Below are 56,945 nucleotides of genomic sequence, written 5' to 3'. Positions count from 1 at the left end.
CGCTGCGGGCGGACGCGACGGTGACCTTCGGCGCGTACAAGCCGGGGCTGCTGATCGACCCGGCGCGCGAGTACGCGGGGGCGGTGCGGCTGGTGGACATCGGCCTGGGCCCGTACCTGCCGTCCGTACCGGAGTTGGAGGCGCTCCAGCACGCGGACGTGGCGCGGCTGTTGCCGAAACCGACGGGCGAGAGCGACAAGTACCGGCGGGGGGTGGTGGGGATCGTCGCCGGTTCCGCGAGGTATCCGGGCGCGGCGGTGCTGGCGGTGGCGGGTGCGCTGCGGGGTGGTGCGGGGGCGGTGCGGTACGTGGGGCCCGGCGGGAGCACGGTGATCGCCCGCTACCCGGAGACGCTGGTGCACGACGGCCCGCCGTCGAAGGCGGGCCGGGTGCAGGCGTGGGCGGTGGGCCCGGGGCTGGGCGACGGACCGGGCGTGGCGGACGTACTGGCGTCGGACGTCCCGGTCCTGGTCGACGCGGACGGTCTGCGCGCGCTGGACCCGGCGACGGTACGGGCGCGTACCGCGCCGACCCTGCTCACCCCGCACGCGGGGGAGGCGGCGGCGCTGCTGGGGGTGGACCGCGCGGAGGTGGAGTCGGGCCGGCTGGCGGCGGTACGGGAACTGGCGGCACGGTACGGCGCGACGGTGCTGCTCAAGGGCTCGACCACCCTGATCGCCTCGCCGGACAGGTCGGTGCCTGTACGGGTGAACCCGACGGGCACGCCATGGCTGGCGACGGCGGGCAGCGGCGACGTGCTGTCGGGCCTGGCGGGCTCACTGCTGGCGTCGGGCCTGGAGGCGAGGGACGCGGCATCGGCGGCGGCGTATCTGCACGGCTTGGCGGGGCGCTTGGCGTCCCGGGGGGCGCCGGTGGCGGCGCATGAGGTGGCGGAGGGGGTGCGGGAGGCTTGGAGGAGTGTGGGTGGGGGTGAGTGATGGGGTGGGGGTGGGGGTGCGGGTTCGGGTTCGGGTGCGGGTTCGGGTTCGGGTTCGGGTTCGGGAGGGGGTTTGGTTTGGGTGAGTGATTGGGTGCGGGTTCGGGCCGAGGGGTAGTCGGGGGCGCCCGGCATTTGATGTGGCGGGTGGGGCCGCCCCTTGTTGTTGATTGTCGCGGGGCCGGGGTGGGCGTCAAGGGCGCTCCTGCGGAGCGTCGGCTTCGCCGATGACCTGCGGTCACCCTTGACCCCCACCCCGGCCCCGCTGGGGAAGGCTGGGGGGGGCGGCCCGGGGGGAGGGGTCCCCGGGGGGCTTGTCTGTTCTTGGTGTTTCGTCGCGGTCCGCGCCTTTCGGCGGGGTGTTGCGCACCACTTGAATGGGGCGGTGGCGAGTCGTCTCGGCGGCTGCCACGCCGTCTGTTGGTGGGTGTGCAAGCACCGTGTCTGAGATCCGTGGTCAGCTACGGGGTTGGGCAGGGCCCCGGCCCGTCCTGGTGGCAAATATGCCCCATTTGCCCAGGCTTTGAGGTCCCCTGGGGGCCTCTTTCGCCTGGTCTTGTGTCCTCTGTTTCATTAAGGGGCTCCGACGGCAAACAACCCACCGAAACGGGCCGGGTGGCCGCCCCGCCCGCCTCCACTACCCACCACCACATCCCGGCAGGCCATATACCCCATTTGTTCTAGCTTTGAGGGCTCCTGAGGGCCTCTCCCACCCGGTCTTGTGTCCTGTGTTGCGTTAAAGGGCTCTCAGAGCAAACAACCCACCGAAACGGGCCAGACCAGCCGCCTGTCCCCGCCGCCTTCGCCCACCACCCACTCACCACAGACACGGTGCTTGTGCGCTGGCCAACGGGCGGTTGTCAGCCGCCGAGACGAGTGGCCACCGCCCCATTCAAGTGGTGCGCAAAGCCCCGCCGAAAGCCGCAGCCCGCGACGAGACGCCGAGAACAGACTGGCCCCCGGGGACCCTTCCCCCGGGCCGCCCCCCCCAGCCTTCCCTTGCGGTTTCGGGGTGGGGGTCAAGGGTGGAGCGGAGCGTAATCGGCGAAGCCGACGCGACGCAGGAGCGCCCTTGACGCCCGCCCCGAAACCGCGACACTCAACCGCAAGGGGCGGCCCCACCCGAACCACACAACCCGGGTGCCCCCGACTACCCCTCGGTCCGAACCCGCACCAGACCATCCCACCTCAACCCCCACAGCCCCCTGCTCTGAGAGACTGGTCGCGATGACCGGAAACATTCAGACGCCCGAGGCTCAGCCGCACGACCAGCCCCCGCTCCCACCTCCCCGCGCCCGCGCCGAGATCGATCTCGGCGCCCTGCGGGGCAACGTACGAGCGCTTCGTGCCCGTGCTCAGCCCGGTGCTGCCCTGATGGCCGTCGTGAAGTCCGATGCGTACGGGCATGGGATGGTGCCCGTCGCCCGCGCCGCGCTCGAAGCCGGCGCCGGGTGGCTCGGGACCGCCACGCCGCAGGAGGCGCTCGCCCTGCGTGCCGCTGGGATTCGCAGTCGTGTCCTGTGCTGGCTCTGGACCCCCGGCGACCCCTGGCGCGCCGGTATCGACGCCGACCTCGACATGGGGGTCAGCGGCATGTGGGCCATGCGCGAGGTGGCCGCCGCCGCCCGGGAGGCCGGGCGGCCCGCCCGTATCCAGCTCAAGGCCGACACCGGCCTCGGCCGTAACGGCTGTCAGCCCGCCGACTGGCCCGCCCTCGTCGCCGCCGCCCTCGCCGCCCAGGACGCCGGCCAGGTCCACGTCACCGGCCTGTGGTCCCACTTCGCCTGCGCCGACGAGCCCGGCCACCCCTCCATCGCCGCCCAGCTCGACCTCTTCCACGAGATGCTCGCGTACGCCGAGAAGGAAGGCGTCGAGCCCGAGGTACGGCACATCGCCAACTCCCCGGCCACCCTCACCGTCCCCGAGTCGCACTTCGATCTCGTACGGACCGGCATCGCCATGTACGGCATCTCACCCAGCCCCGCGCTCGGCACCCCCCAGGACTTCGGCCTGCGGCCCGTCATGACCCTCTCCGCCTCCGTCGCCCTGGTCAAACAGGTCCCCGAGGGGCACGGCGTCAGTTACGGCCATCACTACGTCACCCCGCAGCGGACCAACCTCGGCCTCGTGCCCCTCGGGTACGCCGACGGCGTCCCCCGGCACGCCTCGGGCCGTGGGCCCGTGCTGGTCGGCGACGGCGGTGGCGCAGGGGGGAGCGGCACCCGCTGGCGGCGTGTCGCCGGGCGGGTCGCCATGGACCAGTTCGTCGTCGATCTCGGCGACGACGTCGTCGAGCCCGGCACCTCCGCCGTCCTCTTCGGCCCCGGCGATCGCGGTGAGCCGACGGCCGAGGACTGGGCCGAGGCCGCCGGGACCATCGCGTACGAGATCGTCACCCGCATCGGCGCGCGCGTTCCCCGCGTCTATGTCAATGAGGTCCACGACGTCAACCAGGTCCACGACGTCAACCAGGTCCACGACGTCAACGAGGTCCACGACAACAAGAAGACCCCGAGGAGCCCACGGTGACCGAGAGCAGCGCGGCCGGCGACGTGGCGCAGGAAGTGGCCGCCCTCACCTCCGCCGCCACCGGCAACTGGCGCCGGGCCGGCGTCGCCGGGGCCGCGATAGGCGTCATCGCCGCCGGCGCCGCTGCCGGTGTGGCGATCGAGCGGCTCACCGTCGGCCGGGGCATGCGCAAGAAGGCGCGGCTCGCGCTCGACTCGTCGGGGCCGTACGGCGGTCTGCGCGGCACCCCGGGCACGGCCCTCGCCGACGACGGTACGGAGCTGTACTACGAGATCGACGAGGCGGAGGCCGAGGAGACCGGCAAGACCGGCAAGGCGGGCAAGGGGGGCAAGGGGGGCAAGGGGGGCAAGGGGGGCAAGGACGGTAAGGCGGGCAAGGCGAGCGCCGCCGCGCCCCGGCGGCGCCGGCTCTTCGGGCGGCGTACGCCCGCGCCCGTCACCGTCGTCTTCAGCCACGGTTACTGCCTCAACCAGGACTCCTGGCACTTCCAGCGCGCCGCGCTGCGCGGACTCGTCCGTACCGTCCACTGGGACCAGCGCAGCCACGGACGGTCCGCGCGCGGGGCCTCCCAGCGGGGCCCCGGCGCCGTACCGGTCACCATCGACCAGATCGGCCGCGACCTCAAGGCCGTCCTCGACGCGGCGGCGCCCGAAGGGCCGCTCGTCCTCGTCGGCCACTCCATGGGGGGCATGACGATCATGGCTCTCGCCGACCAGTACCCCGAGCTGATAAGGGAACGGGTGGTCGGCGTCGCCTTCGTCGGTACGTCCAGCGGCAAGCTCGGCGAGGTCAACTACGGCCTCCCGCTCGCGGGCGTGAACGCGGTACGCCGGATCCTGCCCGGTGTGCTCAAGGCGCTCGGTTCGCAGGCCGACCTGGTCGAGCGGGGGCGGCGGGCGACCGCCGACCTGTTCGCGGGGCTGATCAAGCGGTACTCATTCAGCTCGAAGGACGTGGACCCCGCCGTCGTACGGTTCGCCGAGCGGCTCATCGAGAGCACGCCGATCGACGTGGTCGCGGAGTTCTACCCGGCCTTCACCGACCACGACAAGACGGCCGCGCTGGAGGTCTTCCTGGAGGTCCCGGCACTGATCCTGGCCGGGGTGAGCGACCTGGTGACCCCCAGCTCGCACAGCGAGGCCATCGCCGACCTGCTGCCGGACGCGGAGCTGGTGCTCGTACCGGACGCCGGGCACCTGGTGATGCTGGAACACCCGGAGGCCGTCACGGACCGGCTCGCCGACCTGCTGGCGCGCGTCGGCGCGGTGCCGACGGAGACTAACGTGGGCACTTATGGAACGACCGCACAGCCGGGCAACTGAGCCCGCCACGGGACCTGAGCCGGCCACGGGACCTGAGCCCGCCGCAGGACCTGAGCCCTCGGCATCCGACGGCTCCAGCACCTCGTCGCTCGTCCTCACCGTCGATTCCCCCGAGCGCATGCGCGAGCTGGGCCTGGGGCTCGCGGCCTTGGTACGCCCGGGCGACCTGGTAATGCTCACCGGCGAGCTGGGCGCGGGCAAGACGACCCTGACGCGCGGGCTCGGCGAGGGGCTCGGGGTCCGGGGCGCCGTGACCTCCCCGACCTTCGTGATCGCCCGCGTGCACCCGTCCCTGGTGGACGGCCCCGCCCTGGTCCACGTGGACGCGTACCGGCTCGGCGGGGGTCTGGACGAGATGGAGGACCTCGACCTGGACGTCTCGCTGCCCGACTCGGTGGTGGTCGTGGAGTGGGGCGAGGGCAAGGTCGAGGAACTGTCCGACGACCGGCTCCACGTACTCATCGACCGCGTGGTCGGCGCCACGGACGACGACCGCCGCGAGGTCACCCTGACGGGTGTGGGTGCGCGGTGGGCGAACGCGGACCTGGGGTCGCTGGTGCGGCCGGCGCGCTGACGGCCGGATCACGGACCGGGCGTACCTGCCGTATGTCCTTTACCCGCCGTTCCCGCCGTACGAAATCCTGTTGGCCGGGTGCGGTACGGCCCCGCTAGCATCCCGACGATGACGCCCACCGGGACACCCATGGAGGGGCCCGCGGCGGCCCGGCCCGAGCTGGACGGGCACGGCGACGCGCGGGTGCGGTATCTCGGGCTGACCCTGCTCGCCGAGCGCGTCCTCGCCGAAGGCGGCAGCGACCAACTCGCCCTGCTGCTCCCGGAGTCGGTCGAAGGGCCGCCGGAGCGGACGCCGGAGGAGATGCTCGTCCTGGCCGGGCTGTACGCGCGCCTGGGACCGTACCTCGGCGCCCGCCGTCGCCCGTCGTGGCGCGTGGCCGACCACCTGCCGGTACGGGTACGGATCGCCTGGCTCCGCGCCGTACGGGACGTGACCGCCACCGACGCGCACCGATGCGCACCGGCGCGCGCGTTGCCGCGTTGACGGCGCGGCGCGTGCCCGGCGTGCCCGGCGTGTCCGGCGTGGCCGCGCGGGGTGGTGCGCCTAGCGAGCATGCGCTGCGCGAGCTGCTCGACCTGGTGCGTGCGGGGGCGCCGGCGCTCCGGAGCGGGTACGGCGGGGGCTGACGCGGTTGACCGAGGCGTATGAGGGGGGTGCGGGGGGTGAACTCGGGCCTGCCGGTCGCGACTTGATCGAGGAGCTTCTCGGGGGGTTGCTGACGCATCCCCGGCCCGGGGTCCGCCTGCGCGCGCATCGGGCCTCGCGGGCGATCCGCTGGTGCGGGGCGCTGCGCTGGGCGGGTTGCGGGAGTTGGGGGTTTCCGCCGTTCCGGCGTTGAGGTATGCGGCGGGGCGGGCGCGGCCGGATCGGCGTGGCCGCTATGAGGAGGCCCTCGCGGTGGCGTTGTCCTCGCCCGGTGTCCGCGCGGGTTCCTGATTGTCCTCAATCGCCGGACGGGCGTTCTGGGGCCGGTGGGCCGCGCGTCTGGGTGACCGGGTTGCGGTCAGGGTTGTCCTCAATCGCCGGACGGGCTTGGTTGTGCCCGCTGCGGGCCGGTGGTCTTGGTGCGGGTTGTTGCCGGGGGCCGGGCAGGGGTCGTGTCCTGCACTGCATGTTTTACGTCGCGTTCGGGGACTTCGGACATTCACGGTAGTCACGCGACACAAAACACGCTTTACGTTCCGGACACGACCCCTGCCCGTCCCCCTTTCACGCCCGCGTACAAGACAACCCCGGCCCGCCCCGGCGTTGGAGGGCACGGGGGCACCATCCAGCCCGTCCGGCGTTTGAGGACATCGGTAACCCGCACTCGCGTACCGGGCAGAGGCCACACTCCAGCCCGTCCGGCGCTTGAGGACATCAGTAAGCCGCGCTCGCCCACCGGGCGCCAGGCGCTCCCCGCAGCGGGGGGTCGTTCGGCTCACCCTCGGCGTGAGGGGGGTGGGGTCGGAGGAGGTGCGTGTGGCCGGACGTAAAGCGTGTTTTGTGGCGCATGGCGAACGTGAATGTCCGGGGTCCCCGAACGCGCCGTAAAACATGCAGTCCGGACATACGTACCTCCGGAGGCCCCGGCCCCCGTCACCACGGCACACCCAGCCCGTCCGGCGATTGAGGACATCAGTAAGCGCAACCGACCACCGGGCGACACGTTCCGACAAAGCGTCGGGAAAATGTTGCGCGCGCCATGCCGCGCATGGTCACATGGTATCCAGAGGTGGTTAGGTCTACCTAACCTACGCTTGCCCCCGCCGCTCCAGGAGGCATCCATGGCACCCATGCCGCACCCGCACCCGCACCCGTCGCCCTCCGACACGTCCATGCGGGACCTGCTCGCATCCTGCGTGGCCGCCGCCGCCGTGTCGACCCCGCCGAAGTGGCCCGCCGCCACGCCAGTGGCAACACGCCCCGCCGCGCAGGCGCTCACAGAGGTGCGAGCTACAGACGCCCGCGCCGCCTGAGCGCCGTCAGGGAACGACGACCACCGTCGAGTTGATCGTCGCGAACGACCACAACGCCGCCCCATCCGCCCGCTTCATCCGCACCCCGCCCGTCTTGAGCGCCGGATTCGGCGTCGGCAGCGACCCGTCCACCGCCGCGCTGAAGCCGACCGTGACCCCCTCCGCCTTGGCGAACCGTACGACGTGCTCGACCAGGACCCCGTCCGAGCCCTGGACCTGGGCGGACCGGGAGCTGACGGTGTACGAGCCCGGGGCGGGGTTGAGGGTGCTCGGAACGACCGGGAACGTCCGCGTCGCCTGATCGGCCTTGTCGACCAGCCAGACCCGGCGGTCCTTGAGGCCGTACACCACCCGCTCGCCCGTGCCCGACGCCGCCGGCACCGTCAGCGGGTCCTTCTTCGGCGCGGCGGGGCCCGACGCGGTCGGGGAGGCGCTCGGGGTGCCGTTCTTCCCGAGGGTGTCGGGCACGCTCGCCGAGGCCTGGTAAGCGAGGAAGGCGACGCCGGCGACGGCCGCCGCGGTGAGCCCGGCCACGATTCCCGAGCTGCTCCTGGACACCCTGTTCCACCTCTCGTACGTATGACTCCGTGGTGACGTTAGCAGCAGCGGAATGACGGGACTGGGCGCCGTGCCCCGCCGCCGGGAGCCGTAGGCTGTTTGCGTGCTTCTGCTCGCCGTTGATACCGCCACGCCCGCCGTCACCGTCGCTCTTCACGACGGCTCCTCCGTCCTCGCCGCGGAGAGCCAGGTGGACGCGCGCCGCCACGGTGAGCTGCTGCTGCCCGCCGTGGACCGCGTCCTCTCCGAGGCGGGGGCGGGGGTGGGGCTCGGCGCCGTCACGGATGTGGTCGTCGGGGTCGGGCCCGGTCCGTACACCGGACTGCGGGTGGGTCTCGTCACGGCGCTGGCCTTCGGTTCCGCGCTCGGGGTGCCGGTGCACGGGCTCTGCACGCTGGACGGTCTCGCGTACGCCTCCGGCCTCGAAGAGCCCTTCGTCGTGGCCACCGACGCCCGGCGCAAGGAGGTCTACTGGGCGCGGTACGCGGATGCCCGTACCCGCGTGAGTGATCCGGCCGTCGACCGGCCCGCCGACCTCACCGAGCGGGTCGCCGGGCTGCCGGCCGTGGGTGCGGGCGCGTTCCTCTACCCGGCCACGTTCCGGGACGCCCGCGCCCCCGAGCACCAGTCGGCCGCCGCGCTCGCCGGGCTGGCGGCGGAGCTGCTGGCCGCGGGGCGGACGGACGACTTCCTGCCGCCGCTGCCCCTCTACCTCCGCAGGCCCGACGCCGAGGTGCCCAAGAACTACAAGGTGGTCACCCCGAAGTGACCAGGGGCGAGGAAACGAACGGGGTGGGCGGGGTGGGTGAGGTGGACGAAGCGAAGGAGGCGCCGGGAGCCACCGGTGCGGCCGGTGCGGCTGAACGCGGTGACGCACGCCGAGGCGCCGTCCTCCGTGAGATGCGCTGGTGGGACATCGACCCCGTCCTCGCCCTCGAACACGACCTCTTCCCCGAGGACGCCTGGTCCCCCGGCATGTTCTGGTCCGAGCTGGCCCACGCGCGCGGCCCCGGTGCCACCCGCCGCTACGTCGTGGCCGAGGCCGGCGGCCGTATCGTCGGATACGCGGGACTCGCCGCCGCCGGGGGCCTCGGGGACGTACAGACCATCGCCGCCGCCCGCGACCAGTGGGGCACGGGCCTCGGCTCCCGCCTGCTGACCGACCTCCTCCAGCACGCCAGCGCCGCCGAGTGCGAAGAGGTGCTGCTCGAAGTGCGGGTCGACAACATACGGGCGCAGAAGCTGTACGAACGGTTCGGCTTCGAGCCCATCGGCTTCCGCCGCGGCTACTACCAGCCGGGCAATGTCGACGCGCTCGTGATGCGCCTGCCGATGCAGGGGCTCCACATACAAGACGTCCAAGGAACTGGGATCAATGGCTGACGAACCTCTCGTCCTCGGTATCGAGACCTCCTGCGACGAGACAGGCGTCGGCATCGTGCGCGGTACGACCCTGCTCGCCGACACCGTCGCGTCGAGCGTCGACGAACACGCGCGCTTCGGCGGTGTGGTGCCCGAGATCGCCTCCCGGGCGCATCTGGAGGCGATGGTGCCGACCATCGAGCGCGCGCTCAAGGAGGCGGGCGTCAGCGCCCGCGACCTCGACGGGATCGCGGTGACGTCGGGCCCCGGCCTGGCGGGGGCGCTGCTGGTGGGGGTGTCGGCGGCGAAGGCGTACGCGTACGCGCTCGGCAAGCCGCTCTACGGCGTGAACCACCTGGCCTCCCACATCTGCGTCGACCAGCTGGAGCACGGCCCGCTGCCCGAGCCGACGATGGCGCTGCTGGTGAGCGGCGGCCACTCGTCGTTGCTGCTGGCGCCGGACATCACCTCCGACGTACGGCCCATGGGCGCGACCATCGACGACGCCGCGGGTGAGGCCTTCGACAAGATCGCGCGGGTGCTGCACCTGGGCTTCCCCGGAGGTCCGGTGATCGACCGGCTGGCCAAGGAGGGCGATCCGGCCGCGATCGCCTTCCCGCGCGGGCTGACCGGGCCGAGGGACGCGCCGTACGACTTCTCCTTCTCCGGGCTGAAGACGTCCGTGGCGCGCTGGATCGAGGCGAAGCGGAACGCGGGCGAGGACGTGCCCGTACGAGATGTGGCGGCGTCGTTCCAGGAGGCGGTCGTGGACGTGCTGACGCGGAAGGCGGTCCGCGCGTGCAAGGACCAGGGGGTCGATCATCTGATGATCGGCGGCGGGGTCGCCGCGAACTCGCGGCTGCGCGCGCTCGCCGCCGAGCGCTGCGAGCGCGCGGGCATCCGGCTGCGGGTGCCGCGCCCCGGGCTGTGCACGGACAACGGCGCGATGGTCGCGGCGCTGGGCGCGGAGATGGTGGCGCGGAATCGGCCGGCGTCGGACTGGGACCTCTCGGCGGATTCGTCGCTGCCGGTGACGGAGCCGCATGTGCCCGGTCGTACGCATGCCAATGAGCCTGAGCCTGAGCCTGAGCCTGAGCGTGATCAGGATCATGGGCAAGGACACGGGCATGGGCATGGGCACGACCATGACCACGTCCACGAGCTGGCTAAGGACAACCTCTACTGATGACGGTCGCTCTCATGTGGGAGGCCAAGGCCGCCGACGGCCGGGGCGCGGAGCTGCTGGAGTGGGCCCGCGCGCGCGGGGCGGAGTTGCCGTACGAGCCGCTCCGCCGCGAGCTGCTGCGCGCCCCCGGCGGCCGGATCCTGGCTCTCACCTGGTGGGACGGCCCGTACGACGCCGATGTCCCCGAACTGCCCGATCCTCCCGCGGAGTTGACCGCCCGGCCGGTGCACCGCTGGCGCTTCGAGTCGCTCGGGGACGGCTAGCGCCCGGCAAAAGGGGCAGATCGCTACAAATAGCGACAGGATGGGATGCGGGGGGACACTCGCGCGCGCCGAGCCGCGCGTACCGCATCCCGAAAGGCACGTTCGTATGACCTCGGCACCGAACCTCCCCTCCGGCCCCCGGCCGTTCTCTCCCCGTGACATCCGCACGCTCACCGTCGATGTCGCGGGACCCGTCTTCCTCCCCGGTGACGACGGCTACGCCGAGGAGGCCACCGGCTTCAACCGCGTGGTCACCCACCGTCCCGCCGTGATCGTCGGCGCCGCGGACGCGGCGGACGTCCTGAGCGCGGTGCGCTTCGCGGGGCGGTACGGGCGTCCGGTCGCCGTCCTCGCCACCGGGCACGGCCCCACGGGGGACGTCCCCGAGGACGCCGTCATGATCACGACCCGCCGGATGACGGGGCTGTCGATCGACGCCGGGGAGCGTACGGTCCGGGTCGAGGCGGGGGTGCGCTGGCAGCAGGTCGTCGCCGAGGCCGCCGTCCACGGCCTGGCCCCGCTCGTCGGGTCCGCGGCGGACGTCGGCGTGGTCGGCTACACCCTCGGCGGCGGCCTCAGCGTGACCATGGGCCGGGCCTTCGGGTGGGCGGCCGACCACGTCCAGTGGATCGACCTGGTCACGGCGGACGGCGAGCTGCGCCACGCCTCCCGCGACTCCGAGGACGACCTCTTCTGGGCGCTGCGCGGCGGGAAGGGCAATTTCGGGGTGGTCACCGCGATGGAGTTCTCCCTCTTCCCGGTGACCCAGCTGTACGCGGGTGCCCTGTACTTCTCCGGTGACGACGCCCGGGAGGTGCTGCACGCGTACCAGCGGTTCACGACGACGGCCCCGGAAGAGCTGATGTCGTCCGCCGTCCTCCTACGCCTGCCCGACCTGCCCACGCTCCCGGACTTCATGCGGGGGCGGCTGACCGCGGCCGTACGGTTCTCCTGGCTCGGTTCGGAGGCCGACGGCGAGGAGCTGATCGCCCCGCTGCGGGCGGCGGCGCCGGTGCTGCTGGACACCGTGACCCCGCGCCCGTTCACGGAGTTCGACGCCATCAGCGTGGATCCGCCGGACGGGATCAGCTCGGTCGAGCACTTCGCGGTGCTGGACGAGGTGACGCCGGAGACCATCGACGCCCTTCTGGAGGTCGCGGGCCCGGAGTCCGACGCCCGGGTCAACGTCGTGGACCTGCGCCAGCTCGGTGGCGCGCTGAGCCGCTACTCCGGCGCGCCGAACGTGGTCGGGACCCGCGACGCGGCCTTCGCCGTCTTCGCCTTCGCGTTTGTCCCGCCCGGCGAGGACCCCGACGGGTACCGGACGGTCGGGAGCGAGGTGATGGAGCGGCTGGAGCCGTGGCTGAGCGTGCGGAAGCACACCAATTTCCTGGGGGCGGACGACGTCACGTCGGAGCGGGTACGGCTGGCCTTCGACGCGCCCACGTACGCACGGCTCCAGGAGATCAAGGCGGCCCGTGACCCGGGGAACATGTTCCGGCTGAACCACAACATCCCGCCGGCGGGGTCCGGGGCGGGCGTGGGGTCCGGATCCGGGTCGTAGAGGGATCTCCTGCGATTGATTCTCCGGCCCGTGTCGATTCCGGTGCCGGCCGTTCGACGTACAGGTGAGAGGCGGGAACGGCCCGCCTCACCACCGCACCACCCGGCACCGAGGAGTCACCATGCCGCGCTTTCTGATGATGGTCCGTATTGACGAGAACAACGCCCCCGCCGGCGGCCCCAGCGAGGAGCTGATGCGGCGCATGGGCGAGCTGATCGAGGAGATGACCAAGGCGGACGTCCTGGTGGACACCGCGGGGCTGCTGCCGACCGCGCAGGGGGTACGGATCCGGCAGAGCGGCGGGAAGATCTCCGTCACCGACGGGCCGTTCACCGAGACCAAGGAGGTCGTCGGCGGGTACGCGATCATCCAGGCGGCGGACCGGGACGAGGCGGTCGTGTGGGCCCGGCGCTTCGTGGAGATCCACGAGGCGGAGTGGGAGATCGCGAGCGAGGTGCGCGAGATCGTGCAGGGCTAGGGCGGGCCGCTCCCGGGGCCCGGGGCCTTCCCGGGTCCCGGGGCCTTCCCCGGGGCCGGGGCCGCTCTCGTCACCGTTTGCCCTCGCCTGCCCCCGGTGTTCTGATGGGTGGCCGTGGGAGCAGACAAGTCGGGAGCGGACGGGCCGGGAACGGGCGGGCCGGAGGCGGGCGGGCCCCAGAGCCCGGACAGCGCCGTCGAAGCGGTGTTCAGGATCGAGTCCGCGCGCATCATCGCCGCCGTCGCCCGCATCGTCCGCGACGTCGGCATTGCCGAGGAGCTGGCGCAGGACGCCCTGGTCGCGGCCTTGGAACGATGGCCGGAGTCGGGCGTCCCTGAGAAGCCGGGAGCCTGGCTCATGGCCACCGCCAGGAACCGTGCCGTCGATCTCGTACGGCGCCGGGAGACGTACGCCCGCAAGCTCGCCGAGGTCGGCCGCACCCTGGAGGACGTCCCGCCGCCCGACACCGCGAACATCACCGGTATCGGGGCCGGGGCCGACGACATCGACGACGACCTCCTGCGTCTCATCTTCACCTCCTGCCACCCGGTCCTCTCCACCGAGGCCCGGATCGCCCTCACCCTGCGCCTCCTCGGCGGACTCACCACCGACGAGATCGCCCGCGCCTTCCTGGCCCCCGAGGCGACCGTGGCGCAGCGCATCGTGCGCGCCAAGCGCGGCCTCGCCAAGGCGGGGGTGCCGTTCGAGGTGCCGTACGGTGCCGAGCGCGCGCAGCGCCTCTCCTCCGTCCTGGAGGTCATCTACCTGATCTTCAACGAGGGTTACTCCGCGACCGCCGGTGACGACTGGGTACGCCCCGGCCTGTGCGAGGACGCGCTGCGGCTCGTGCGGGTGCTCAGTGGGCTGATGGACGAGGAGCCCGAAGTCCACGCGCTGGCCGCCCTGTTGGAACTCCAGGCGTCCCGGATGCCCGCGCGGACCGGCCCCGACGGCGAGCCGGTGCTGCTCGCCGACCAGAACCGCGCCCGCTGGAACCAGCTCCTCGTCCGCCGCGGCTTCGCCGCGCTCACCCGGGCGGGCGCGCTGGGCCGCCCGCCGGGCCCGTACGTCCTCCAGGCCGCCATCGCGGCGTGCCACGCCCGGGCCCGTACGTACGAGGAGACGGACTGGACGGCGATCGCCTCGCTGTACGGACAGCTCGTCGCCCTGACCCCGTCCCCGGTGGTGGAACTGAACCGCGCGGTCGCCGTGTCGATGGCCGAGGGCCCGGCGGCGGCCCTGCCCCTGGTCGACGCCCTGGCGGACGAACCGGCCCTGAAGGGCTACCACTTGCTGCCGAGCGTGCGCGGCGACCTGCTCGCGCGGCTGGGCCGTACGGAGGAGGCGAGGTCGGAGTTCGAACGAGCGGCTGCCCTGACCCGCAACGCCCGCGAACGCCTCTTCCTGCTGGACCGCGCGGCCCGGCTCTGACCGACGCCGGCCGCGATCACCCGTAGGCCGACAGGCCCGATGGTGACGGTCTCAGAAGTGCGCGGGTGCCAGCCACGCGGCGGGCGGGAGCGGCGCGTGCTGCGGGGAGGCCTGGATCACCTGGATCACGAAGGCCGCGAAACGCCGGGAGGCCGCCACCTGGGCGGCGGGCGTGGCCGCGCGGATGCCCTGGTTCCCCATGAGCATGAGGATCAGGTCGTCCGGGACCAGGAAGTCGGGACGCAGGTGACCGGCCTCCTTCGCGCGCCGGGCCAGTTCGGTGACCGTCTTCACCGTGTACGCGCGGCTCGCGGTGACCTCCGTCGGTGTCGGGAAGGTCGCCATGAAGGCTTCCGTGAAGCCCCTGTCCCGGGCGTGCAGCTCGCAGATCTTCTCGATGACCAGGCAGAGGCCGTGCCAGGGGTCGGGGTCGGCGCTCCCTTCGTCGACGAGGGCGCGGCACGCGCGCATCTGGTCCGCGAAGGCCTCGGTGACCAGGGCCTGCTTGGTCGGGAAGTGGCGGTACAGGGTGGCGGGCCCCACCCCCGCGCGCCGCGCGATCTCCCGGATCGGCACGCTCAGCCCGTCGGCGGAGAAGAGCGCGCGGGCCGCGTCGAGGATGCGCGCGCGGTTGTCCGCGGCGTCGGAGCGCGGGGCGTGCGGCACATGAGGCAATCGGGTTGTCACCACTCTCACTTTAGCGAAACGGACGGGGGCGTCCGTTAGCGTCGCGAAACGGTCGGACCGAGAGCGTCGGACCGAGGAGAAGGAGACCACGGTGAAGGCAGTTTCGATCCGAGAGTTCGGACGTCCCGAGGGACTGGTGGTGGTCGACGTCCCCGACCCCGTTCCCGCCGCCGGGCAGGTGGTGATCGCCACCGAGGCGATCGGCGTCGGCGGTGTCGACACCCTGATCCGGAGCGGGGTCCTGGCGGCCTACGGCTTCAAGGAGGGCCACATCCCGGGTGGTGAGGTGGCGGGCACGGTCACGGCGGTCGGTGACGGTGTCGACGCGTCGTGGGTCGGACGGCGGGTGTGGGGATTCACCGGCACCGGCGGAGGCTATGTCGAACAGGCCGTCGCGCCGGTCACGGAGGTCCTTCCCCTGCCCGCGGACCTGTCCGCCACCGACGCGGTGACGCTCGGCAGCGCGGGGGTGGTGGCGCACTTCGGGCTGGCTCGTGCCCGTTTCGTACCCGGGGAGACGGTTCTGGTACGGGGCGCGGCGGGCAGCCTCGGGATCATGGCGGTGCAGTTCGCGGCCCGGGGCGGGGCCGGCGCGGTGGCGGTCACCACGTCGTCGGGGGATCGCGGGGAGCGGCTGCGGAAGCTGGGCGCGACGCACGTACTGGACCGGTCCGGCTCCGGCTCCGGTTCCGGCTCCGGCTCCGGAGGGGAGGACGCTCCTGCGGGCTACGACGTCATCATCGACGTGGTGGCCGGTGAGCACCTGCCGTCGTTCCTCGACCGGCTCAACCCGAACGGCCGCATGGTGGTCGTGGGCATCGTCGGGGGCCGGCCACCGGCGGACTTCGGTACGAGGATGACGGCGGCCTTCCAGAAGTCGCTGTCGTTCTCCACGCTCAGCACGGACACCGTCCCCGCGGCCGACCGGGCCACCGCGCGAGCCGGGCACTTCGCGGCGGCGAGCCGGGGGGAGATCGAGGCGGTGGTGCATGAACTGCTGCCACTGGACCAGGCGGCTCTGGCGCACCGGAAGATGGACGCGGGCGAGGTCTTCGGCCGCATCGTACTGACGCCGTAGCCCCTCCGAACGGCCCCGGCCCCGCACCCACCCCAAGCCCGCGATCACGGAGGCGCCACGGGTGTGTCCGGGCTGTCCAGCCAGGCCGTCTGCCCCTCGGATGTGACGGTCAGCCCGTAACGGCCGATCGCGGGCCGGCCGGTCCGCGTCCACCGGTCGTGGGACGCGCGGATCTCGTCCCAGAGGCGGCGCGGTCCGTACTGGGCCGTGCGGAACGTCTCGCTCTGCCGGCCGTCGTAGTCGACGCGCGCCCAGCTCCTCGCGGTGGTGTCGGCGATCCACAGCCGGGTGTGGGCGGCGGCGGACTCGGTGTCCCAGGAGTACCAGGCGCCCGGGACCGTCAGCCCGAGGTGGAAGTCGAGCGCGGGGTCGGCCCCGGCAACGGCCCACGGGGAGAGGGAAGTTGTCCCCGTGTCGGGCGTCTGGCCCTCGCGCAGGACGTCGCGGAACAGCTCGATGTCGGTGCGCTGGCCGTTGATCAGCATGTACGAGCCGTACGCGGCGAACGTGCCCTCCGCGCGGCCGTCCTGGAGCTTCGTCAGGCGAAGCGTGCCGTAACCGCTCCATCCGCTGTCCCAGGGGGTCACGACGCGTCCGCCGGGAGCTGTCTGCTCCAGCCAGGAGGCGGGCACCGAGCGGACGGAACAGGTGGCGAGGACACGGTCGTACGGGGCGCGGGAGAGCCAACCGTCCGCGCCGTCGGTGTGGATGACGGCGGGGGAGTACGACAGGGCGGCGAGGTTCTCGCGCGCGCGGGCGGCGAGGGGCGCGTCCACTTCCACGGAGGTGACCAGGCCGTCGCCGAGGCGGGCACACAGGAGGGCGGTGTTGTAACCCGAGCCGGTGCCGATCTCCAGCGTCCTTGCGCCGGGGCCCAGTTCGGCGTCCTCCAGGAGGCGCAGGACCATGCTGGGCATGGACGCGGAGGACGAGGGCGAGCGGGTGCCGTCGGACTCGGTCACGAACTGGGTGAGGAGAGGTACGTCCGAGTACGCGGCGCCCATCCACCCGCCCGGATCCAGCCGACGGTCGCACGGCACGTACCCGCCCTCCCCGTCCCTCAGCCACACCTCGTCGGGCAGGAAGGCGTCCCGGGGGACACGCGCCAGAACGTCCGCCCACGCGCCGGGAATCGGCGTGGCGCGGGTCCGCTCGATCGCACGCAGCAGGCGCTGCGTTCCGGCCGTGCGGGCGGGAATGTCCGGGGCGGGAGGGCGGGGCATGGGGTCCGCCGCTACTTCGGTTTGGGTGCGGGCTCGGGCGGCTTGGGCGGAATCGGACGGTCAGGCTGCGATCCGTCGTCACCGATCGGCGACCGGTGTTTCTTTGCCATGTGTGCTCCCTGTGCTCAGGCCTTTCGGCCCCTCCTTACGCTACGTAGTCTGCGGTCCTACGCCGGGAGAGGGAATTACACGTGCGGGTGATCTGCGAGTCAGCCCGCCGTCGCCGGGCCGACCGTCACGGTTACCGCGCGTTCGCGCAGTGCCGTGGCCAGCCACTCCATCTCGACCAGGGTGCCTACGAGCCCCGTTGTCCGTAGCTCGGCGGCCATCGTCCGCGCCTCGCCCAACGACAAGCCGTGGGTCCGGCTCAGGACGCGGGTGACCGAGATGAGGTTCGCCGTGCCGTCGGTGAGGGTGAGGCGGGCCGGGCCGTGTTCCGTCAGGAGGAGTTGGCGGATCTCCTCGGGGGTCGTGCCGGAGGTGGGTGGGGTGGAGCCGCCCGCCCGGCAGCCCGTGCAGGTCGTCTCCGTCTCCCACCGCACCTCGTCCTGGTCGATGTGCTGACCCACCTTCCGGGTCAGCACACCCCCGCACGCCCCGCACTCGCCGGTGACGCTCACGCCTTGACTGGTCATCGAACTCCTCGCCGTCATTCCGTCCATCATGCCTGGCGGGGGAAACGGCGGGGAGGCCTGTGGGTACGGCGCTCTTACGAGCCGCTGCGTTCCGGGATCGGTGTCGGGTGGTCGCCGGGCGGCGTGGCGGTGGACGTGGGGGCGGACGTGGGGACGGACGTCGCCAGGGGCGTCGCCGCCACTCGCTTGCGGCCCGGGATCGCCACGACCACCAGTGCCGCGATCAGGGCGACCCCGCCGCCGATCGCGAAGCCCGTACGGAATCCGCTCTCGGACGGGACCGTGAAGCCGCCGGCCGAGACAGTCATGTGGGCCAGGACCACGCCCAGGACCGCGCTGGAGACCGACGTACCGATCGAGCGCATCAGGGCGTTGAAACCGTTCGCCGCCGCCGTCTCCGACACCGGCACCGCGCTCATGATCAGCGCCGGCATGGCCCCGTACGCGAAGGCGATCCCCGCGCTGCTGATGCAGGTGAAGACCAGCAGGCCCCAGGTGGATCCCATCAGGACCAGCGCCAGGGCGTACCCGCACATGATGATCACCGAGCCCGTGAGCAGGGAGACCTTCGGGCCGCGCGCGGCGGAGAGCTTCGCGCCCAGCGGGGAGACGCCCATCATGACCAGGCCGGCCGGGGCCATCCACAGGCCCGCCGCGACCATCGACTGGCCGAGGCCGTAGCCGGTGGCGGAGGGGAGCTGGAGCAGCTGGGGGACGATCAGCGACTGGGCGTACAGCGCGAATCCGACCACGACGGACGCCAGGTTGGTCAGCAGCACCTGGCGCCGGGCGGTGGTGCGGAGGTCGACCAGCGGGTCGCGCGTACGCAGCTCCCACACGCCCCACACGAGCAGGACGACCAGCGCCGTGCCCAGCAGGCCCAGCGTGGTGCCGCTGCCCCAGCCCCAGTCGGTGCCCTTCGTCACGGCGAGCAGCAGGGCGACCAGCCCGGCGCCGAGGCCGAGGGCTCCGACGAAGTCGAACCGGCCGGTGGCGCGGACCGGCGCCGCCGGTATGAAGAGCAGGATGAAGACGCCGAGCACCAGGCCGAGGCCGGCCGCGCCCCAGAAGAGGGTGTGCCAGTCGGTGTTCTGGGCCACGACCGCCGCGAGGGGCAGGCCGAGGGCGCCGCCGATGCCGAGCGAGGAGCTCATCAGGGCGATGGCGGAGCCGACCCGTTCGGGCGGCAGGATGTCGCGCATCATGCTGATGCCGAGCGGGATGATGCCCATGCTCGACCCTTGCAGCGCGCGGCCCGCGACGGCGGGGAGCAGGGAGTCGGACAGGGCGCACACCACCGAGCCGGCGACCAGCAGCAGGACGCAGACGAGCATCAGCCGCCGCTTGCCGTACAGGTCGCCGAGCCGGCCCGTGACGGGGGTGGCGACGGCGCCCGCGACCAGGGTCGCCGTGATCACCCACGACGCGTCGGCCGGGGTGGTGTCCAGGAGGCGGGGCAGCTCGCCGATGAGGGGCACGACCAGGGTCTGCATCAGCGCGGCGACGATGCCGGCGCTCGCCAGGACGGCGACGACGGCTCCCGTACGGGGGGAGGGAGGCGCCGCGAGGGCTGCCGGGGGCGGCGGAACGGTGGGTTTCACAGCGTCTCCTGTCAGGGGCGTGACGTGATGCACTGTGTAGCGTACATGCTGTATGTACGGGGCATATTGCGCTGATATACATGCAGGTGGGTGTGCCGGTGGGCGTTTCCGGTGGGCGTGGTGCCGAGGACGTGTGGTGCCGGGAATCGACGGACCGACAGGAAGAGGTTGCCGTGGTGCGTGAGGCGAGCGAGAAGATCCAGCTGGAGATGACGCTGCTGGCGCGTTATCGCTACATGGCTCTGGCGCCCAAGGCGCGGCTCGACCGCAGCGCGTACCTCCTGCTCAGCCGGATCGAGGCCGAAGGCCCGCTGTCCATCGGGCAGTTGGTCGACGCGCTGGGCCTGGAGACGTCCACGCTCAACCGGCAGACGGCCGCGATGACCCGGGCGGGGCTGGTGGAGCGCATCCCCGATCCGGAGGGTGGGATCGCCCGCAAGTTCCGTATCACGGACGAGGGTCTGGGCAAGCTCCACGCGGACCGCGAGGACGGGGTGCGGGGGCTGGAGACGGTTCTGGCGGAGTGGAAGCCGGAGGAGGCGGCGGCGTTCGCCACGGCGCTGGAACGCTTCAACTCGAGCATCGAGAACCTGATCGGCCATACCTGGCCGCGCGGCTGAACAAGCCCCGGCCGGACGCCCTTCCGGACGCCCTACCGGGCGGACTCCAGCAGCTCCTTGAGCCGGGCCAGGTCGGCGGCGACCGTGTCGGCGTCACGCGCGAAGTCGGCGTCGCTCATCTCCGCCTGCCGGCGGAGCGTGAACACCACCTCGCTCCCCGCGCCGTCGGCGATCACGCGGACCGGGTTGTACACGGTCTGCCCGGAGGGCAGCGTGACGTCGTGGTCGAGCACGCCGAACTCGTTGCGCGGCGCGAAGGCGACCACGACACGTCCCATGGGCGAGGACTCCGCCACCCATCGGTCCCCGCTCCTCTCGACGGACCCTCCCAGGCCGTGGGCCCACGCGGGCAGGTTGGCCGGGTCCGAGGCGTAGGCGTAGACGTCGCGCACGGCGCGGTCGACATGGACGCTGACATGGCGGGATTCCTTGTGGGTGCTGTTCATGGCGGCGACGCTAGCGGGCACCGGCCGCCCCGGTCTTGAACGAAACGGACGCGCGCGGCGCGCCGCGCGGTCGAGTCTCCCCGGGACTTCCCGGATGTGGCGTCCCGTGGGCCACCGGTCGATCATTGCCGATGACACTCCGTCATCATCTCTACGAGGTGTGGATCAACGGAGAGGTACGGCAGACGGTCTTCCTCCACTGGCCCGCCTGGGACTGGACACTGTCCGACAGCCACTGGGTGGACCTGGGCGAGGTCCTGGCCGGCGGTTCGGCGGATCGCCGGGTGCCCGGCGCGGCTCCGTACCGCTCAGGCGCCCACCGTCCCGTCGATTCCCTCGCGCAGGAAGTCCGCGTGGCCGTTGTGGCGGGCGTACTCGTGGATGAGGTGCAGCATCACCATGCGGAGCGAGACGTCCTCCTCCCACTTCGCCGCGTAGGCGGTGACGTCGAGGGACTCCGCCGCCTCCTCGATCCGCCGGGAGTGGGCGACCTCGGCCTCCCAGGCGGCGAACGCCTCGGAGCGGGTGGCCGTACGGGCGTCGTACGCCACCTGGAAGTCGCCGGTGTCGGACCACACCAGGGGGATGTCCTCGCCGTTGATCACCCGGCGGAACCACGCGCGCTCGACCTCCGCCATGTGCCGTACGAGCCCGAGGAGGGTGAGCGTCGACGGGGGCATCGAGCGGCGGCGCAGGTCCTCGTCCGAGAGGCCGTCGGTCTTCATGGCGAGGGTCGCCCGGTGGTAGTCGAGAAAGGCGCGCAGCATGACGCGCTCCCCGGCGACGGCGGGGGGTCCGATGCGTTCTGTGGTCATGGCCGGGGCCTTCCGGGACGGTGGGCGGGTGATGGTGGGGCGGTGAGCAGGGCCGTGGATGATCGTCGCAGAGGCTATCGCCGCTACCCTCTGCCGGGTGATCAACCGCCTCGCGCTTCCGCCGTACCCTCCGGAGCCCCCGTCCGAGGAGGGGCTCGAGGCGTGCGTGGGGGATGCGGCCGACGAGGAGACCGAGGGCGGGTACGGGGGGCTCTCCCCCGAGCTGCTCGCCGAGCGGGACGCCACCGTCGTGGCGCTCGCCGAGCGGGCGCTGGCCGTCCGGCGCCTGCTGCTCCTCTGGGGGATCGCCGCCGTCGCCGTGCTCGGGTGGGCCGCCGTCGGGCTCGCCGTCCGGAGCATCGAGGACGGCGGCCTGGGGCTGCTCAGCGGCCTCGTCGCGCTGGTCCTCGCGGCGCTCCTCCTGGTCCCCGCCGCCGTCGCGCTGGGGCTCTGGGTGCGCCGGAACCAGGACGTACGGGACCGGCTGGACGCGTGGGCGTATCTCGGCCCGGAACCCGTGACCGACGAGCGCGTACGCGCGCACGGCAGGTCCGTCCTCTGGCTGCTGCCCTCCGTCGCGCTGTGCCTGGCCGGTACGGCGGTCGCGGGCCGGGCGGTGACCCGGGTGGACGTGGTCACGCTGAGTGCCACTGTGTACGCCCTGGGTTTCGGAGGCACCCTCCTGATGACCGGTCTGCTGGGACTTGTCCGGTCCGCCGGGCACCAGTGCTGGGCTGGGCGTTTGCTGGATCCGGTACCGGCCCGCAGGGGCGGCGGAGCCCACCGCTGAGGTGCTTCCTACAGCCCGAGACCTATCCTGGAGAGGGAACGCATGCGCCATTCAGGGTTAAGGGGCGGCGGATGGAATGGATTTGGTGGCTTTTCGTCTTCTTCATCGTGGGCGGCTTCGGATGGGTGGCCGACACGGGCCGCACGGCGCTGCACACGCGTCACGAGCGAATAATGGAACGCCTCAAGCTGGCCGAGGACGAACGGAAGGCGCTTGAGGAGGCCCATAAGCCACCTGTGCCCGTCTGCGGGTGTTCCCACCACCTGGCGAAGCACGACAAGCGGGGGAAGTGCCACGAGGACGTCGAGGTCGCGACGGAGTGGGACGAGGACAAGAAGCCGCTGAAGTACGAGCGCAGGCAGTGCAACTGCCAGCAGTACATCGGGCCGCAACCGCTCTCGAAGATCTACGCCGACGAGTTGACGGACCTGGAGTAGTCCGGCGAGTCGTACGGTGGGGGATGTGCCGCGCTGACAGGATGCAGCGCCATGCAGCTTTTACGACAAAAGCGAGAATTTGGACGCGCGCGTGTCCTGGTGGCCGCCCTGCTCGTCGCCGCGCTCGGTTCCGGCTGCACCGGAGAGCCGAACGGCAGCCGTGCCTACGCGCCTGAGGGGCACCCGGCACCGCAGGCGCCGAAAGCCGACCGGGCGCCGAAAGCTCAGAAGGCCGACCAGGCTCAGAAGGCCGGCGGCGCCCAGAAGCCCGGCAGCCCGCAGAAAGCCGACCGGGCTCAGAAGCCCGGCAGCGCCCCCCGCCGCGGCCCCGCCGGCGCCCTCGCCGCCTACGCCGAGAAACTCCGCCGCGCCGAGGCCGTCCGTACCGCCACCGCCAAGCGGTGGAAGCTCGCCAGAACCCCCCTGACCGCGCCCCCGCCCCCCGCCGTCAAGCCCGTGATCAGGACCCGCAAGGGCTTCGAGGTCTCCGGTGGCGCCGGGCTCCCGCCCGTCTTCACCACCGTGCCGGTCAAGGACAAGATCGTCTTCCTGACCATCGACGACGGCGCGGAGAAGGACCCCGAGTTCCTCCGCATGATGGCCGAGCTGAAGATCCCGTACAGCGCCTTCCTCAGCGACTACGTGATCAACGACGACTACAACTACTTCCGGCTGATGCGGGACCGCGGGGTCGCACTGCACAACCACACCCTCAACCACCCCTACCTGCCCGGCCTGTCCCGCGACGGGCAGAAGCGCGAGATCTGCGGCCAGCAGGACAAGATCCAGAAGCGGTACGGGAAGCGGCCCCGCCTCTTCCGTCCGCCGTACGGCAACTACAACGGCGACACCCTGCGCGTCGCGAAGTCCTGCGGGATCACCGCCGTACCGCTGTGGTCGGCCGAGGCGTTCCCCGACCACATGGAGTGGCGCGAGTGGGACCGGGACCTGCACCCCGGCGACATCGTCCTCAGCCACTTCCGGGGGCGCGAGGACGGGAAGGGCTCCATGCCCGACATGATCCGGCGTGTGATGAAGACCATCACGGACAAGGGGTACGCGGTGGCCAGGCTGGAGGACTACGTCTGAGAACCCCCGGCCGCGGGGCCGGTGTTCGCACGCTCGGTGCTCGCACGCCCGTACGGGGACAGCCCCTCGTACGGGCGTTTTCGCGCCCCGGCCGCGCCGCCACGCGCAAGCTCATTGGCACTCCGCTTGACCGAGTGCTAATCGCGGTCATAGTCTCAGGTCTGGCACTCCCCACTGGAGAGTGCCAAAGCGCGACTGGCGGATCCGGCACCCGCGACGACGGATCCACCCGGTCGCCACCCAAGACAGTTCACCCCGTGAGATCTCCGAAGGGGGAGGTCGGATCGTGACGACCGCCAGCACCAAGGTTGCCATCAAGCCGCTCGAGGACCGCATTGTGGTCCAGCCGCTCGACGCCGAGCAGACCACGGCCTCTGGCCTGGTCATCCCGGACACCGCCAAGGAGAAGCCCCAGGAGGGCGTCGTCCTGGCCGTGGGCCCGGGCCGTTTCGAGAACGGCGAGCGGCTCCCGCTCGACGTTTCCGTCGGCGATGTCGTTCTGTACAGCAAGTACGGCGGCACCGAAGTGAAGTACAGCGGCGAGGAATACCTCGTCCTCTCGGCCCGCGACGTACTCGCGATCATCGAGAAGTAATTCACGAGTCAGTTTTGCTTTTGAGCTGCGCCCTCGGCCACCCTGCGATTGCCGGGCGGACGGGGGCGCAGTTCGTTCGAGAGGACTAGAGAAGCTCCCATGGCGAAGATCCTGAAGTTCGACGAGGACGCCCGTCGCGCCCTTGAGCGCGGCGTCAACAAGCTGGCCGACACGGTGAAGGTGACGATCGGCCCCAAGGGCCGCAACGTCGTCATCGACAAGAAGTTCGGCGCCCCGACCATCACCAACGACGGTGTCACGATCGCCCGCGAGGTCGAGCTCGACGACCCGTACGAGAACCTCGGTGCCCAGCTGGTGAAGGAGGTGGCGACCAAGACCAACGACATCGCGGGTGACGGCACCACCACCGCCACCGTCCTGGCCCAGGCGCTGGTCCGCGAGGGCCTGCGCAACGTCGCCGCCGGCGCGTCGCCCGCCTCCCTGAAGAAGGGCATCGACGCCGCGGTCAAGGCCGTGTCCGAGGAACTCCTCGCGACCGCCCGCCCGATCGAGGACAAGTCCGACATCGCCGCCGTGGCCGCGCTCTCCGCGCAGGACCAGCAGGTCGGTGACCTCATCGCCGAGGCGATGGACAAGGTCGGCAAGGACGGTGTCATCACCGTCGAGGAGTCCAACACCTTCGGCCTGGAGCTCGACTTCACCGAGGGCATGGCCTTCGACAAGGGCTACCTGTCCCCGTACATGGTGACCGACCAGGAGCGTATGGAGGCCGTCCTCGACGACCCGTACATCCTGATCAACCAGGGCAAGATCGCCTCCATCCAGGACATGCTCCCCCTGCTGGAGAAGGTCATCGCCGCGGGTGGCTCCAAGCCGCTGCTGATCATCGCCGAGGACGTCGAGGGCGAGGCGCTCTCCACGCTCGTCGTCAACAAGATCCGCGGCACCTTCAACGCGGTCGCGGTGAAGGCCCCCGGCTTCGGTGACCGCCGCAAGGCCATGCTCGGCGACATCGCCACCCTCACGGGCGCGACCGTCATCGCCGAGGAGGTCGGCCTCAAGCTCGACCAGGCCGGTCTGGACGTGCTGGGCTCCGCCCGCCGCGTCACCATCACCAAGGACGACACCACGATCGTCGACGGTGGCGGCGACCACACCGAGGTCGTCGGCCGCATCAACCAGATCAAGGCCGAGATCGAGTCCACGGACTCCGACTGGGACCGCGAGAAGCTCCAGGAGCGCCTCGCGAAGCTGGCCGGCGGCGTGTGCGTGATCAAGGTCGGCGCCGCCACCGAGGTGGAGCTCAAGGAGAAGAAGCACCGTCTGGAGGACGCCATCTCCGCGACCCGCGCCGCGGTCGAGGAGGGCATCGTCTCCGGTGGTGGCTCCGCCCTGGTGCACGCCGCCAAGGTCCTGGAGGGCAACCTCGGCAAGACGGGCGACGAGGCCACCGGTGTCGCGGTCGTCCGCCGCGCCGTGGTCGAGCCGCTGCGCTGGATCGCCGAGAACGCCGGCCTTGAGGGCTACGTCATCACCGCGAAGGTCGCCGACCTCGACAAGGGCCACGGCTTCAACGCCGCGACCGGCGAGTACGTCGACCTGGTGAAGGCCGGCGTCATCGACCCGGTCAAGGTCACGCGCTCCGCGCTGGAGAACGCCGCGTCCATCGCCTCCCTGCTGCTCACGACCGAGACCCTGGTCGTCGAGAAGCCGGCCGAGGAAGAGGCCGAGGCCGGTCACGGCCACGGTCACAGCCACTGAGGTTGTGTGCGACAGCCGAAGGCCCGGCACCCCGGAAGGGGCGCCGGGCCTTCGCGCGTGCCTGGGTCCTTTTATGCCGAGAGGTGCAGATTTGTCGGGTGTACGGGGTCGGCGAAGGGCAACCCCTTCGTCCAGCGCTCCACCTCGTCCAGCGCCTGGTCCGCCATCCGGTGGATCTCACCGCCGAGGGACCCGGCGACATGCGGGGTGAGCAGGACGTTCGGCAGGTCGTACAGCGGCGAGTCGACGGGCGGCAGTTCGGGCTCCGTCACGTCCAGTACGGCGTGGAGGCGGCCCGCCACCAGCTCCGGCAGCAGCGCGTCCTCGTCGACGAGCGATCCGCGTGAGGTGTTGACCAGCGTCGAACCGTCCGCCATCGCGGCCAGCTGAGCGGCGCCGATCATGCGGTCCGTGGCGGGGAGCTGCGGGGCGTGGACCGACACGACGTGGCTGCGCGCGCACAGGTCGTCCAGGGTGACGAGGACCGCGCCGAGCGCGGCGGCCTCGGCCGGCTCGACGTACGGGTCGTACAGCAGGACGTCCAGGTCGAAGGGGCGCAGCAGCTCGATGACACGGCGGCCGATGCGGGAGGCGCCGACGATGCCGACCGTACGGCGGTAGTTGCCCGCGCTGTCCAGTTCCTCCCGCCAGTCGTGGTGGGTGCGCAGGTTCCGGTAGCGCTGGGCGGAGCCGAGGACGTTCTTGCCCGCGAAGAGGATCGCGGCGAGCGTGTACTCGGCGACGGGGCGGGCGTTCGCGGCGGCGGCCGAGGTGACGGCGATGCCGCGCTCCCAGCAGGCGTCGGTGATGTGGTGCTTGACGGAACCCGCCGCGTGGACGACGGCCCGCAGGCGGGGTGCGGCGTCGAGGACGTCGGCGGTGAGCGGGGGCGCTCCCCAGCAGGTGACGAGCAGTTCGGCGTCGGCGAGGGCGGCGGCCACGGCGGGCGCCGGGTCGGACAGCTGATGGGCGATCAGGGCGGTATCCGTACGGACGAGGCCGGTCAGCCGGGTCCTGTGGTCGTCGGTGAACAGCCGCTCGGCGATGCCGGGGCCCATGGAGAGCAGGGCCGCGGGGCGATTGTCAGTGGTGGCTGGCATGGTGGAACTCAAGCTCCTCGGGTGTCGCTGGGACTCACTCGGGTCTCGCTCGCTCTTACCCAGGTCGCGCTCGGGGGGCGGCTATTTGACGCTGCCGGCCGTGAGGCCGGCCTTCCAGTGCCGTTGGAGGGTGACGAACGCGATGATCAGCGGAGTGACGGCGAGGAGTGAACCGGTCACGACCATCGGATAGAAGTCCGGGGTCGCGTTCGCGTTGCTGTGCCAGTTGTAGAGGCCCAGGCTCAGCGGATAGAGGTTTTTGTCCGAGAGCATCACGAGGGGGAGGAAGAAGTTGTTCCATACGGCGGTGAACTGGAAGAGGAAGACGGTCACGAAGCCCGGCATGATCATGCGCAGACCGATCGACCAGAAGGCGCGCAGCTCGCTCGCGCCGTCGATCCTGGCCGCCTCCAGTGCCTCGTTCGGGATATAGCCGGCGCTGAAGATCCGGGACAGGTAGACGCCGAACGGGTTGACCAGTACGGGGATCAGCACGGACCAGTAGGTGTTGACGGTGTGGGTCTTCACGGCCAGCAGGTACAGGGGGAGGGACAGGGCCGTGGAGGGCAGCAGCACGCCGAGCAGGACGACGGCGAACAGCTTCTCCTTGCCCCGGAAGCGGTATTTGTCGAAGGCGTAACCGGCGGCGACGCTCACCAGCGAGCAGCCGAGGGCGCCGACTCCCGCGTAGAGCAGCGAGTTGCCGTACCACCGGAAGTAGATGCCGTCCTGGTAGGTCGTCAGGTCGGAGAGGTTCTGGCCGAGGTGGAAGCCCTGGAAGGAGAAGACGTCGCCGCCGAGCAGGTTGCCGGCGTCCTTGGTGGCGGCCGTGACCAGCCAGATCAGGGGGAAGAGGGTGTACGCGGCGGCCAGGACGAGCACGCCGTTGACGGCGGACCTGGACAGCCACCGGCTGGTGCCCGCCCGGCCGGCCGCGCGGACGGGGGCCCGGCCGGGGGTCCCGCGGCGCGCGGGGGCGAGGGGGGTGGCGGGGTCGGTCGGGTCGGCCGCGTTGGCCGTGTTGGCCGTGTTGGTCACAGGGGGGGACGTCATGCTGCCCGTGCCTCCTTCCGGTTGGAGAATCGGGTGACGCCGAAGGAGAGCGCGGCGGCCACGAGGGCGATGAGGACGGACGCGGCGGCGGCCAGGCCGTAGTCGTTGCGCTGGAACGCCGCGCTGTAGGCGTACATGTTGGGCGTCCAGGTGCTGGGCACGGACGCGCCGGAGCGGCTGAGGATCAGCGGCTCGGTGAAGAGCTGGAGCGACCCGATGATCGTGAAGAGCAGCACCAGCGCCAGCGAGGAGCGGATCAGGGGGAACTTGATGCTGAACGCGAGCCGCCACTGTCCGGCGCCGTCCACGGTCGCGGCTTCGAGCAGCGAGCGGTCGATGGCCTGGAGGGAGGCGTAGAAGATGACGACGTTGTAGCCGAGCCACTCCCACAGCGCGATGTTGACCACCGAGGGCAGGACGCCGTCGGTGGACAGGAAGTCGAAGCCGAATCCGCCGGCGTCCATGGCGTTGATGACCGGGCTGAGCCCCGGGGTGTAGAGGTAGATCCAGATCAGGGCGGCGATCAGGCCGGGGATGGCGTGCGGCAGGAAGAGCGCCAGCTGGAAGAAGCGGCGGGCGCGGGCCAGGGCCGTATCGAGGAGCAGGGAGAGGATCAGCGCGCCGCCGACCATCAGGGGGATGTAGAAGGCGCAGTACCCGAGCAGCACCCAGAAACCGTCGCGGAACGCCTGGTCACCCAGGGCTTCCGTGTAGTTGCCGAGGCCGTGGAAGACGGTACGGGGTCCGTCGAAGCCGAGGCCCGACGCCTTCTCGGTGAACAGGCTGAGCCAGAGGGCGTAGCCGACGGGTATGACCATCGCCACGGTGAACAGGGCGAAGAACGGGGTGAGCAGGACGGTGGCGGCCACGCCGGTGCGGGTGGAGGAGCCGCGTTCGGTCTGGATCTTGGTGGTCATGAGGCGTCCTCGACGTTCAGACCGCGCTTCTTGAGATCGGCGACGGTGGCGTCCTGGGCTGTTCTGACGGCGCGGGAGAGGGTGGAGCCGCCGCCGACGGCTTCGCGGAGCTGGTCGCCCAGCGCGGAGTTGGTGGCGCCGGTGCTCGGGCCCCAGATCCAGTCCGGCTTGATCGACCTGCCGGCCTGGAGGTAGAGGGCGTACAGGTCCTGGCCGCCGAAGAAGCTGGTGTCGATGGCTTTTTGGGCGACGGGGACCATCGCGGGGGAGGCGGGCAGGGCGGTGGAGGTGCTCGCGCCGATCCTGGCCTTGATGCCCGCCTCGGAGGTGGCCATCCAGAGGGCGAACTCGACGGCCGCCGCCTTCTTGTGGCTGTTCTCGCTCACGGCGAAGGTGGAGCCCTGGATCATTCCGCTGGCCGTCTGCGCCGCGTCCCAGCTGGGCACGGGCGCAGCCGCCCACTTGCCCTTCTCCTCGGGCACGATGCCGGCGAGCACGCCCGCGCTCCAGGACGCGCCGAGGTAGCCGACGAGCGTGCCCTGCTTGAGGCCGCTGGTCCACTCCGGGCTGAACGAGGAAGAGGTGTTGACCAGGTCGTCGTCGATGAGCCCCTGCCAGTACTCCGCCGTCTTGAGGGTGGCCGGGTCCGTGGTGTCGACCTGCCAGGCGTTCCTGGCCGTGTCGGTCGTGAACCACCGCGCGCCGGCCTGCCAGGCCATTGCCTGGAAGAAGGTCGGGTCGTCGGGGAAGAAGCTGGCGATCCTGGTGTCCGGGGCCGCCTTCCTGACCTGCGCGGCGGCGGTACGGAACTCGTCCCAGGTGCGCGGCGGCGTGAGGTGGTGCTTCTCGAAGAAGTCCTTGCGGTAGTAGAAGACCTGCGGGGACGCGTCGAACGGGACGGCCCAGTTCTTGCCGCCCAGCGTGGTCAGCTTGATGGTCTGCGGCAGGAACTTCTTCTTGATGTCGTCCGTCAGATAGCCGCTCAGGTCCTGGAGCGAGCCCTGGCTCACGAACTGAGACAGCATCGGGTACTCGATGGAGAGCAGGTCGGGGGCGATCCCGGCCTTCACGGCGTTGGCGATCTTGGGATAGCCGCCGTTGCCGCCGGAGGGGATCTCCTCGAACTTCACCTTGATCGTGTCGTGCGAGGCGTTGAACGCGTCCACCACCTCCTGGGACCCCTTGGTCCAGGCCCAGAACGTGACGGTGACGGGATGTTCCGCGGTGCCTTCCGCGGGTGCGTCGGCGCCGCCGCCGCACGCCGTGAGGGCGGCGAGAGCGGCCAGCGCGGTGGCGGCGCCGACGCAGGCATGGAGAGAACGGGACCAACTGCGACTCACGGCGCGGCTCCTGTACGTACGGGGGACAGGCGGTGGCCGTGATACTTCGATCCGGCGTGAGCGAAGTCAAGAGCGAAAGATTGATTGATCGAAAAATGATCGAAAGGTGGAGGGTGGGGGGCCGGCGATCAGGTGGAGGAGCGCACCCGCAGGCGCGGCAGCAGCTCCACATGGCGGCGCGGTTCGTCCGCGCCCCCGCCGGCCGACGTCAGCCGTTCCACGAGCAGCTCCGCCGCACACCGCCCCACCTCGCGCTTCGGCGGGGCGACCGCGGTGAGCGGGGTGTCCGCGAGGGCGGCCACCTCGTCGTCGTACGTGATGAGGGCGAGGTCCTCGGGGACCCGTACGCCCAGCTCGGCGAGGCGCCGGACCATGCGGATCGCGTCCTCGTCGTTGTGCATCAGGGCGGCCGTCGCCCCGCCGTCGCGCACGGCCGCGCGGACGGCCCGCGCGGCCCGCTCGAAGACCTGCGGATCGCGCTCCGCCGACGTCGAGTCGATCACGGGCCCGGGCGCGGTCAGCCCGAGGACATCGAGCGCCTGCACGTATCCGGCCCGTACCGCCGTCGCCGTCGGGCTGTCCCGCCGCGCCACCAGCAGCGGGGTCCGGTGCCCGAGACCCACCAGGTGCCGTACGGCGATCAGGACGCCGTGCGCGTGGTCGGAGCAGACCCGGTCCAGGGCGGCCAGCGGCCCGCCCGGGGCGCCGCGCCGTTCCACCAGCACGGTCGCCACCTGCAGCCGGGCGATCCACTCGCTGTACGTGTCGGGGTGGCCGGGCTCGGTCCAGCTGGGGGCGAGCAGCAGCCCCTCCGCGCCGGCCGCCAGCAGCCCGGCCGCGTGCGCGGCGTCGTCCTCGGGCCGGTAGTCGGAGACCCGCAGGATCAGCCGGGCGCCGAGCCGGGCGGCGGCCTCGTGGGCGCCGCGGATCACCTCGGCGAAGTAGTACGCGGCCGCGGGCGCGAGCAGGCCGATGACCGGACCGCCGCCGCCCGGCGCGATCCCCGCCGGGCCCTGCCGCTCCGGCCAGGAGACCGAACCGTGCACCCGGTCGAGCAGCCCCCGGGCGGCCAGCGCCTCCGCGTCCCGGCGCGCCGTCACGGGGGACACGCCGAGCCGGTCGGCGAGGTCGGACACCCGGACCGTGCCGCGCTCGCGGACCAGATTCAGCAGTCGGTCATGACGTTCAGCGGCACCTTCGCGCACGGTGACGGCCCCCTCGCAAGTACGGCGACCCGGGCACGGGTGCTTCCCGGACCACCGACCCTAATGCGTACGATCGAACGGCGGGACATTCGATCATTCGCTCAGGGCGAGGTGCGGTCCGGTGCTGCTACTGCGGGCCGTACTTGCGCCCGGTCTTCGACGTGAGGCCGCTCAGCAGCCCGCGCGGGGCCAGCTTCACCGCCCCCATCAGGGCCTTGTAGCGCGGGTCCGGGATGGACACGGCCTTGCCGCGGGCCAGGTCCCCCAGCGCGGCCGTCACCAGTTTGTCCGCGTCGAGCCACATCCAGTCGGGGATCCGCTGCGTGCCCAGCCCGGCCCGCTCGTGGAACTCGGTCCGTACGAAGCCGGGGCACAGCGCCATCACCCGTACCCCCGACCCCACCAGCTCCCGGGCCAGCCCCTGGCTGAACTGCACGACCCAGGCCTTCGACGCGCCGTACGTCCCCCGGGGCACGAACGCCGCCACCGACGCCACGTTGACCACCGCGCCCCGGCCGCGCGCCTTCATGCCGGTGACCGCCACCGACGTGAGCCGCAGCACCGCCTCGATGTGCACTTTCAGCATGACCAGTTCATCGGACACCGGGACCTCCAGGAAGGGTCCCTTGTTGGCGAAGCCCGCGTTGTTCACGAGGAGATCGACCGGCTGCCTGAGGTCCGACAGCCGCATCTCGACCGCCTCGATCCCGCTGTCGGTGGAGAGGTCCGCGCTCAGCACCTCCGCCTCGATGCCGTGCCGGTCGTGCAGTTCGGTGGCGTGTTCGCGCAGACGCTCCTTGTCGCGCGCCACCAGTACCAGGTTGTGTCCGTCCGCCGCCAGCCGCCGCGCGAAGGCGGCACCGATCCCCGCCGTCGCGCCCGTAATCAAAGCAGTCGTCATAGGCGGCACGTTAGCGCCTGGGTCAGTGGCCCTGATGGGTGTGTTCCAGGGGTGGACGGCCCGCCTTCTGCCCCTTCTCCACGACGACGAACTGGCCCATCATTCCCCGGTCCTCGTGCAGGAGGAGATGGCAGTGGAACATGTACGGCGCATGTGGATCGGCCGGTCCTTCGAAGCGCATCGCCAGCTTCACCGTGGTGCCGTTCGGGACGAACACGGTGTCCTTCGCCCCGCGCAGCGCCGGTTCCGGCGCCCGCCCGTTCACGCTGAGCACCCTGAACTGCACGCCGTGGACATGGAAGTTGTGCGGCATCCCGTTCGTGTTCCGTACCGTCCAGGTCTCCGTCGTGCCGCGTGTGACCGTCTCGTCGATCCGGCCCATCGACATCCGCCGGCCGTTGATCCCGGAGAGCTTGAGGTCGAAGAACCGCCCGCGCACCGCGTCCTTGCCGTCCGGCACCTCCAGCTTCCCGAGCTTCGCGGGGAGTGCCGGCGACGGGCGCAGCCGGGACTTGGCCCGCAGTTCCAGGATGTCGAAGGTGTCGTCGCCGCCGTTGAAGCGCTGGTTGACGAAGTCCATGCCGACATCGAGGGGGAAGCTGCGCAGGACCGTCCGCTCGCCCGGCCGCACGCGCACCACGATCTCGGCCCGCTCGCCCGGTGACAGCTGGATCCGGTCCATCCGCGCCGGCTGCTCCAGCAGGCCGCCGTCGGTGCCGATGAGCGAGAACGCCCGGCTGTCGTCGAAGCCGAAGTTGTACGTCCGCGCGGTCGACGCGTTGAGCAGCCGGAGCCGCACCTGCTCGTCCCCCACCACGCGGTACGGGTCGAGCGTCCCGTTCACCATCGTCCGGTCGCCGAGGAACCCGACGCTCTGGGCCACTCCATGCCCGTGGTCGAACCGGGCCCCGTCGAACTTCACGTCCTGCACGATGACCGGCAGATCGTCCACGCCGTATCTCTTGGGCAGGGCGAGGGTGCGGGACTTCTGGTCGTCGAGGATGAACATCCCCGCCAGGCCCCGCTGGACGTGGTCCTCGGTCTCGCCGTGCGGGTGCGGGTGGTACCAGAGCGTCGCGGCCGGCTGGTCGACCGTCCACTGCGGCGACCAGGTCTTCCCCGGCGCGACCATCTGGTGCGGGCCCCCGTCCATCCGGGCGGGCAGGTCCATCCCGTGCCAGTGCACGTTGGACGTCTCGTCCAGCGTGTTGGTCACCCGGACCCGTACCTTCTCACCGCGCTCGGCCCGCAGCGTCGGCCCGAGGTAACTCCCGTTGAAGCCCCAGGTAGGAGTCTTCTGCCCGTCCTTGAACTCCGTCGTACCGGCCCGCATCCGCAGGTCGAAGACGCGGGTGCCGTCCGCCGCGACGGTGGATCCGGCGAGCGGGGGGACCGCCAGCTGGTTGCGGAAGCCGCCACGGCCGACCGTGGACACCTTGGCGCTGGAGTAGAACCACGCGGCGCCGCCGCCCAGCGCCAGGGCGAGGACAAACGCGACGGACGTCAGAATGATGAGGACACGCTTGAGACCGGACATGCGACGAGCGTCCCGGCGGGCGCCGCCACGGGCCATCGGGGGCCACCCTCAGCCACCCCCGAGGGGCCCCGTACCCCTCTCAGGGGCATCCCCTACGCATCAGGTATACCGGTGCGACCGCGTCCAACAAGCCGCAGGTCAGGGCTGGTTGGCGAGAGCGGCGTCGTCCCTCCCGGGAGTCTGTCCGCCCTCCTCCGCGCGTACTTCCGTGTGCTCCTCCCCGGCCGCGGGGCGACCGATCCTCCCGTATTTCTCGACGTACGCTTGAGCGATCCTCAACTTCTCCGCGTGCAGCGCCTCGCCGGCGGCGAGGATCCGCGGCAGCAGCTCCCGCTCCAGGGTCACGGCCCGGAAGACCAGCGTCACCGTCACGTCGTGCGCCGGCCGGTGCACGATCTCGATCGGGTCGCCCGCGCGGATCTCGCCCGGGGTGATCACCCGCAGATAGGCGCCCGTGACGGCCTGGTGGGTGAAGCGCTTCATCCACCCGTCCTCGCCGAGCCAGGCCTGGAACGTACGACACGGGATCCGGCCGCTCGTCGCCTCCAGCACCAGATCGGGACCGATCCGCCAGCGCTCGCCGATCAGCGCGTTCCTGACGTCGATCCCCGAGGTGGTCAGGTTCTCCCCGAACACCCCGTTGCTCAGCGGGCGCCCCAGCTCCCGCTCCCAGAAATCCAGGTCCTCCCTCGCGAACGCGTACACCGCCTGGTCGGAACCGCCGTGATGACGCAGGTCGCAGACCGTGTCACCCCCCACCCCGCTCGCGCCCACCCCCTTCGGTCCCGGATCCGCCACCCGCACGGGACCCTCGACCGGCCGCTTGTCGATGCCCGTGACACCGCCCGCCGCGTCGCTGTACTCCACGGCTTTCGGTCGCCCCGCGTTGACGGTCAGAAGCTTCATGCATGCAAGCTAACCGGACCCGCCTCAAAGGTTCTACCCTTTAACCCGCGAAAACCCCAAGGGTGTCTTATAGTCGCCACATGATCGAAGCCCGCCATCTCCGTGTGCTGCGCACCGTGGCCACCACCGGTTCCTTCTCCGCGGCCGCGCGGGCACTGGGATGCACCCAGCCGGCGGTCAGCCAGCAGATGAAGGCGCTCGAAGCGTCCGCCGGCACTCCGCTGATCGTCCGCGCCGGCCGTGAGACGCGCCTCACCCAGGCCGGCGACGTGCTCGTACGGCACGCGACGGGCATCCTCGCCGGGCTCACCGCCGCCGAGGAGGAGATCGCGGCCATCGTGGGGCTGCGGGCCGGCCGGGTCAGGCTCGCCTCGTTCCCCAGCGGCAGTTCCACGCTGGTCCCCGCGGCCCTGGCCGCGCTGCGCGCCGCCCACCCCGGCACCCGCGTCTCCCTCGTGGAGGCCGAGCCGCCGCGCTCGGCGGGCCTGCTCAGGGACGGTGACTGCGAGGTGGCACTGGCATTCCGGTACGGCGGCTCCGCCGCGGAGTGGGACGACCTGGTCGTGAAGCCGTTGCTGGTGGACCGGCTGGTCGGCGTGGTCCCCGAGGGGCATCCGCTGGCGGGCGCCGCGTCCGTCTCGCTCGGCGATCTGGCCGGCGAGCCGTGGATCGCGGGCTGCCCGCGCTGCCGGGAGCAGCTCGTCGACGCCTGCGCGAGGGCCGGGTTCACGCCCAGGATCGACTTCGCCACCGACGACTACCCGGCCGTGATCGGCCTGGTCGCGGCGGGTCTGGGCGTGGCCGTGCTGCCGGAGCTGGCGCTGCGGTCGGTCCGTACGGAAGGCGTCAGGACGCTCGCGCTGGAGCCGGCCGTCGAGCGGGAGGTCGTCGCGCTCACCCTGCCGGACCTCGCGCACGTACCGACCGTCGCCGCCACGCTGGACCAGTTGGTCCTGGCGGCGGCTCGCTGAGGCGCGGCGCGGGCGCCGCGCGCCCCGGGGCCGCGGTTCGCGCTGCCGGACCGGGGTGCGCCCGGGGTCACGCGCAGGAACGTTTCTTCGATGTCAGGGCGCGACGGTCAGTCCTCGGCGTGGCGGTCGTGGTGGTCGTGATGGTTGCGGTGGTCGTGCTGGTCGGGGTTTCCGTGATGGTTGTTCGCGCCGTGGGGTGAGGGCGACGCCGAGACGAGCCGGGTGCGCGCCCGCCCCATCAGCTCCTCGCGCTCATCCTCCGTCAGCCCGCCCCACACGCCGTACGGCTCCCGCACCGCCAGTGCGTGCGCCGCGCACTCCGCGCGGACCGGGCACCTCATGCACACCTCTTTCGCCGAGTTCTCACGCGCGCTTCGCGCCGCGCCCCTTTCCCCCTCCGGGTGGAAGAAGAGCGAGCTGTCGACGCCGCGACAGGCCGCGAGGAGCTGCCAGTCCCACAGATCTGCGTTCGGTCCGGGAAGGCGGGAGAAATCTGCCATTGCTCATGTCCCCTTGAAACCGTACTGAAGCGGATACGGGCCGATCTTCCGATCTCATCACGACCGTACATCTACTATCTAAGTAGATGTAAATATGACTCATGGTGAATCTAGCGTCAGACACCGTCAAAAGTGAAGAAAAGCCGCTAAATGGGGCATAGGTAGGGATGAACGCCAGGCGGTCAGGGCCGCTCTGTCGCGTGCGCGAGTCCTCACAGGGAGTGTCGAAGTCGGTCGTCCGACCCGTAACTCTTTCGAGTGACCATCGTTGAATGTGCGAGGCGGTTGAGAGAACGAGCGATCGGGCACATGTCCGAGAGCGTCAATCGCACAGGTGACGATATGTACTCAGCCTGGAGGCCCAAGGTGACGCGCATCAGCTGCGGAGGACGGTCATGACATCCGTCCTCGTCTGCGACGACTCCCCGCTTGCCCGAGAGGCGCTCCGCCGCGCGGTCGCGACCGTGCCCGGCGTCGAGCGCGTGACGACCGCGGCCAACGGCGAGGAAGTCCTCCGCCGCTGGGGCGCCGATCGGTCGGACCTGATCCTGATGGATGTCCGGATGCCCGGTCTCGGGGGTGTCGAGACGGTCCGCCGGCTCCTGTCCGCCGACCCGGGCGCGCGGATCATCATGCTCACGGTCGCGGAAGACCTGGACGGGGTCGCGCTCGCGGTCGCCGCGGGTGCCCGGGGGTACCTGCACAAGGACGCCTCGCGCGCCGAGTTGCGCGCGACGGTCACCCAGGCGCTCGCGGACCCGACCTGGCGCCTCGCGCCGCGTCGGCTCCGCTCGGCCGAGATGGGCGCCGCGCCCACGCTCACCGCGCGCGAGATCCAGGTGCTCGAAGGCATGAGCCACGGCCGGTCCAACGCGGAGATCGGGCGTGAGCTGTTCCTCTCCGAGGACACGGTCAAGACGCACGCGCGCCGGCTCTTCAAGAAGCTCGGCGCCTCGGACCGCGCCCACGCGGTCGCCCTCGGCTTCCGCTGGGGTCTGGTGCGCTAGAACGCCTCCTCCTAGGACGTGTCCTCGAAGACGTGTCCTAGGAGGCGCCACCCCCTCGTGGACAGGGCCCTTACGGGCGACAAGCCCGGTGCGGGCGGGGCAACGTACGGCCGTACGCCACCGTTTCCCGCGCCATGCCGCATCCTTGAAGATGTGGAGTTCCTCGGGGACGAGTCGGACGAGCGCGAGGGGAGGGCGCAGGGGATGAGTTCTGCCGCACCTGCTCATAACGCTTCGGTGCACAACTACGGACGCGGTGCCACTGATCAGGAGCCGTCAAGGCACCATGGACCGATGCGCGATGACGAGACCACGGTGATCGGTGCGCTCGTTCATCGTGCTGTCGACGGCGACGAGCAGGCCACGCATGATCTCCTGGCCCGCGTCCACCCGCTCGCGCTGCGCTACTGCCGTACGCGGCTGAGCCGGCTGCCGGGCGACGCCCGTCATTTCACCGAAGACCTCGCGCAGGAAGTCTGCGTCGCGGTCCTGATGGCCCTGCCGCGCTACCGCGACACCGGCCGCCCCTTCGAGGCGTTCGTCTTCGCGATCGCCGGGCACAAGGTCGCCGATCTCCAGCGGGCCGCCATGCGGCACCCGGGATCCACGGCCGTACCGTCCGACGAGATGCCCGAGCGTCCCGACGACTCGCTCGGGCCGGAGGAGCGGGCGCTGCTCAGCAGTGACGCCGAATGGGCCAAGAAACTCCTGGCCAACCTCCCGGAGAACCAGCGCGAGCTGCTCGTCCTGCGGGTGGCGGTCGGACTGACCGCCGAGGAGACCGGCCAGATGCTCGGGATGTCCCCGGGCGCGGTGCGGGTCGCCCAGCACCGCGCCCTGAGCAGACTGCGCGCGCTGGCGGAACAGTGAGCGCGACAGTGACCGCGCGGGCCGGCGGAACGGTGAGCGGGCGGTGGCCGTGGAATGAGACGTCCGCGCGGCCCGTTAGCATGGACATCCGCACCGATCAAGCCATCTGGGGAAGGTGTCATGACTGCATACGTCGACGGAGTGCCTGAGAAATTCGCGACGCTCGGGCTGACATACGACGACGTGCTGCTGCTGCCGGGCGCCTCGGAGGTCCTGCCGAACCAGGTGGACACCTCGTCCCTGGTCTCCCGCAACGTCCGCGTGAACATCCCGCTGCTCTCCGCCGCGATGGACAAGGTCACCGAGGCCCGCATGGCGATCGCCATGGCGCGGCAGGGCGGCGTCGGCGTGCTGCACCGCAACCTGTCCATCGCCGACCAGGCCAACCAGGTCGACCTGGTCAAGCGCTCCGAGTCCGGGATGGTCACCGACCCCATCACGGTGCACCCCGACGCGACGCTGGCCGAGGCCGACCAGCTCTGCGCCAAGTTCCGGATCAGCGGCGTCCCGGTCACCGACCGCGCGGGCAAGCTGCTCGGCATCGTCACCAACCGCGACATGGCGTTCGAGTCGGACCGCGGCCGCCAGGTGCGCGAGGTCATGACCCCCATGCCGCTCGTCACAGGCAAGGTCGGCATCTCCGGCGTGGACGCCATGCACCTGCTGCGGCGCCACAAGATCGAGAAGCTGCCGCTGGTCGACGACGCGGGCATCCTCAAGGGCCTCATCACGGTCAAGGACTTCGTCAAGGCCGAGAAGTACCCGAACGCGGCGAAGGACGGCGAGGGCCGGCTGCTGGTCGGCGCCGCCGTCGGCGCCAGCCCCGAGGCGCTGGAGCGCTCGCAGGCGCTGGTCGCGGCCGGGGTCGACTTCCTGGTCGTGGACACCTCCCACGGCCACAACAGCAACGCGCTCAGCTGGATGTCCAAGATCAAGTCGAGCGTCCCGGTGGACGTCATCGGCGGGAACGTCGCCACCCGTGACGGCGCGCAGGCGCTGATCGACGCGGGTGTGGACGGCGTCAAGGTCGGCGTGGGCCCCGGTTCGATCTGTACGACCCGCGTGGTCGCCGGCATCGGCGTCCCGCAGGTCACGGCGATCTACGAGGCCGCGGTGGTCTGCCGCGCGGCGGGCATCCCGGTCATCGGCGACGGCGGCCTCCAGTACTCGGGCGACATCGGCAAGGCGCTGGCCGCCGGCGCGTCCACCGTCATGCTGGGCAGCCTGCTCGCGGGCTGCGAGGAGTCCCCGGGCGAGCTCCAGTTCATCAACGGCAAGCAGTTCAAGTCGTACCGCGGGATGGGGTCGCTCGGTGCGATGCAGTCGCGCGGCCAGGGCCGTTCGTACTCGAAGGACCGCTACTTCCAGGGCGACGTGTCGGCGGACGACAAGCTGGTGCCCGAGGGCATCGAGGGCCAGGTGCCGTTCCGCGGCCCGCTGGGCGCGGTGCTGCACCAGCTGATCGGCGGACTGCGGCAGACCATGGGGTACGTGGGCGCGGCGTCCATCGACGAGATGGAGCACAAGGGCCGGTTCGTACGGATCACCGCGGCGGGCCTCAAGGAGAGCCATCCGCACGACATCCAGATGACCGTCGAGGCGCCGAACTACAACCAGCACTGATCATTGCGCGTGTCCCTGAGGGGCGGGTCCGGTTCCGGACCCGCCCCTCACGGGTGCGTCGGGGATACTGGACCGGCAGACGTAGAGGGAAAGGCCACACATCGTGACTGAGATCGAGATCGGGCGCGGCAAGCGCGGCCGCAGGGCGTACGCGTTCGACGACATCGCCGTCGTCCCGAGCCGGCGCACCCGGGACCCGAAGGAGGTCTCGATCGCCTGGCAGATCGACGCCTACCGGTTCGAGCTGCCGTTCCTGGCCGCTCCGATGGACTCCATCGTCTCCCCGGCGACGGCGATCCGGATCGGTGAGATGGGCGGCCTGGGGGTGCTCAACCTGGAAGGCCTGTGGACCCGTTACGAGGACCCGCAGCCGCTGCTCGACGAGATCGCGGAGCTGGAGGAGGCGACCGCGAACCGCCGCCTCCAGGAGATCTACGCGGAGCCGATCAAGGAAGAGCTGATCGGCCGGCGCATCAAGGAGGTGCGGGACTCCGGGGTGGTCACGGCCGCCGCGCTCTCGCCGCAGCGCACCGCGCAGTTCTCCAAGGCCGTGGTGGACGCCGGGGTCGACATCTTCGTCATCCGCGGGACGACGGTCTCCGCCGAGCACGTCTCGGGAGCGGCCGAGCCGCTGAACCTCAAGCAGTTCATCTACGAGCTGGACGTCCCGGTCATCGTCGGCGGCTGCGCCACGTACACGGCGGCGCTCCACCTGATGCGTACGGGCGCGGCGGGCGTGCTGGTCGGCTTCGGCGGCGGCGCCGCGCACACCACCCGTAACGTGCTGGGCATCCAGGTCCCGATGGCGACGGCCGTGGCGGACGTCGCGGCGGCGCGGCGGGACTACATGGACGAGTCCGGCGGCCGGTACGTGCACGTCATCGCGGACGGCGGGGTCGGCTGGTCCGGCGACCTGCCCAAGGCGATCGCGTGCGGCGCGGACTCGGTGATGATCGGCTCCCCGCTGGCGCGGGCGTCGGACGCGCCGGGCAAGGGCCACCACTGGGGCATGGAGGCGGTCCACGAGGACGTGCCGCGCGGCAAGCTGGTGGACCTGGGGATCGTCGGCAGTACGGAGGAGGTCCTGACGGGCCCCTCGCACAGCCCGGACGGTTCGATGAACTTCTTCGGCGCGCTGAAGCGGGCGATGGCGACGACGGGGTACAGCGAACTCAAGGAGTTCCAGCGGGTCGAGGTGGCGGTGGGGGACTCCCAGCACCGCCGTTGACCCCGTTCCCGCGCGGGGGCCGGGCGCGCCGCGAACGGGCCCCGCGCGGGAGTCAGATACCGAGGTAGTGGCTCACCGCGTGCTCCACCTGGGCCAGTTCGTACCTGTCCAGGTAACGCACGGGGTCGCCGTGGAGGAAGCTGACGTCGATCGTACGGATCTGGTCGACGAGGAAGCGGGTCAACGTGCCCGCGATGTCCAGCTCCGGGCGGAAGACCGCGGGTTGGGCACTGGTCGAGGTCGGGACGATGGTGGCCACGCTCCAGGGCATGGCGCTCGGGCTGAGGACCAGGCCGTACCGCCTGCCGCGCTGCTCGTGGCCACGCTTGGCGTTGCCCAGGTCCACCCGGTACACGGCGCCCCGGATCACCAGGCGTTCTCGTCGGAGACGTCCTCGTCGGACAGCCGCTCGGCGTCGGCCTGCGCCTGGGTGAGCCACGCTTCCCGCTCCAGGAGGCGCAGCGCGCGGCGGATGACGTCGCTGGTGCGCTCACCTTCGCGCATCGCGGTACGGATGATGCGTTCGTCTTCGTCTGTCGGCCGGAACCCTATGGTCGCTGCCATGCTGTCGACTTTACCGCCCGGCGAAGCATTTGTGCAACAATTGTTTTACGTCGCGGGGTCGGGCCGCCACCCCGCTCACAGCCGGTACGCCGCCCCCGCAGGGCTCGCCCCCCGGGTGTCCAGGAGCAGTTGCGCCTTCACCGCGAGGCCCTGGAGGTCGTACGTGCGGTGGTGCTGGAGCAGGACCGTCAGGTCCGCGTTGGCAGCTGCCTCGTAGAGCGAGTCCGCGCGGGGGACCGGGACGTCGCGGACGCGCCAGTCGGGGACGTACGGGTCGTGGTAGCTGACCGCCGCGCCCAGGTCCATCAGGCGGCAGGCGATCTCGGTGGCCGGTGAGCTCTCCTGGTCGGCCAGGTCCGGCTTGTAGGTGACGCCCAGGAGCAGCACGCGCGCGCCGCGCGCGGACTTGCCGTGTTCGTTCAGGAGGGTGGCCGAGCGCTGGATGACGTACTGCGGCATGCGTGTGTTGATCTCCTGGGCCAGGCCCACCATCCGCAGGGGGTGGCCGGGGGTGCGGCCCGCGTGCGGGAGGTAGCTGGGGTCCATCGGCACGCCGTGGCCGCCGACCCCGGGTCCCGGGCGGAACGCCTGGAAGCCGAAGGGCTTGGTCTCGGCGCAGCGGATGACGTCCCAGAGGTCGACGCCGAGGTCGTGGCAGAGCACGGCCATCTCGTTGACCAGTGCGATGTTGACGTGCCGGAAGTTCGTTTCGAGGAGTTTGACGGTCTCGGCCTCGCGCGGACCGCGCGCCCGGACGACCTTGTCGGTGAGGCGTCCGTAGAAGGCGGCGGCCGATTCCGTGCACGCGGGGGTGAGGCCGCCGATGACCTTGGGTGTGTTGGCGTAGCCGTGGGTGCGGTTGCCCGGGTCGAGGCGGCCGGGGGAGTACGCGAGGTGGAAGTCCCGTCCGGCGCGGAGCCCCGAGCCCTCTTCCAGGACGGAGCGCAGGAAGCCCTCCGTCGTGCCGGGTGCGGCGGGGGACTCCAGCAGCACGGTGGTGTTCGGGCGCAGCCGGGGCGCCAGGGCGCGGGCCGCGTCGCCGATGGCGGTGAGGTCCGGGGTGCGGTCCGCCCCGAGGGGGGTGGGCGCGCAGATGACGGCGGTACGGACCCGGCCCAGCTCGGTCGGGTTGGTGGTCGGCCGGAAGCCCCCCGAGAGCATCCGGCGGATGTCGGAGGCGCTCAGCGAGCCCTCGACCGGGGGGTGGCCCGCCGCGAGCCGCGCGACGGGCGTGGGGTCGGTGTCGTAGCCGATGGTGTCGATCCCGGCGGCTACGGCGGCCTGGGCGAGGGGCAGGCCGAGATGGCCGAGTCCGATGACGGCGAGATCTGCGGGCATGGCGGTGGCCGCCCTTCCCTTAACCGGAGTGGACAGTGAACGCAACCCGTGTGGACAGAACGGGCAGGCGCACTGTCAGACTAGGCGTAAATATGACCGATATGCGGCATTGCGGGGCCCGGGAGTGCCGGGTTTTCCGGGGAGCCGCGCGGGCGTCGGCCGGTGTTGTCCACAGGCGGTGGCTGAAGTCCTGGTCTGCGGACAGAATCGATCTGTGGGCCCGGTACGGCCGGGCGCGCGGTCCGACCACGCGGGGGACGACGGGAGGCAGCGGTGAGAACAGCGACACTGGGACCTGCGGAGCGCGCCCAGGCGCTCGCGACGATGGCCGAACGCGAGCTGGACGTACTGGTGGTGGGCGCCGGGGTGGTCGGAGCGGGGACCGCGCTGGACGCGGCGACCCGCGGTCTGTCGACCGGCCTCGTCGAGGCCCGCGACTGGGCGTCCGGCACCTCCAGCCGGTCGAGCAAACTGATCCACGGCGGCCTGCGCTATCTGGAGATGCTCGACTTCGGCCTCGTACGGGAAGCGCTCAAGGAGCGCGGCCTGCTGCTGGAGAAGCTGGCGCCCCACCTCGTCAAGCCGGTGGCTTTCCTCTACCCGTTGCGGCACAAAGGCTGGGAGCGGCTGTACGCGGGCTCGGGCGTCGCGCTGTACGACGCGATGTCCGTGTCGTCCGGGCACGGCAGGGGCCTGTCGACACACCGTCACCTCTCCCGCCGGCACGCGCTGCGGGTGGCGCCCTGCCTCAAGAAGGAGGCCCTGGTGGGGGCGTTGCAGTATTACGACGCGCAGATGGACGACGCGCGGTACGTGGCGACCCTGGTCCGTACGGCGGCGACGTACGGCGCGCAGGTCGCGTCCCGGGCCCGGGTCGTCGGTTTCCTGCGCGAGGGCGAGCGGGTCGTCGGCGCGCGGGTGCGGGACGAGGAGGCCGGCGGGGAGTACGAGATCCGCGCCAAGCAGGTCGTGAACGCGACCGGGGTGTGGACGGACGACACCCAGGCGCTGATCGCCGAGCGCGGGCAGTTCCACGTCCGCGCCTCCAAGGGCATCCACCTGGTCGTGCCCAAGGACCGCATCCACTCCTCGACGGGCCTGATCCTGCGCACGGAGAAGTCGGTGCTGTTCGTCATCCCGTGGGGCCGCCACTGGATCGTGGGCACCACCGACACCGACTGGGACCTGGACAAGGCCCACCCGGCGGCCTCCAGCGCCGACATCGACTATGTGCTCGAACACGTCAACGCGGTGCTGCGGACCCCGCTCACCAGAGACGACGTCCAGGGTGTGTACGCGGGCCTGCGCCCGCTGCTCGCCGGCGAGTCGGACGCCACGAGCAAGCTCTCGCGCGAGCACACGGTCGCGCACCCGGTGCCGGGCATGGTCGTCGTGGCCGGCGGCAAGTACACGACGTACCGGGTGATGGCGAAGGACGCCGTGGACGAGGCGGTGCACGGCCTCGACCAGCGGGTGGCGGAATGCGTCACGGAGGACGTACCGCTGCTCGGCGCGGAGGGGTACCACGCGCTGTGGAACGCGCGCGCGAGGATCGCCGCGCGCACCGGCCTCCACGTCGTCCGGGTGGAGCACCTCCTGAACCGGTACGGCACGCTCACCGAGGAGCTGCTGGAGCTGATCGCCGACGACCCGGGTCTGGGCGAGCCGCTGACCGGCGCGGAGGACTACCTGCGGGCCGAGGTCGTCTACGCGGCGTCCCACGAGGGCGCGCGCCATCTCGACGACGTCATGACCCGGCGGACGCGGATCTCCATCGAGACCTTCGACCGGGGCACGCTCAGCGCGCGGGAGTGCGCCGAGCTGATGGCGCCGGTCCTCGGCTGGGACAAGGACCGGGTGGAGCGGGAGGTCGAGCACTACGAGAAGCGGGTGGAGGCGGAGAGGGAGTCGCAGCGGCAGCCTGACGACCTGACAGCGGACGCGGCGCGGCTGGGCGCTCCGGACATCCTGCCGATCTAGCCGATCTACCTGATCCTGCCGATCTGGCCGATTCTTTCCGGCCGTTCCGTCCGGCGAGGGGTCCCGGCGGCCTGAGGGCACGTCTGTTCCGTCCTCGAACAAGGCTCTGACCTGCCGGGTGATCAATGAAGCCGGGGGTAGTGGCATGGTGTGGGTCCCTCGCCGTGTCCTCCTCCCGGTGGACGGCGGACCCGGGATCAGTGGTGGTCCCGGAGTGAGGGACAATGAAGGCTCTGCCAGGGCGCGTTACGGCATCGCGTGTGCGGGTGGCAGCCGCGGGCCGGGATCAGGGATCGCAGAGGGGACGCATGTCGGAGGCGGAGCAGTCGCGGGACACGGCGCAGGAGCCCCAGCGGGACGAGACCGACCGGGACGAGCCCGGTGGGGACGCGGAGAAGAGCGCCGACGGGGCCCCCGAGGGGCGCCTGCTCGCGGGCAGGTACCGGCTCGGCGCCGTCCTCGGGCGCGGCGGCATGGGCACGGTCTGGCGCGCGCTTGACGAGATGCTCGGCCGTACGGTCGCGGTGAAGGAGCTGCGCTTCCCCTCCAGCATCGACGACGACGAGAAGCGGCGGCTCATCACCCGCACCCTGCGCGAGGCCAAGGCGATCGCCCGGATCCGCAACAGCGGCGCGGTCACCGTGTTCGACGTCGTGGAAGAGGACGACCGCCCCTGGATCGTCATGGAGCTGGTCGAGGGCAAGTCCCTCGCCGAGGCCGTCCGCGAGGACGGTCTGCTGCCGCCCCGGCGCGCCGCCGAGGTGGGGCTCGCCATCCTCGACGTGCTGCGCTCCGCCCACCGCGAGGGCATCCTGCACCGCGACGTGAAGCCGTCGAACGTGCTGATCGCCGAGGACGGGCGGGTGGTCCTGACCGACTTCGGCATCGCGCAGGTCGAGGGCGACCCCTCGGTCACCTCCACGGGCATGCTTGTCGGCGCCCCCTCGTACATCTCGCCCGAGCGCGCCCGCGGCCACAAGCCGGGGCCCGCCGCCGACCTCTGGTCGCTCGGCGGTCTGCTGTACGCGTCGGTCGAGGGCAGCCCGCCGTACGACAAGGGCTCCGCGATCGCCACGCTCACCGCCGTGATGACCGAGCCGCTGGACCCGCCCAAGCACGCCGGGCCGCTGACGGACGTCATCTACGGCCTGCTCGACAAGGACCCCGAGCGGCGGCTGGACGACAGCGGGGCGCGGGCGCTGCTCCAGGCCATCGTGGACGCCCCCGAGCGGCCGGCGGAGCCCGAGCCGGGCGCCGAGGCCACCCGGGTCGTACCGCTGCCGCCCGTGCCGGGCCGGGACAAGCAGAGCAAGCAGGCCAAGCAGGCAGGCGTCGCGGGAGAAGCGCCGGGCGCGCGCGGAGGGCTGCGTTCCACCGTACGGAGCGCGTCGGCGGGTGTCGGACCCGCTCCCGCGCCCGCCGCCGGACCGCTCGCCCCGTCGCGGCCCGCCCCGCCGCGTGCCTCGCTCACCGACGTGGTGCCCCGGCGCACGCTGATCATCATCGGGATCGTCGCCGTGCTCGCCGTCCTGGGCACGATCCTCGCGGTCTCCCTGGGCGGGGGCCCCGACGGGGGTACGGACCAGGGCAAGGACACCGGCTCCTCCGCCGGGTCCACGGCGGGCGACGCCGGCACCGGCGACGACGGCAAGGACACCGGCCAGGATCAGAGCGCGGAGCCGAACGGCGGGAAGACGGCCGGCACGAAGCCCTCCGGGGACACGGCCGCTTCCGCCGGCTCCTCGGACGACAAGGGCGACAAGGGCGACGGCGGCGACGGCGGGTCCGAGGACAACTCCGGCTCGTCGGACGGCGGCGAGGACAGCAACAAGGGCAAGGGCGGCGGCGGGGAGATACCGGCCGGTTACGTGACGGTCACGGACACCCAGTTCCACTTCACGATGGCGATGCCCAAGGGGTTCAAGAAGCAGTCCATCGCGGGGGAGAACTCCGGCGGGAAGTACAGCCTCGTCCGGGACGGCCTCCCGCGCGTCCAGGTCGACTACACCAGCAGCCCCGGCGCCGACGCCAAGGCCGCCTGGGTCCAGCAGCGGCAGGCGATACGGGGCGGGATCTCGGGCTACCAGGACCTCGGCATCGAGAACGTCTCGTACAACGGCTACCCGACGGTCGCCGACTGGCAGTGGCGCGAGACGGTGAACGGCCAGCGGGTACGGGTCCTCAACCGGGGCTTCAAGGTCGACGGCGGCCACGGGTACGCGATTCTCATCCGGTGCAAGGACAGCGAATGGGACGGCGCCGCGTGCCGGACGCTCCGTGAGACGGCTTTCAAGACCTTCACACCGAAGGACTGACGGGCCGCCAGGCGGGCAATCTCTCTTGGAGCAGCACGTTCGTGGTGTCAAGGCGGCCTGTTCGGCCTGCGGGATCCCAACAGTTCCCGTACGGGTTGCCGCGACCCTGCGGCGCGTTTGCCTGCGGCCACGTATCGTGAGAGGTCGCGAACCGTACGCATCCACAATGAGCCGGTAAACGACCGGAATTGGCGGTTTCGCGGGTCTCCGAGATCGTTCGCGGGTCTCCGGGACCGGGAGACGGCACGTGTGTGGGGAGGCGCTGTGGACGACTACGCGGGACGGGTGCTGGCCGACCGCTATCGCCTTCCCCTGCCACCGTCCGACGAGTACGAACTCGCTGAGACCCGGGCCTTCGACACGTACAGCGGCCAGGAAGTCCTGGTGCGGCAGGTGCCGTTGCCGGAGGTCGTGGAGGCGGAGGTCATCGACGCGGACGGCGGCGCGGCGCCCCGGCGCGCCTCGGGGCGGGAGCCGCGCAGGCCGACCGACCCGGCGGTGCGGCGGGCCATCGAGGCCGCGCAGAGCGCCGCGCAGATCCCCGACCACCCCCGGCTCGACCAGGTCTTCGACGTGTTCGCCGAGTCCGGGTCGCTGTGGATCGTCAGCGAACTGATCGCGGCGCGCCCGCTGGCGGCGCTGCTCGCCGAGAGGCCCCTCAACCCGTACCGGGCGGCGGAGATCGCCGCCGACGTGCTCACGGCGGTACGGGTGCTGCACGGCCACGGCTGGACCCACCGCAACATCACCGCGCGCACGGTGCTCGTCTGCGACGACGGCCGGGTGGTGCTGACCGGGCTCGCGGCGGGCGCGGCGGAAGAGGCGCTCTGCGGGTACGCGCCGGTGCCGACGGCGCCCGGAGTGCCGGGCATGCCGCTCCCGCCGGAGCCCGCCGGGGAACAGCCCGGGGCGCCCTGGGAGGCTGGGCACGACCCGCGGGCCGAGGATCCCTCGGTGCACGAGGTGCACGAGGTGCCCGGTCCCGAGCACGATCACGAGCACGGTCCTCAGGATCCCGAGCTGGCCGATCCCGGGCCCGTGGGTCCCGGGCTGCCGGGCCTCCCGCGCTCGGAGCAGGGACAGTCCGGTTACGGGTACGGCGCGGCCGGCCCCGAACTGCCGGGGCAGACGGCCGGGGTGCCGTACGGCGGGTCGTCCGGGACGTCCGGCGCCATGCCGCGGCCCCAGCACGGAACGCCGGGTATCCCGGCGCCCTACGGAGGCCAGCCGGCGCTTCCCAGTGGCAACGCGTCGGGGGACATCCGCGCGGCGCGCGCCGGCGCGATCGCGGCGTACCGCGCGGGAGCGCGGGCCGCCGCCCGCGTCACGGAGGAGCAGCAGCGCGCGGCCGACACGGGCCCCGTGCCCGTCGCCGTGCCGGGGCAGCCGGGGCAGCCGGGCGGCGACGGCCCCGGCCAGGACTGGTGGGCGCAGCCTCCGCGCGCGGACGAGCGCTACCGTACGGGCGCCGCCGCCGACAGCGACGACTTCGCCGACGATGACGACAACGACGACAACGACGACGACCCGCCCCCGCCGTACCGCGCGGAGCTGGCGGGCACCTGGCGCGACGGCCCGTCCCCCTGGAACGACTCCTCAGGCTCGATCCCGGCGGGCGGCGGCAGCCCGTACGGCCCCCACTCGACGGGCCCCTTCGGCACGGGCGCGGGCGCACCGAGCGGCGGCCGCTCGGGCGGCGGCGCGACCGGCCAGGGCGCGGACCCGGCGTCCGGGGACGGGCGCGACGGATCGTACGGATCCGGTGGGGAAGGACCCCGGCAGCTGCCCGGCGGCAGCCGTCCCGCCCTGCCCGCCGGGGGCAGCGGTACGCCCGGCGTCGCCATGGCGCGCGGCGGTGACACCCCGTACACCGGCCCCGGCAGTGGGAGTTGGCAGCCCAGCGGGGCCCGCGACGCGCTGCGGGCCGACGCCCAGCGGCACTCCCCGCACCTCCCCGCCGTCACCGGCCAGGCCACCGCGGGGCGGTGGGACGATGTCGTGGCGAGCGGTTCCGTACCGGCGTACCGGGGCCCCGCCACCCCCCTCGCCGCCGAGCGGGCCCGGCAGGCGCGGATCGCGATCGTCGGCGCCGTCACCGAGCGGTGGGCCCCCGAGCAGGCCGGGCCCGTACACGAGAACTGGCAACTCGCCCCGCCCATCGGCCCGTCCACCGACCTCTGGGCGCTCGGTGCCCTGCTGTACCGCGCCGTGCAGGGCCACGCCCCGTACCCGGAGGAGAGCGCCGCCGAGCTGGTGCAGCTCGTCGTCGCCGAGCCGCCCGCCTTCGCCGAGGAGTGCGGCCCGCTGCGGCCCGTCGTCGAGTCGCTGCTCCGTCAGGACCCCACGGAGCGGCCGGACTTCGAGGAGCTGCGCGGCTGGCTGCGCTCGCTCGTACGGTCCGCGCCCGAGCCGGAAGCGGGCCTCGACGTCGTACAGGTGCCGTCCGTGGACGCCAAGCTGCCCATCAAACGCCGCCGGGGCGAGCTGGTGCGCAGGCGCCGCGGCGGGCTGACCGGCGGGCGCCACCGGCACAAGAAGGGCAAGGAGCGCGCGGCGAAGGACGGCGGCAGGGCGGCCGTCGCGCCCGAACAGCGTGACGAGTTCCGGCAGGAGCAGCCGGAGAGCCGGTACGAGAGCGACGGCTACCAGAACGAGCGCCGGAGCGAGCGCCGGCACGAGCGCCCCGACGAACGCCAGGGCGGCCGGCTCCAGAACGATCCGTACCGCAACGAACGCCCGGAGTTCGTCCGCCAGCAGTTCGACCGCGAGGAGTACGAGACCGAGGAGCTGTACGACAGGTCGTCGCGCTCCTCGCGCGGACCCCGGAACCGCACGCCCCGATCCCTCGGCCGCACCCTGCTCCTCCTGATACTGCTCCTGCTCGTCGGCGCCATCGCCTTCGCCGTGATGTTCATGCCCAAGGCCGACCCGCAGGAGGGACAGCGGGGACAGAGCGTCGGCGAGGCGAGCACCACCCCTTCCGCCGGGGAGCCCTCGACGGACCCGCAGCCGTCCGACAAGGACAACTCCGGTACGGAGAAGGCTGATCCGCCCCCGAAGAAGACGACGGCGCCCCCCGCCTCCGGCCCCGCCGTCGACCTCGCCAAGGGCTACACCCTGCGCAAGGACCCCGAGGGCTTCCAGATCGCCGTCGGGCAGAACTGGCAGCGCCGCCCCATCAACGACAGCGGGCAAGTCCGTTACGTCGGCGGCGACTTCACGCTGATCGTCGTCCCCGGCCGGGACTCCGTGGCGGAGAACGGCGCCGACCCGATGGTCTACCAGCGCGAGAAGGAACAGGAACTCCAGCCGTTCCGTGACTCCTCCTGGTCCAGCGCCTCCGGGCTGCGGCGGATCGACGTCGGCCGGCAGGCCATGGCGGAGGGGCAGTTCACCTGGACGGACAACAACGGCCGTGAGGTGTACGTACGCAACCTCGCGGTGGTCATAGAGGGCCGCTACCACGTCATCCAGGTCATCGGCCCGGACAGCCAGCGGGACCGGGTCAGCGAGATGTACCAGCAGGCCACGTCCGCGTACCAGGTGACCGACTGAGCCCCGCGGGTGCCGTGAAGAGGCGGCCGGACCGGCCGGCACGGCACCCCTCAGGGCCTCCATACCCGCCGACACGGCGCCCCTCAGGGCCTGTTGTCCACACCCGGCCCCCGGGCCCCGGGCGTCACAGTGTCGTCTCCGTCGGCCACCCGAGGTTCCGCGCGCCCACCTCTCCTCCGTAACCTGTGGGCACGGAACAGGGCGGGGGACGTGGAACACTCACAGGGAACGGGCGCGGAGACCGGCGCCGGACTGATGCTCGCCGGGCGGTACCGACTGGGCGAGTGCATCGGCAGCGGCGGCATGGGCAAGGTGTGGCGCGCGCACGACGAGGTGCTGCACCGCACGGTCGCGGTCAAGGAACTGACCGCCGGACGTTACGTCAACGAGGCCGACCGGGCCGTACTGCACCAGCGCACCCAGAAGGAGGCCCGCGCCGCCGCCCGGATCACCCACCCCGGCGTGGTGACCGTGCACGACGTCCTCGACCACGACGGCCGGCCCTGGATCGTCATGCAGTACGTGGACGGCCCCTCGCTCGCCGACGCCGCCAAGGACGCCGGCCGCATCGACTGGCGGGAGGCGGCAAGGATCGGCCTCCAGGTGCTGAGCGCGCTGCGCGCCGCGCACGGCGCGGGAGTGCTGCACCGCGACGTGAAGCCCGGCAACGTGCTGCTCGCGCGGGACGGCCGGGTCCTGCTCACCGACTTCGGCATCGCGGCGATCGAGGGCGACGCCACGATCACGAGGACCGGTGAACTGGTCGGTTCCATCGACTACTTGGCGCCCGAGCGGGTCCGGGGCGCCGACCCGGGACCGGCGTCCGACCTGTGGTCGCTGGGGGTGACGCTCTACACCGCCGTGCAGGGCGTCTCACCCTTCCGCCGCACGTCACCGCTGTCGACCATGCAGGCCGTGGTCACGGAGGAGCCGCCGCGCGCCGACCGGGCCGGGGAGCTGGAGCCGGTGATCGCGGCGCTGCTCGCCAAGGATCCGGCGGTACGGCCGGGCGCGGCCGAGACCGAGATGATGCTGCGGGAGGTGGCGGCGGGGCGGACGTCCGCGGGGGAGCAGGTGTACGTACCGACGCGGACGACGGCCCAAGTGCCGCGCCCCGCACCGGAATCGGGCGGTCCTGCGCCTGCCGCCGTACCGGCCGGTCCGACCGGACCCACCGCGTACTCCTTCGGGCCGCCGCTCCCCGCCGAGGCCACCCCGCCGACGCGATCCGGGACGCCTCCCGGGCCGCCCACCCCGCACACCCCCTACAACCCGCCCGCCCCCGCCCGGCGGCCGGGCCGGCACCGTACCGTGGTCATCGCGATCGTGGCCGCCGTCGTCCTCGGCATCGGCGGCGGTTTCGCGGCGCTCAAGTTCGGTGGTGGCACGGACGGTTCGGCGGATCCGGGGACCAGCGCCTCCGGCGGTTCCGGCGGGACCGGCGATTCCGGAGGCACCACACCCGGCCGGCCCCTCAACGGCGAGGAGACGGACGGGAATCCGCAGGAGACGGGGGACCCGCGGAAGCCGCAGAAGGACCCGACCGTCCCGGCCGGCTGGCACCGCGTCGAGGAGCCCGAGGGGTTCAGCCTCAACGTCCCCGACGGCTGGGAACGCCGGATGGACGGCGACCAGATCGACTACACGCCCGACGACGGCGACCACTTCATCCGGATCAGCATCGACACCCCGCAGTTCCGGGACCCGTACGCGCATCTGCTGGACCTGGAGGACCAGTTCAAGAAGCGCGCCACGTACGAGAAGGTCAGGCTGGAGCCGAACACGTTCCGGGACCAGACGCTGTCCGCCGTCTGGGAGTTCACGTGGAACGAGGAGCAGGGGCATCCCGGTCCCCGGCACGCCATCGACCAGATGTACTACTCGGACAGCGGCGAGACCGAATACGCGATCTACATGTCGGGTCCCGAGGAGGACTGGGACACCACCCGACGCCAGTTCGACGCGGTGCTGCGCAGCTGGGAACCCCCGGCCGAGGTCGTCCCGTGACCGCCCCCTGACTGTCACGGCTCTGCATCCGCTCCGTCGTTACGATGGCAACGGCCCGCGCCGTTCGCCAGGATGGGCGCATGGGCAACGACGGGGGACGGGCGAACGAGCCCACCAGTTACGGACTCCAGCCGCCGGACGCGCGGGGCGCGGCGAACGCGGCACGGGTCGATCAGGCGCACCGCGTACCGCCGCGGGTGGAAGGGGTGCCGACCCCCGTGCGAGCAGGGGGATCCGGGGGTGATCCGGCCGTGGGCCGGGTGCTCGGCGGCCGGTACCGGCTCGTCTCCCGCCTCGGACACGGCGGCATGGGTACGGTCTGGCTCGCGCACGACGAGGTCGTGGACCGCGATGTGGCCGTCAAGGAGCCCCGCGTTCCTGACCACTTGGGGGAGCGTACGCGCGACCTCGTGTATCTGCGGATGCAACGGGAGGCGCGGTCCGCCGCCCGGATCGACCATCCCTCCGTCGTCACGATGCACGACGTGGTGATCGAGGACGCCAAGCCGTGGATCGTGATGGAGCTGGTGCGCGGCCACTCCCTCGGCGACCGGTTGCAGGAGGGCACCCTCGACCCGCGTGAGGCGGCCAGGATCGGGCTCGCCGTCCTCGACGCGCTGACCGCCGCCCACGAACAGGGCGTCCTGCACCGCGACGTCAAGCCCGACAACATCCTGCTGGGGCGCGGGGACCGGGTGGTGCTCAGCGACTTCGGCATCGCGCAGGTCGAGGGCGAACAGGGCCTGACGGAGACGGGATCCTTTGTCGGTTCGCCCGAATTCATAGCTCCTGAGCGGGTGTTGGGGCAGCGTCCGGGCCCGGAGTCGGACCTGTGGTCGCTGGGGGTCGTGCTGTACGCGGCCGTCGAGGGCTTGTCCCCGTACCGCCGCTCCAACACACCGGCCACCCTCCAGGCCGTGCTCTCCGCCGAACCGCAGACACCCGCGCGCGCCTCGGGACCACTGGGCACGCTGGTGATGCGGCTGCTGCGCAAGGACCCGGCGTCGCGCCCGGACCCCGCCGAGATCCGGCAGATCCTCACCGAGGTGTCCCGGCCGCCGGTGGCCGCCGCCCCGCCCCGGGTCCTCGACGGCCCGGCGCCCCCCGCCGTGACGGGTCTCGCGGCCTGGGTGCCGCCCGTCCTGCACCGCAACCGCCCCGCGCGGTACGGCCTCGGCGCCGCCACCGTCGCCGGAGCCGCCGCGCTCGCCCTGCTTCTCACCGACCCCTTCGGCGGCGGCGAGCTGCCGGCGGGGTGGGGGGTCCGCGCGGAGAACGAGATCCTGCGCGCGAAGATCGCCGTACCCGAGGAGTACCAACGTGCGGAGGACGGCGCCGGCAGCGCGCTCACCAACGTGACGTACTACGACCCCAGCAACGTCTTCCAGGTCTTCGCGGAACGCGTGCGCCCCGACGCGGACAACGAGGCCCTGAAACCGGATGCCGCCGCTTGGAAGGCGTACTACACGGCCGGCGGCGACAGCGGCAGGGAGATCAAGGACGCGGACGTCACCACCAAGAACGCCGAACACCAGGGCAGGAAGGGCTTCGAGACGGTCGTCGACTACACCGAGTACAGCGCGTCGGGCGACGACCCGTACCGCTACCGCTGGCACGAACTGGTCCTGCCCGGCAAGGACGGCTTCTACCTGCGGCTGCGGGTGTCGATGCCGGCGGAGGGCGCGGCGGTGAAGGACGGCGAGGAGCTGTACGCGCGTGTCCTGGACCACTTCGACCTCCAGGGGAAGAAGTCCGCCTGAGGACGCGGAAGTTGCCTGAGGACAGGGGGGGCACCGCGCGCCATGGGAAAATTTTCACATGAGCATCAGCCGCCCTTCCCCCGCCTCCCGCACCTCCCGTATCGCCGTGCTGACCACCCTGGTCGCCGTTGCCGCCGCCCTGTCCCTGTCGGCCTGTGAGGCCGGCGGCCCCGGCGGTGGCACCGGGACGAACGGCGCGGTCGGCGCCGACGGCATCTCGACGGTCCCGAAGGGGAAGCGGGTCCTCCCCGACGAGCTCAAGGGCGAGACACTCGACCGGAAACACCTCGACGTCGCCGACAGCAGGGGCCAGGTTGTGGTGATCAACGTCTGGGGCTCCTGGTGCCCGCCCTGCATCACCGAGGCGCCCCATTTTGTGGAGGTCGCGAAGGAGACCGAGGGCAAGGGCGTCGCATTTATCGGGATCGACACCCGCGACTCCAGCCGGATTCCCGCCCTCGCCTTCCAGAAGGACCTCGGCCTCCCGTACCCGAGCCTGTACGACCCGACGGGCAAGCTGATACTGAACGGCTTCCCCAAGGGCACCCTCAACCCTCAGACACTGCCCTCCACCATCTTCCTCGACCGCGACGGAAAGATCGCGGCACGCGCACTGCGGGGGATCAGCGCCGACACCCTGCGCAAGGTGATCGAGCCGCTGCTCGCGGAGAAGTGATCCTGAGGAGTCATCCGGGAGAAGCGGCCCCGTGGGGGGCCTGTACGGGCCCTGTCCGGCGTGGCGGAAATTGGTTACCGTCGGGTATCCAAAGCGCGCGGGCGCGGCATACGCTCGGTTTCATGACCGACTCGCAGGCCACCGCCGCCGCTCTCGGGACCAACCCCGTCGCCCCCGCCCCGGCCGGTGCGCGTACCGCCGCCGATGTGGTGACGCCCGAGGTGATCGCCCAGTTGACGCACGGTGTGGTCGGGTCCGGGTGGACCGCGGGGCACACTCCGTTCACCGGGGAGAAGCTGGCCGACCTGCCCGCGTCCACGCCCGAGGACGTCGCGACCGCCTTCGCGCGTGCCCGGGAAGCGCAGCCGCTCTGGGCCGCGCTTCCCGTGCGGCGGCGGGCCGCCGTGCTGCTCCGGTTCCACGACCTGGTGCTGGAGCGGCAGGCCGAGGTGCTCGACCTCATCCAGCTGGAGACCGGAAAGGCGCGGCTGCACGCGCACGAGGAAGTTCAGGGGCTGGCCGTGGAGGCCCGGCACTACGGGCGCAACGCCGTGTCCTATCTGCGGCCCCGGCGCCACACCGGGGTCGTACCGGCCCTGACGAAGGTCACCGAACTGCGCCAGCCTCGGGGGGTCGTGGGGCAGATCGCGCCCTGGAATTATCCGCTGGAGCTGTCGGCCGGGGACGCGCTGCCCGCGTTCGCCGCCGGGAACGCCGTGGTGATGAAGCCCGACACCGAGACCGCGCTCACCGCCCTGTGGGCCCGTGACCTGTTGATCGAGGCCGGGCTGCCGGCCGGTGTTTTCCAGGTTGTTCTGGGCGAGGGCCCGGTTGTCGGACCCGAGATCGTCAAGCACGCCGACTACGTCTCGTTCACCGGCTCGACCCGTACCGGCCGCGAGGTCGCCAGGGGCGCCGCCGACCGGCTCATCGGCGCCTCGCTGGAGCTGGGCGGCAAGAACGCCATGCTGGTCCTGCGGGACGCCGACGTCGAGAAGGCCGCGGCGGGCGCGATCCGGGCCTGCTTCTCCTCCGCCGGCCAACTCTGCATCTCCATCGAGCGGTTGTACGTGCACGAGTCGATCGCCGACGCCTTCCTGGAGCGGTTCGCCGCCCGGACGAAGGCCATGCGGCTCGGCAACTCCCTCGCGTACGGCGCCGACATGGGCTCGCTCGCCGGGGAGAGCCAGCTCCACACGGTCACCCGGCATGTCGAGGAGGCCGTCGCCAAGGGCGCCAGGCTCGTCGCGGGCGGGGTGGCCAGGCCCGACGTCGGACCGTACTTCTACGAGCCCACCATCCTCGACGGCGTCGAGGCGCCCATGACGGTGTGCGCGGAGGAGACGTTCGGACCGGTGGTCTCCGTCTACCGCTTCGGCGACGAGGACGAGGTGATCGGACTCGCCAACTCCACGGCGTACGGCCTCAACGCGAGCGTCTGGACGAAGGACGCCCGCCGGGGGCACGAGGTCGCGGCGCGGCTGCGGACGGGCACGGTCAACATCAACGAGGGCTACGCGTCGGCGTACGGGAGCGTCCGGGCGCCCATGGGCGGCATGAAGGACTCGGGGCTCGGCCGGCGGCACGGCTCGGAGGGCATCCTCAAGTTCACCGAGGCGCAGACGGTCGCGCAGCAGCGACTCCTGTCGCTGGGACCGTCGTTCGGGATGGACGACGAGAAGTACGCGG

51 protein-coding genes (2 of these 51 cut by a window edge) are annotated in these 56,945 nt (G+C 71.7%); 32 read left to right on the top strand and 19 right to left on the bottom strand.

Features of this window, described 5'->3' with window-relative positions; translation table 11 throughout:
* The 6 genes from OG349_RS14145 to OG349_RS14120 form a co-directional block, all read left to right on the top strand.
* Positions 1 to 938 carry the 3' portion of an NAD(P)H-hydrate dehydratase gene (locus tag OG349_RS14145; RefSeq protein ID WP_327234962.1) on the top strand. 562 nt of this gene lie to the left of the window's left edge, so 938 of the gene's 1,500 nt are visible here — the last part of the coding sequence; the start codon falls outside the window, past its left edge; the stop codon is at positions 936 to 938.
* 1,226 nt (positions 939 to 2,164) lie between these two features.
* Positions 2,165 to 3,466, top strand: a complete 1,302-nt coding sequence (gene alr / locus OG349_RS14140) for an alanine racemase (protein ID WP_327234961.1) — start codon at positions 2,165 to 2,167, stop codon at positions 3,464 to 3,466.
* A complete protein-coding gene (locus tag OG349_RS14135; RefSeq protein WP_327234960.1) occupies positions 3,463 to 4,788 on the top strand; it encodes an alpha/beta fold hydrolase in 1,326 nt (441 codons plus the stop codon). Before alr ends, OG349_RS14135 begins: the two co-directional genes overlap by 4 nt.
* Positions 4,760 to 5,362 (top strand): tRNA (adenosine(37)-N6)-threonylcarbamoyltransferase complex ATPase subunit type 1 TsaE, encoded by a 603-nt coding sequence (tsaE, locus tag OG349_RS14130; RefSeq protein ID WP_327234959.1) that lies wholly within the window; start codon positions 4,760 to 4,762, stop codon positions 5,360 to 5,362. Before OG349_RS14135 ends, tsaE begins: the two co-directional genes overlap by 29 nt.
* Positions 5,363 to 5,470: 108 nt before the next feature.
* Positions 5,471 to 5,848 (top strand): hypothetical protein, encoded by a 378-nt coding sequence (locus OG349_RS14125; protein WP_327234958.1) that lies wholly within the window; start codon positions 5,471 to 5,473, stop codon positions 5,846 to 5,848.
* A gap of 1,292 nt (positions 5,849 to 7,140) precedes the next feature.
* A complete protein-coding gene (locus OG349_RS14120; protein WP_442806384.1) occupies positions 7,141 to 7,323 on the top strand; it encodes a hypothetical protein in 183 nt (60 codons plus the stop codon).
* Positions 7,324 to 7,329: 6 nt separating this feature from the next.
* Here the strand turns inward: OG349_RS14120 and OG349_RS14115 are convergent, their stop codons facing one another.
* On the bottom strand, positions 7,330 to 7,881 hold the full coding sequence (locus OG349_RS14115; RefSeq protein WP_327234956.1) for a hypothetical protein: 552 nt from the start codon (positions 7,879 to 7,881) through the stop codon (positions 7,330 to 7,332).
* A gap of 103 nt (positions 7,882 to 7,984) precedes the next feature.
* Between OG349_RS14115 and tsaB the strand changes: the two genes are divergently transcribed.
* The 7 genes from tsaB to OG349_RS14080 all read left to right on the top strand — a co-directional run bounded on the left by tsaB (position 7,985) and on the right by OG349_RS14080 (position 14,165).
* Positions 7,985 to 8,650, top strand: a complete 666-nt coding sequence (gene tsaB / locus OG349_RS14110) for a tRNA (adenosine(37)-N6)-threonylcarbamoyltransferase complex dimerization subunit type 1 TsaB (protein ID WP_327234955.1) — start codon at positions 7,985 to 7,987, stop codon at positions 8,648 to 8,650.
* A gap of 131 nt (positions 8,651 to 8,781) precedes the next feature.
* Positions 8,782 to 9,264 (top strand): ribosomal protein S18-alanine N-acetyltransferase, encoded by a 483-nt coding sequence (gene rimI, locus OG349_RS14105; protein WP_327238572.1) that lies wholly within the window; start codon positions 8,782 to 8,784, stop codon positions 9,262 to 9,264.
* Entirely contained in the window at positions 9,257 to 10,429 is a 1,173-nt protein-coding gene (gene tsaD, locus OG349_RS14100; RefSeq protein WP_327234954.1) for a tRNA (adenosine(37)-N6)-threonylcarbamoyltransferase complex transferase subunit TsaD, read from the top strand. Before rimI ends, tsaD begins: the two co-directional genes overlap by 8 nt.
* Entirely contained in the window at positions 10,429 to 10,692 is a 264-nt protein-coding gene (locus tag OG349_RS14095; RefSeq protein ID WP_327234953.1) for a hypothetical protein, read from the top strand. The genes tsaD and OG349_RS14095 overlap by 1 nt, the downstream gene beginning before the upstream one ends.
* Before the next feature lie 106 nt (positions 10,693 to 10,798).
* Positions 10,799 to 12,256: an FAD-binding protein gene (locus OG349_RS14090; protein ID WP_327234952.1), complete on the top strand. Its 1,458-nt coding sequence runs from the start codon at positions 10,799 to 10,801 to the stop codon at positions 12,254 to 12,256.
* A 121-nt stretch (positions 12,257 to 12,377) separates the two neighbouring features.
* Positions 12,378 to 12,734, top strand: a complete 357-nt coding sequence (locus OG349_RS14085; RefSeq protein ID WP_327234951.1) for a YciI family protein — start codon at positions 12,378 to 12,380, stop codon at positions 12,732 to 12,734.
* 204 nt (positions 12,735 to 12,938) lie between these two features.
* A complete protein-coding gene (locus tag OG349_RS14080) occupies positions 12,939 to 14,165 on the top strand; it encodes an RNA polymerase sigma factor (RefSeq protein WP_327238571.1) in 1,227 nt (408 codons plus the stop codon).
* 51 nt (positions 14,166 to 14,216) lie between these two features.
* Here OG349_RS14080 and OG349_RS14075 read toward each other — a convergent pair whose 3' ends face one another.
* Positions 14,217 to 14,861, bottom strand: coding sequence for a TetR/AcrR family transcriptional regulator (locus OG349_RS14075; RefSeq protein ID WP_327234950.1), 645 nt, complete (start codon positions 14,859 to 14,861; stop codon positions 14,217 to 14,219).
* A gap of 82 nt (positions 14,862 to 14,943) precedes the next feature.
* Between OG349_RS14075 and OG349_RS14070 the strand changes: the two genes are divergently transcribed.
* Positions 14,944 to 15,930: a zinc-binding dehydrogenase gene (locus tag OG349_RS14070; RefSeq protein ID WP_327234949.1), complete on the top strand. Its 987-nt coding sequence runs from the start codon at positions 14,944 to 14,946 to the stop codon at positions 15,928 to 15,930.
* Between the two features lie 44 nt (positions 15,931 to 15,974).
* Here the strand turns inward: OG349_RS14070 and OG349_RS14065 are convergent, their stop codons facing one another.
* From OG349_RS14065 to OG349_RS14055, 3 genes are all read right to left on the bottom strand, one after another.
* Positions 15,975 to 17,153 (bottom strand): methyltransferase, encoded by a 1,179-nt coding sequence (locus OG349_RS14065; RefSeq protein WP_327234948.1) that lies wholly within the window; start codon positions 17,151 to 17,153, stop codon positions 15,975 to 15,977.
* 209 nt (positions 17,154 to 17,362) lie between these two features.
* Positions 17,363 to 17,788 (bottom strand): hypothetical protein, encoded by a 426-nt coding sequence (locus OG349_RS14060; RefSeq protein WP_327234947.1) that lies wholly within the window; start codon positions 17,786 to 17,788, stop codon positions 17,363 to 17,365.
* A 74-nt stretch (positions 17,789 to 17,862) separates the two neighbouring features.
* Positions 17,863 to 19,389, bottom strand: a complete 1,527-nt coding sequence (locus OG349_RS14055) for an MFS transporter (RefSeq protein WP_327234946.1) — start codon at positions 19,387 to 19,389, stop codon at positions 17,863 to 17,865.
* A gap of 209 nt (positions 19,390 to 19,598) precedes the next feature.
* Between OG349_RS14055 and OG349_RS14050 the strand changes: the two genes are divergently transcribed.
* Positions 19,599 to 20,009 (top strand): MarR family winged helix-turn-helix transcriptional regulator, encoded by a 411-nt coding sequence (locus OG349_RS14050; RefSeq protein WP_161311098.1) that lies wholly within the window; start codon positions 19,599 to 19,601, stop codon positions 20,007 to 20,009.
* A gap of 32 nt (positions 20,010 to 20,041) precedes the next feature.
* Here the strand turns inward: OG349_RS14050 and OG349_RS14045 are convergent, their stop codons facing one another.
* Both OG349_RS14045 and OG349_RS14040 read right to left on the bottom strand, forming a co-directional pair.
* Positions 20,042 to 20,455, bottom strand: coding sequence for an SRPBCC family protein (locus OG349_RS14045; RefSeq protein WP_327234945.1), 414 nt, complete (start codon positions 20,453 to 20,455; stop codon positions 20,042 to 20,044).
* 308 nt (positions 20,456 to 20,763) lie between these two features.
* Positions 20,764 to 21,270, bottom strand: coding sequence for a DinB family protein (locus tag OG349_RS14040; protein WP_327234944.1), 507 nt, complete (start codon positions 21,268 to 21,270; stop codon positions 20,764 to 20,766).
* 166 nt (positions 21,271 to 21,436) lie between these two features.
* Here OG349_RS14040 and OG349_RS14035 point away from each other — a divergent pair, with 166 nt between their 5' ends.
* The 5 genes from OG349_RS14035 to groL all read left to right on the top strand — a co-directional run bounded on the left by OG349_RS14035 (position 21,437) and on the right by groL (position 25,903).
* Positions 21,437 to 22,060, top strand: coding sequence for a hypothetical protein (locus OG349_RS14035; RefSeq protein ID WP_327234943.1), 624 nt, complete (start codon positions 21,437 to 21,439; stop codon positions 22,058 to 22,060).
* A gap of 71 nt (positions 22,061 to 22,131) precedes the next feature.
* A complete protein-coding gene (locus OG349_RS14030) occupies positions 22,132 to 22,497 on the top strand; it encodes a hypothetical protein (RefSeq protein ID WP_327234942.1) in 366 nt (121 codons plus the stop codon).
* Positions 22,498 to 22,548: 51 nt separating this feature from the next.
* The gene (locus OG349_RS14025) at positions 22,549 to 23,586 is read left to right on the top strand and encodes a polysaccharide deacetylase family protein (RefSeq protein WP_327234941.1); all 1,038 of its coding nucleotides are present in this window, start codon (positions 22,549 to 22,551) and stop codon (positions 23,584 to 23,586) included.
* Positions 23,587 to 23,872: 286 nt separating this feature from the next.
* Entirely contained in the window at positions 23,873 to 24,181 is a 309-nt protein-coding gene (gene groES, locus OG349_RS14020; protein WP_023539274.1) for a co-chaperone GroES, read from the top strand.
* A gap of 99 nt (positions 24,182 to 24,280) precedes the next feature.
* On the top strand, positions 24,281 to 25,903 hold the full coding sequence (gene groL / locus OG349_RS14015) for a chaperonin GroEL (RefSeq protein ID WP_327234940.1): 1,623 nt from the start codon (positions 24,281 to 24,283) through the stop codon (positions 25,901 to 25,903).
* A 71-nt stretch (positions 25,904 to 25,974) separates the two neighbouring features.
* On the opposite strand, the gene OG349_RS14010 is transcribed toward groL, so the two are convergent.
* The 8 genes from OG349_RS14010 to OG349_RS13975 all read right to left on the bottom strand — a co-directional run bounded on the left by OG349_RS14010 (position 25,975) and on the right by OG349_RS13975 (position 34,862).
* On the bottom strand, positions 25,975 to 27,003 hold the full coding sequence (locus OG349_RS14010) for a hydroxyacid dehydrogenase (RefSeq protein ID WP_327234939.1): 1,029 nt from the start codon (positions 27,001 to 27,003) through the stop codon (positions 25,975 to 25,977).
* A gap of 81 nt (positions 27,004 to 27,084) precedes the next feature.
* Positions 27,085 to 28,056 carry a carbohydrate ABC transporter permease gene (locus tag OG349_RS14005; protein ID WP_327234938.1) on the bottom strand — a complete coding sequence of 324 codons (972 nt, stop codon included), beginning with the start codon at positions 28,054 to 28,056 and terminating at the stop codon, positions 27,085 to 27,087.
* Positions 28,053 to 28,973: a carbohydrate ABC transporter permease gene (locus OG349_RS14000; protein ID WP_327234937.1), complete on the bottom strand. Its 921-nt coding sequence runs from the start codon at positions 28,971 to 28,973 to the stop codon at positions 28,053 to 28,055. The genes OG349_RS14005 and OG349_RS14000 overlap by 4 nt, the downstream gene beginning before the upstream one ends.
* The gene (locus OG349_RS13995) at positions 28,970 to 30,313 is read right to left on the bottom strand and encodes an ABC transporter substrate-binding protein (RefSeq protein WP_327234936.1); all 1,344 of its coding nucleotides are present in this window, start codon (positions 30,311 to 30,313) and stop codon (positions 28,970 to 28,972) included. The genes OG349_RS14000 and OG349_RS13995 overlap by 4 nt, the downstream gene beginning before the upstream one ends.
* A 128-nt stretch (positions 30,314 to 30,441) precedes the next feature.
* Entirely contained in the window at positions 30,442 to 31,518 is a 1,077-nt protein-coding gene (locus OG349_RS13990) for a substrate-binding domain-containing protein (protein WP_327234935.1), read from the bottom strand.
* A 127-nt stretch (positions 31,519 to 31,645) separates the two neighbouring features.
* Positions 31,646 to 32,419 (bottom strand): SDR family NAD(P)-dependent oxidoreductase, encoded by a 774-nt coding sequence (locus OG349_RS13985; RefSeq protein ID WP_327234934.1) that lies wholly within the window; start codon positions 32,417 to 32,419, stop codon positions 31,646 to 31,648.
* A gap of 22 nt (positions 32,420 to 32,441) precedes the next feature.
* Entirely contained in the window at positions 32,442 to 33,956 is a 1,515-nt protein-coding gene (locus tag OG349_RS13980; protein WP_327234933.1) for a multicopper oxidase family protein, read from the bottom strand.
* Positions 33,957 to 34,094: 138 nt separating this feature from the next.
* Positions 34,095 to 34,862, bottom strand: a complete 768-nt coding sequence (locus tag OG349_RS13975) for an MOSC domain-containing protein (protein ID WP_327234932.1) — start codon at positions 34,860 to 34,862, stop codon at positions 34,095 to 34,097.
* Positions 34,863 to 34,942: 80 nt separating this feature from the next.
* On the opposite strand from OG349_RS13975, the gene OG349_RS13970 reads away from it, so the two are divergent.
* Positions 34,943 to 35,833, top strand: a complete 891-nt coding sequence (locus OG349_RS13970) for a LysR family transcriptional regulator (RefSeq protein ID WP_327234931.1) — start codon at positions 34,943 to 34,945, stop codon at positions 35,831 to 35,833.
* Between the two features lie 107 nt (positions 35,834 to 35,940).
* Here OG349_RS13970 and OG349_RS13965 read toward each other — a convergent pair whose 3' ends face one another.
* On the bottom strand, positions 35,941 to 36,333 hold the full coding sequence (locus OG349_RS13965; RefSeq protein WP_327234930.1) for a WhiB family transcriptional regulator: 393 nt from the start codon (positions 36,331 to 36,333) through the stop codon (positions 35,941 to 35,943).
* Positions 36,334 to 36,728: 395 nt separating this feature from the next.
* Between OG349_RS13965 and OG349_RS13960 the strand changes: the two genes are divergently transcribed.
* The 4 genes from OG349_RS13960 to OG349_RS13945 all read left to right on the top strand — a co-directional run bounded on the left by OG349_RS13960 (position 36,729) and on the right by OG349_RS13945 (position 41,061).
* A complete protein-coding gene (locus OG349_RS13960) occupies positions 36,729 to 37,340 on the top strand; it encodes a response regulator transcription factor (protein ID WP_003948568.1) in 612 nt (203 codons plus the stop codon).
* Positions 37,341 to 37,634: 294 nt separating this feature from the next.
* Positions 37,635 to 38,210, top strand: coding sequence for a sigma-70 family RNA polymerase sigma factor (locus tag OG349_RS13955; protein WP_161307647.1), 576 nt, complete (start codon positions 37,635 to 37,637; stop codon positions 38,208 to 38,210).
* A 120-nt stretch (positions 38,211 to 38,330) separates the two neighbouring features.
* Positions 38,331 to 39,833 carry an IMP dehydrogenase gene (guaB, locus tag OG349_RS13950; RefSeq protein ID WP_327234929.1) on the top strand — a complete coding sequence of 501 codons (1,503 nt, stop codon included), beginning with the start codon at positions 38,331 to 38,333 and terminating at the stop codon, positions 39,831 to 39,833.
* A 103-nt stretch (positions 39,834 to 39,936) separates the two neighbouring features.
* A complete protein-coding gene (locus OG349_RS13945; protein ID WP_327234928.1) occupies positions 39,937 to 41,061 on the top strand; it encodes a GuaB3 family IMP dehydrogenase-related protein in 1,125 nt (374 codons plus the stop codon).
* Between the two features lie 52 nt (positions 41,062 to 41,113).
* Here OG349_RS13945 and OG349_RS13940 read toward each other — a convergent pair whose 3' ends face one another.
* The 3 genes from OG349_RS13940 to OG349_RS13930 all read right to left on the bottom strand — a co-directional run bounded on the left by OG349_RS13940 (position 41,114) and on the right by OG349_RS13930 (position 42,963).
* A complete protein-coding gene (locus tag OG349_RS13940) occupies positions 41,114 to 41,431 on the bottom strand; it encodes a type II toxin-antitoxin system PemK/MazF family toxin (protein ID WP_442806248.1) in 318 nt (105 codons plus the stop codon).
* Positions 41,428 to 41,625, bottom strand: coding sequence for a hypothetical protein (locus tag OG349_RS13935; RefSeq protein WP_327234927.1), 198 nt, complete (start codon positions 41,623 to 41,625; stop codon positions 41,428 to 41,430). Before OG349_RS13935 ends, OG349_RS13940 begins: the two co-directional genes overlap by 4 nt.
* A 75-nt stretch (positions 41,626 to 41,700) precedes the next feature.
* Entirely contained in the window at positions 41,701 to 42,963 is a 1,263-nt protein-coding gene (locus OG349_RS13930; RefSeq protein WP_327234926.1) for a nucleotide sugar dehydrogenase, read from the bottom strand.
* A gap of 273 nt (positions 42,964 to 43,236) precedes the next feature.
* Here OG349_RS13930 and OG349_RS13925 point away from each other — a divergent pair, with 273 nt between their 5' ends.
* The 7 genes from OG349_RS13925 to OG349_RS13895 form a co-directional block, all read left to right on the top strand.
* Positions 43,237 to 44,943 (top strand): glycerol-3-phosphate dehydrogenase/oxidase, encoded by a 1,707-nt coding sequence (locus tag OG349_RS13925; RefSeq protein WP_327234925.1) that lies wholly within the window; start codon positions 43,237 to 43,239, stop codon positions 44,941 to 44,943.
* 308 nt (positions 44,944 to 45,251) lie between these two features.
* Positions 45,252 to 47,258: a serine/threonine-protein kinase gene (locus tag OG349_RS13920; protein WP_327234924.1), complete on the top strand. Its 2,007-nt coding sequence runs from the start codon at positions 45,252 to 45,254 to the stop codon at positions 47,256 to 47,258.
* A 264-nt stretch (positions 47,259 to 47,522) separates the two neighbouring features.
* A complete protein-coding gene (locus OG349_RS13915; RefSeq protein ID WP_327234923.1) occupies positions 47,523 to 50,813 on the top strand; it encodes a protein kinase in 3,291 nt (1,096 codons plus the stop codon).
* 210 nt (positions 50,814 to 51,023) lie between these two features.
* Complete coding sequence (locus tag OG349_RS13910; protein ID WP_327234922.1) at positions 51,024 to 52,820, top strand: serine/threonine-protein kinase; 1,797 nt, start codon at positions 51,024 to 51,026, stop codon at positions 52,818 to 52,820.
* Between the two features lie 80 nt (positions 52,821 to 52,900).
* Positions 52,901 to 54,580 (top strand): serine/threonine-protein kinase, encoded by a 1,680-nt coding sequence (locus tag OG349_RS13905; protein WP_327234921.1) that lies wholly within the window; start codon positions 52,901 to 52,903, stop codon positions 54,578 to 54,580.
* 58 nt (positions 54,581 to 54,638) lie between these two features.
* Complete coding sequence (locus OG349_RS13900; RefSeq protein WP_327234920.1) at positions 54,639 to 55,256, top strand: TlpA family protein disulfide reductase; 618 nt, start codon at positions 54,639 to 54,641, stop codon at positions 55,254 to 55,256.
* Between the two features lie 122 nt (positions 55,257 to 55,378).
* Positions 55,379 to 56,945, top strand: partial view of a succinic semialdehyde dehydrogenase gene (locus tag OG349_RS13895; protein WP_327234919.1) — the 5' portion only. The gene runs 50 nt beyond the window's last position; 1,567 of the gene's 1,617 nt are visible here — the first part of the coding sequence; its start codon is at positions 55,379 to 55,381; its stop codon lies beyond the right edge, outside the window.

The organism is Streptomyces sp. NBC_01317, from assembly GCF_035961655.1.
In the GTDB taxonomy this organism is placed as follows: Bacteria; Actinomycetota; Actinomycetes; order Streptomycetales; family Streptomycetaceae; genus Streptomyces.
The sequence above is the reverse complement of the archived record's forward strand: the minus strand, read 5'-3'. Positions and strand labels throughout refer to the sequence as shown.

What these genes read in the sequence shown, in the direction of transcription:
- alr (WP_327234961.1), top strand. Translation starts at nt 2,165, where the DNA reads ATGACCGGAAACATTCAGACGCCCGAGGCTCAGCCGCACGACCAGCCC.
- tsaE (WP_327234959.1), top strand. Translation starts at nt 4,760, where the DNA reads ATGGAACGACCGCACAGCCGGGCAACTGAGCCCGCCACGGGACCTGAG.
- OG349_RS14125 (WP_327234958.1), top strand. Translation starts at nt 5,471, where the DNA reads ATGACGCCCACCGGGACACCCATGGAGGGGCCCGCGGCGGCCCGGCCC.
- OG349_RS14120 (WP_442806384.1), top strand. Translation starts at nt 7,141, where the DNA reads ATGCCGCACCCGCACCCGCACCCGTCGCCCTCCGACACGTCCATGCGG.
- rimI (WP_327238572.1), top strand. Translation starts at nt 8,782, where the DNA reads ATGCGCTGGTGGGACATCGACCCCGTCCTCGCCCTCGAACACGACCTC.
- tsaD (WP_327234954.1), top strand. Translation starts at nt 9,257, where the DNA reads ATGGCTGACGAACCTCTCGTCCTCGGTATCGAGACCTCCTGCGACGAG.
- OG349_RS14095 (WP_327234953.1), top strand. Translation starts at nt 10,429, where the DNA reads ATGACGGTCGCTCTCATGTGGGAGGCCAAGGCCGCCGACGGCCGGGGC.
- OG349_RS14090 (WP_327234952.1), top strand. Translation starts at nt 10,799, where the DNA reads ATGACCTCGGCACCGAACCTCCCCTCCGGCCCCCGGCCGTTCTCTCCC.
- OG349_RS14085 (WP_327234951.1), top strand. Translation starts at nt 12,378, where the DNA reads ATGCCGCGCTTTCTGATGATGGTCCGTATTGACGAGAACAACGCCCCC.
- OG349_RS14065 (WP_327234948.1), bottom strand. Translation starts at nt 17,153, where the DNA reads ATGCCCCGCCCTCCCGCCCCGGACATTCCCGCCCGCACGGCCGGAACG.
- OG349_RS14060 (WP_327234947.1), bottom strand. Translation starts at nt 17,788, where the DNA reads ATGACCAGTCAAGGCGTGAGCGTCACCGGCGAGTGCGGGGCGTGCGGG.
- OG349_RS14050 (WP_161311098.1), top strand. Translation starts at nt 19,599, where the DNA reads ATGACGCTGCTGGCGCGTTATCGCTACATGGCTCTGGCGCCCAAGGCG.
- OG349_RS14045 (WP_327234945.1), bottom strand. Translation starts at nt 20,455, where the DNA reads ATGAACAGCACCCACAAGGAATCCCGCCATGTCAGCGTCCATGTCGAC.
- OG349_RS14040 (WP_327234944.1), bottom strand. Translation starts at nt 21,270, where the DNA reads ATGACCACAGAACGCATCGGACCCCCCGCCGTCGCCGGGGAGCGCGTC.
- OG349_RS14030 (WP_327234942.1), top strand. Translation starts at nt 22,132, where the DNA reads ATGGAATGGATTTGGTGGCTTTTCGTCTTCTTCATCGTGGGCGGCTTC.
- OG349_RS14025 (WP_327234941.1), top strand. Translation starts at nt 22,549, where the DNA reads ATGCAGCTTTTACGACAAAAGCGAGAATTTGGACGCGCGCGTGTCCTG.
- groL (WP_327234940.1), top strand. Translation starts at nt 24,281, where the DNA reads ATGGCGAAGATCCTGAAGTTCGACGAGGACGCCCGTCGCGCCCTTGAG.
- OG349_RS14010 (WP_327234939.1), bottom strand. Translation starts at nt 27,003, where the DNA reads ATGCCAGCCACCACTGACAATCGCCCCGCGGCCCTGCTCTCCATGGGC.
- OG349_RS14005 (WP_327234938.1), bottom strand. Translation starts at nt 28,056, where the DNA reads ATGACGTCCCCCCCTGTGACCAACACGGCCAACACGGCCAACGCGGCC.
- OG349_RS14000 (WP_327234937.1), bottom strand. Translation starts at nt 28,973, where the DNA reads ATGACCACCAAGATCCAGACCGAACGCGGCTCCTCCACCCGCACCGGC.
- OG349_RS13985 (WP_327234934.1), bottom strand. Translation starts at nt 32,419, where the DNA reads ATGACGACTGCTTTGATTACGGGCGCGACGGCGGGGATCGGTGCCGCC.
- OG349_RS13980 (WP_327234933.1), bottom strand. Translation starts at nt 33,956, where the DNA reads ATGTCCGGTCTCAAGCGTGTCCTCATCATTCTGACGTCCGTCGCGTTT.
- OG349_RS13975 (WP_327234932.1), bottom strand. Translation starts at nt 34,862, where the DNA reads ATGAAGCTTCTGACCGTCAACGCGGGGCGACCGAAAGCCGTGGAGTAC.
- OG349_RS13970 (WP_327234931.1), top strand. Translation starts at nt 34,943, where the DNA reads ATGATCGAAGCCCGCCATCTCCGTGTGCTGCGCACCGTGGCCACCACC.
- OG349_RS13965 (WP_327234930.1), bottom strand. Translation starts at nt 36,333, where the DNA reads ATGGCAGATTTCTCCCGCCTTCCCGGACCGAACGCAGATCTGTGGGAC.
- OG349_RS13960 (WP_003948568.1), top strand. Translation starts at nt 36,729, where the DNA reads ATGACATCCGTCCTCGTCTGCGACGACTCCCCGCTTGCCCGAGAGGCG.
- OG349_RS13955 (WP_161307647.1), top strand. Translation starts at nt 37,635, where the DNA reads ATGCGCGATGACGAGACCACGGTGATCGGTGCGCTCGTTCATCGTGCT.
- guaB (WP_327234929.1), top strand. Translation starts at nt 38,331, where the DNA reads ATGACTGCATACGTCGACGGAGTGCCTGAGAAATTCGCGACGCTCGGG.
- OG349_RS13935 (WP_327234927.1), bottom strand. Translation starts at nt 41,625, where the DNA reads ATGGCAGCGACCATAGGGTTCCGGCCGACAGACGAAGACGAACGCATC.
- OG349_RS13930 (WP_327234926.1), bottom strand. Translation starts at nt 42,963, where the DNA reads ATGCCCGCAGATCTCGCCGTCATCGGACTCGGCCATCTCGGCCTGCCC.
- OG349_RS13920 (WP_327234924.1), top strand. Translation starts at nt 45,252, where the DNA reads ATGTCGGAGGCGGAGCAGTCGCGGGACACGGCGCAGGAGCCCCAGCGG.
- OG349_RS13905 (WP_327234921.1), top strand. Translation starts at nt 52,901, where the DNA reads ATGGGCAACGACGGGGGACGGGCGAACGAGCCCACCAGTTACGGACTC.
- OG349_RS13900 (WP_327234920.1), top strand. Translation starts at nt 54,639, where the DNA reads ATGAGCATCAGCCGCCCTTCCCCCGCCTCCCGCACCTCCCGTATCGCC.